This is a genomic window from Chryseobacterium sp. CCNWLW53, from assembly GCF_037083525.1.
In the GTDB taxonomy this organism is placed as follows: Bacteria; Bacteroidota; Bacteroidia; order Flavobacteriales; family Weeksellaceae; genus Chryseobacterium; species Chryseobacterium lathyri.
In genome coordinates, this window is record NZ_JBAOJR010000005.1 from 1 (window position 1) to 57,671 (window position 57,671).

Below are 57,671 nucleotides of genomic sequence, written 5' to 3' on the forward strand. Positions count from 1 at the left end.
AATTTAATGTCTAATCAATCTAAAAAGGCAGCATAAAGAAGTATATAAATTTTGTCTCAAAAATAGTTGCAAGTTCAATTCTAACTTCAAAAAAACTTCAATATTTATTCCTTAAAATACAAAAGAAGTTATTATATTTGATTTGCAAAACGAATCAAAAACCTACATTTTCAAAGTGAGTAATTCGGTGAGTAGCCTGAACTTCAACTTTAAAAAATGTTGATAAATAAAGAGATTTAAAGAGACGGTTCGAATCCCTCCTACTTACCACTTTACTTGCAACGGCATTGGTTACTTGTAATATGGTAAAAGCAGAAATTTCAAATCATACATCTCAGGGATTTATTCCTCAATGCCTAATACGCTCATTCCTTTAGCAAAGAATGAGATGATGGTGTTTTCCAAACCATCGATAAAGTCTTTTGGGAACCAATAAGGGTATTTTATTCTTTGTTTTCTTAGTATGAATAGGCAGAGGCAGAGCCTCAAATATTATCCTAATCTATCCATCCAGACATTAATATCCTCGTTAGACGGAATGTTTAACTTTTTTCTCAATCTGTTTTTTCGTATCTGAACAGCACGAGGAGTCACTGCTGTATAAGCAGCAATTTCTTTTGTAGAGAAATTTAGTTTAAGTAAGGTACAAAATTTTATGGTATCGTTATTAATATCGGGATATGTTTCCAACAAATTTTTGTAGAAAAGAGGATATAGTTCTCTAAAACGATTAACAAATTCAGGGCTATTATCTTTAGCTAATAGCAAAATCTCATCATTAACCTTATTTTTAATTTTCTTTAATTCTTCTTCTTTTTCATAAATTCTTTCATCCGTCAATATTCTTTCATCTCTTTCTTTACGATAGTTTTTAGAATACCTGAAGAGAAAATAAGCTATAATACATAATATTAGAAAAATGACAGCTATAATTAAATATAATTTTCTTTTGGTTTCATTTGCTTTTTCTGAGATATCTTTCTTTATTACTTCAGAAGCCTTATTTAAGCTCTTTTTTTCAGCCAATGAAATACTGTCTATTAATTTAGAATATTTTTTACTATAAAGTAATGAATTTTCTTTGTCTCCCATTTTTTCATAAAATTCAGAAAGTACCTGATAGGATTCTTTCATGGAGAAAGGGTCTTGTATTTTTTTCGCTTCGGCCGCTGCTCTCTTATAATAAAAAAGAGCACTGTCAGGCTGTGCCTTTTGATCATAAGCTCTTCCTATCATTTGAAAAAATTGTACTGTTTCTAGGTCATTTAAACTTTGAAATTTCATTATTTTATATAGATAGGATAATGCTGAATCAGTCTTTTTAGCTTCCAAAAAACTTTCACTTATATTTTGATATTCGAGCTTTAAAAGTGCTTCTCTAACCTTTTCCTTCTGTATCTTTTTATATTGAGAGATTGCATATTTTTGATATTTTAAAACTGAATCAATTGGCTTATCCATTTCTTTTCGCAACTGCCCCTTGAAACTGAAAAATTCTCCTCTTGCCTGGAGCCGTATATCTCCTTTTAATTTTGAACTCAATTGGTAAGATTGATTTAATGAATTTTCAGCATCCTTATAAAAACCTAACATGGAATAAGAATAAGCTTTATCTTCTAATGCCCCTATTTTATAGTAATAATTATTAGCAACCTTGATTGGCATATTTTCTATTTGCTCCGTATACTCTAATGCTTTATCATATTGTCCCTTTTGAAGATATATTTCACAGGTGAGTAATAAGGAAATGATCTTTCCTTTTTCATAATTAATATTCTCCGAAGCTTTATAAATGGTATTGAAAAAAGTTACATTTTTATTCAGGTCCCAGTCTCTGTTGATTAGGCTTATATTATTTAATAAGCTATCTATTTGTTTTTGAGAGTATTGCTGACTTTTAAACAAAGAAACCGAAATTATAAATAAAAAATTGATGACATGAAATTTTTTCATTTCTTTTTTTGATTATGGTTTAAACAATAATAGGTAATGTATTTTGTACATTATTTTATAAGATTGATTGATACTTCTTACCTATTTGTTTATAGCTGAAATTCTGATATTGTAATAGGATTTATTGGAAAATGGTTTGGCAATGTGGCAAAATTTTAGTGTAAAATTCAATTGAATTTCTACAATTGCACCTTACACAAATACTTTATAGAAACATTTTATCTGCCATATTGCTAAACCGATAATATAGGTAGCTTTTTCTACGGTTTTGGTTGTACATCGAAATTGACCATCCAATTAACGCCAAACTTGTCAGTAAACATCCCAAAATATGCTCCCCAAAATGTCTGATTCATTGGCATAGTAACCTGCCCACCAAAAGAAAGTGCATTGAATAATTTATCGGCCTCATCTCTACTTTCAGCATTGATAGAAATAGAGAAGTTATTACCTGCTTGATAATTTGAAGCCCATTCCCCACCTGTGTCACTTCCCATTATGCAGGTTTCTTTACTGATAGGTAATGCCACGTGCATAATTTTGTCAGCGTCTTGTGGCGGAATGGGTTTGCCGCTGCTAGCAGGCATATCTTTAAATCGTCCAATGTATGGAAAATCTCCACCAAATACTGATTTATAGAAATTAAATGCCTCTTCGCAATTGCCATCAAAGGTTAGATATATATTTACTGTTGCCATAATTTTATCTAGTATTATTAATTTACTATCCTTGCATTTGTTGGGACTCTTCATAATTAGGGCCATATAATGAAGGGACCTTATTTCCTGTAGCTCTCAAATGCGAAACTAATTCTCCTCTATGATGGTATAAATGATTGTACAAAAAACCTCTTATTACCTGAACTTTTGGCATTGCAGGAAAGCTGCTCTCACCATTCATTGTCATAGACCAGGTGTTCATATACTGAGATTCATCAGATTTTTCAATTGCTTCCTGTGCAGCTTTTACGTTGGTTTCAAATTTTTCTAAGATATTGGTTACTTTGCTGATGTTGCCTTTGTCATAATTGTAAGTACTCATTTCAAAAGCATCCTGATTGAAGGTAACATCGTACCAATTATACACTTCAGCAATGTGTGAGGCCAGTTCTCCTACCGACCAAAGATGGGGTTGCGGGCGATATTCCAAAGCACTGTCCGGAATCATTGATAAAAGTTTTCTGGTGTTTTCAGCCTCATGTTGAAATTCACCGAGTAATGCTTGTTTGATCATTTTATTGAATTTTAAAGTTAGAAATTATTTATTTTTGTATTTAGGTTAAAGTTATAAATTTAGTTTTTTGCAAAAATAATTTGTTGCTTGGTTTTTAAAGTTACACATAAGCTATATTATTTATACCAAAAACTTTTTTTTCCACTTCGCCACAGTATTTCTACTAAGGCGAAAATGATTGGCAAGCTGAGTATTGCTGAGATCATTTTTTTTCTGATATTCTAAAATTTCAAGAATGGTGAACCTATCATACATGCGGTGCATTTGATCAAAAGCTGTACTCTCTCTATCCTTTGTGCCAAATAATGATGAGTTAATTCTTATAATGTCTAAAGTAGTAAGCTCATCCTTCAAAAGAAGAGGAAGAAAATCATCTTTTCTTTCTGGAAATTTATTTTCTATTAAATCAGAATAAATTTTAGTATAATTTGGCTTGGTCATTATTTGGTATATTTAAGAGTTTCTTTTATATTTCGCTAGCCATTTATAAAGGGTAGTTTTGGGAATTCTATATTCTTTTATAATCTCATTTTTTGTTTTTTTATTTTTTTCTATTAATTCTAATATGAAATCTATAATTTCCCGGTTGTATATATTTTTCCTAAATTGTGGGAGAGAGGATTTATTATTATTTTTCAATATCCTATTATACTGAATATTTCCTTGAGGGGCATACAAAATGAGATGCTGAGAATACAATCTAAAAAAATCATATTCCAGTAATTTGCTCCATTTCAAAATAAGGTCTGAATCCAATGAATTTTGGTTATACACCTTTTCAATTTCTTCCTCCGTGCAATTAAAAAAATTGCAGATTCGTGAATATTCTATATCACATTCTTTAACTCTGGAATGAATTAAAGAGCCTATATGAATATTTTTAAATGATTGTGGCATTTGATGAACTATTTGAAACTATGGTAATCTCTCAACTTCTAATAACATATTACTAAAGGTTCCTGTTCTTGTAGCTCCTGACCCATCGAAAAATGCTTCTTTCTGAATTTGAAAAGTGATTTGGTCACCAACTGTTAAATTTTCCAGTACTGTACTGGATTTCGAAGCGCTAAAAGTACCTGCCCCATTAACCGGAAGATGAAAGTAGGTTAATGAAACCTGTGTACTTCCATTTTTGATAATATTAATTTTAGCCTTGATATGTGGATCGTTTGGAGCTCCTGAATTCTTTTTGAAAACACCACTTGGTGTAATTAAGTATGTTCCGGATTGATTAATCGTTATGCTATTTAGATTAGTTGAAACAATCCCGTTCCCAGAATCTTTAATAATGCCGGACGGATTAATGGTAATCGCCTGAAATGTTGTTCCGCTAGTAGGAGTAACTGTATCCGCATAGCCGATAATACTATAAGTACGGGGAGCAACAGTAGTGATTAAGCTAGGTTCAACCCATTGTACCCCATCAAAATGAGTATATAATTTGAGATCTTTATCATATACTACCAATCCTGTTGCAGGATTTGGTATTGCATTTTTCTCGGCTGTTGTAAGACGAGGCGCTAAAAGACCTTTATTATCTGAAGTAATATCCAGCACTGATGAATTATCGGGAGTTGTTGTATTGATGCCGACCTGAGCCTTTATCATGAGGATGAAAAGGGTCAATAGTATACTAAATTTATTTTTCATGTTAATTTTTATTAGTTTTTATTCCAATACTTTAATAACTATATAAGGCTGCTGAATATCATGAGGATCATTAGCCTCAATAGCAGCTTCTTTTTTGTATATAAGTTCAAACTCTTCCGAAGAAGTTGTATCAATAACATTTTTTATGGTGATACTGTTGACAGCATCTGATAAGCCTGGTAAATCTATATATCCAACCATAGATTTTGATGATGAAGCTGATTGCAATGTTAATGATACTTCTGAATTATCTCCTGAGGAAGATCCCGCATTTTGTCTTCTGGCGTATGCATAGATATTAATCTGATATTTCCCCGGTCTTATAAACTGCACACGATTTCCATTTAATATGATCCAATTTTGAGGATTATACAAAATAGCAGAAGGAGCCAAAACTCTGGAGGTTCCTATATGTCCGGTAAATCCTGCAAACTGGATAACAGAAACAATACTGGTATTCAGTGTTTCCGTTCTTGGAAAGCAAGCCCATTGAGAATTTGCAAAAAGCATCATGCATTTAAAATCAGTATCAAAAACCTGTAATCCTTCAGCGGGGTTTGGAATGGCTAGTCGTTTGATGGTTGTCATTCTTGGATATAAAAGCCCTTTGTTAGTAGATGACATCTCTAAAACAGCAGAGACATTTGGCATTGTAGTTCCAATACCCACCTGAGATTTAACAGCATATATACCCAATAAAAAGAATAGTACAGAATATATTTTTATTGATTTCATTGTTATTTCCTTATAATTAATATATTTTCATAGAAGCCTAATGCATTTGAATCATTAGATGCAGTATCAGTTTTCCAATAGTTTAAAGTAATCTTATCTCCCACAACTAAATCTTCTACTAAAGTATAGGTCATGCTATTGGCATTAGCGACTGGGGTTGCCGGAAAGGCGCCAATAGCAGAATAAGATTCTCCAATGGGAGCTCCGTTCTTAAGTATCTGGACAATTCCGGAAATTTGCGCACCCATATTTGCCCCAGTGCGCTTCATATATCCTACAATTTCAATGAAATATCTTCCTGATTGAGTAATTTCAACGGTATTTGTATCAAATACATTAGCAAAGTTTGCATCGTATGAATTATAGGTACGTTGAAGACCAGTAAAGAAATTACTGACCAAATCAGAGCCGGCCCCGGAAGGGGTTACGGCATCTGAGAATGTATAAATCTGTGTGGAAGTAGTAAATACTGTTTTATTAGTCCTGGTCCAGCTTACTCCATCAAAATAGTATTTAGCTGCTTTGTCAATTGCATATATTTCAAGCCCTTCTGCTGGATTAAGAATTGCATTCCTTTGAGCTTCGGTCATTCTTGGTATTAGAACTCCTCCTTTATTAGAAGTTATGTCAAGAATAGCTGATGAGTTAGGGGATACTGTATTGATTCCTATTTGGGAAAAAAGAAAAATTGGTGAAAAAATACCCCCAACATTTAATAATAATTTCAGTTTTTTCATTGTTTTATAATTTCTTAAATGACTCAAAATATCCTTCCAATTTGTGTTTTATTTTAATTAGGTACTGGTACTGCTATAATGTCCAAAATATCACGTACACCTGTACCAAATGTTGCTCTAATCCCAGTGTTATCACTTGGTCCGGCATATACTACTGCTTGCAACCCTACAGAATAGGTACCTGCTGGTAAGACAATACTTCTTGTATTATTAGGATAAAACCATCCGCTAGCGTAGTTTGCAGCTGTACTAAAGCTGGCAGATTGTGTGGAAATATTGGTATTATTTGTAAAAATTCCCCCTCCGTTTATCCAATATAAGTTGGCACCATATAATTTGGAACGATTATCACTAAGAGAAGAACCATTAGCAGCTACGATATTGCTTACAGAAAGAGTATAGGTAAATGTTACCAGAGATTTCTGATTTAGGGTAAACGTTTTACTTGTCATTAATTGGGTCGTCGTATTATCATCAGTAGCACTAATCGTTACCCCCGAACCTGTATAGGCATCTATGCCATCCGCTCCTGCTAATACTCCGGAATAATTATAATACATCCTTACCCATTGTCCCCCGGTCCCTTTTGATAGATCAAAATAATAATAGCCTTTCTCCAGCACATTTACTGTTTTATTAGTAGTTTGTGATACGGTCAGAGGAATAGTAACATATACGATTGTCCCATCTTGTAAAGCTGTGTAAAGATTGTCTTTGGCTTTTAGCTGATCGCCTGTCAGTCTTGGGGCAATAACACCGTCAATTGCAGATGCATCTGCTGGCTTTCCGACAATATCAAAAGTCGCGTGAGGTGCGTTTGTATTCACTCCCACCTGGGCTGATAATAAAAACGAAATTGGAATAGCTCCAAATGCTAGAAATTTTTTCTTCATAATTAATGTATTAATGTGTTCTTTTTTAATTTTTATTTAATTAGCAATATCTATTACTGTGGTATTTTTTATAGCCTATGCTTTTTAAGGTTTCCAGAAACTCCAAACACTACCATTGAAAACAGCGAGCTGCTTTGCTGTGGTATCATAAACCATCATTCCTGCTGAAGGATTGACAATATCAGAATAAGGTACTTTAGGCAAAATCATCGCTTTGTTACTATCTTCCAGGACCAGAATTCCCGGAGTGGAAGTTGGAATTCCAATGGATACTTTTGCGGAGGAATTTTCAATCAAAGGATCCTGCAAAGAGGTATTTAAAATACCCGTTGTATCTACACTAAGGTCTTTCCAACCTGAGGCATACTTTACCTTTACTTTTTTGTCAGAAGTATCATAAATAAGGGTTCCGTTCACTGCTCCCGTAACACCTGACGCTGAAAAAACCCAAGGTAAAACCAACCCCCTTGGTTCAGTATTTGCAAACTCCAAAGAAACGGAGGGACTTGAAATAGAGGTTTTACCTATGGCTATCTGAGAGAACAATAAGCCTGAAAAAATTGCAAAGGCTGTTATAAATATTTTTTTCATCATTTTTTCTTTATTTTATTTTTAGTTTCCGCTGCCACTGTTGTTTCCTCCTGATGTCGGAGGACAGGTCGGAGTATTAAAACATTTCCAACCGGTAGAAGTTCCGTCTATATTGATTTTAAGACAATCTGCCTGGATGTCATAGACCATCATTCCCTCTATGGGATTTGGAATAGCTTCTACTTCAGCTGTTGTGGGAACCCTGTTTACCACGAGCCCTTTGGTTTTGGCCTCCAAAACAGTCCATGCTCCAGTCCTTACCATAGGCCAGTTCCCGTTGCCAGTTCCTGCTCTTCCCAATGCTGTGATGCCGTGGTTGGATGGTAATGAAGTTCCGGCTGTTGTTGCCGGTCTATAGCACACGGCCTGTACATCAGTATCTGTAGCGGTATTATTCGCCAAATCAATATCAGGAAAGGTGCTTGAAGGAACCGCAACCGATACCGTATTTACCAGATCACCCATATATAGTGAAGGTATATTAATGGTAACAGTATAGGTAACGTTCCCTCCCGGAGGAATAGAAACTACATCATTAATTGCCCCTGTTTGTGTGCCAACAACATTGGTGGAGCTTCCCGAAGAAGCTACCGCAGTATAAGAGACATTACCTGCAGGAATTCCTACAGGAACTGCATCGGTAACCGTAGCGCCAGTAGCGCCAAATTCCCCTATATTGCTTACGACAATTGTATAAATATTGGTGGTTCCCGGAGTATATTGCAATTTACCATCGGTTTTGGTTACCGATAAATCTGTAGGAAATACAGCGACAGCATTCACACAGTTTGCCCCATCATTACCAAATGCCGAAATGGAAGACGAAATCAATGTGGGAACACCTGTTGTCTTATTAAACTGATAGAAACCTAAACCGTCATCGACATTCCCAAAAATATTTCCATTTGAGTCAGAATACATTGCGCCTACAAACGTACTTGCGAACGCAGTATTTGTACTTCCTATATTGGTAACGGCACCGGTTGCAGGATTTACAGAAACCAATACATCATTCGTTACGTCAAATCCATAGAGCAGACCTGTGATTTTATCGTAGGCAAAATCATTTAATGCCAATGTTCTTGCAAGGGTAGTGGATGTTACTGTAAGAGTCGTAACATTTATCTTATATAAAACGGAAAAATTGAAACTCAATACATAGAAGTTTCCGCTATCATCAAAAGCACCGGCATTATATCCTCCGATAGGAAGCCCGGTTACTGCACCCAGATCTACTGTCGTTCCATTAGCATCCGTTATTACCAAATGATTGGTATTTCCTGCATCCGTTCTGATGCCATAGATATAATTATCTACAGTATTGTATCCCATTGCATTGACCTGATATCCTGAATCCGTGGTTCCTAACAGGCTAGTTGTAAAAGGATTTGTACTGCTGTTAAGCGTATAGAAAGAGGTGGGTCCTCCGTTTGGATATTGGGATAGATAAAAGGTTAGGGGACTGCATGTGAAAGGAGCAAGTGCTTTTATTCCAAAATTTTGATTGACAATATTATCCGATTGGGTAGCTAATTCAATAACTCCTAAAGTTGCCCCTTGAGGAGCTGTATTAGAAGGGTCTGTTATATCAGCAGTATTAATCCAGTACGTAGGGAGAGATGGACCTGCTATATAAGTACTTCCTAAGACAGGATTATTGGTGGTAAGAATAATTTTGTAGCCAGTGGTGTTCAGCGTAAGATTGCTTAAAGTATAGCTGCCCGTGGAAGCATCCACTGAAGAAACATCCAGTACCATGTTGGATGAATCTACTAATAACGCATATAACCCTCCTGCATCGGTATACTGTTCAGTCCCATCAATGATTCCATTGGCATTCATATCATTCCAGACATTACCGGAAACATTAAGCAAGTAGAACATTCCATTTAAAATCAAATCAACTCCACCATTGGTATCATTGGTTTGCAGTGGAAAATATGCTGGGTCAAGATAACTGTTCATTCCAATACTTCCTGCTGCACCCGGAAAATCAAGTCCTGCAGCGGAAAAACCGTAAAAATAATCCCCTACTTGTAACCCTAAGTCCTGGAAAGTGAAGAATAAGCCATTAATATTTTGTGAACCATTAGTATTGTCTGCAGAGGGATTACTGGCAGAAGTACTTCCGTTTAATGTCCCATCCATATCCCACTCTCTGAAAATAACAGCAGAGGGAAGAGTGTAAACATTGGTGCTTGGTGCTGACAGACTGGCAAAAGCTCCACCATTGATACTTTTTTGTGTCCAGGTATTATTAAGTTTAATAATGTTCGAATATTGGAAATTGGTTCCTGATCCTGTATTGCTTCCTCCTGAAATATTTTTTATGGCAGAAAAAACCACTCCATCGTCGTTGCTGTTCCTGTTAGCGATAACAATACCTCCACTCGATATATTACTTGTAGTGATCCTGATAGGGGAAGGATAGATAAAATCCACTCTTTCTATATTATTGGCATTTATATTTCCACCCGGATTAGTTGCCTCGACATTGACAAAAGTATTGTCTATTCCTGTATTGATATATCCGTTAAAAAGTACATTTACAGCGGGCTGATCGGTAGAGTTTACTGTTCCGGGATAAGTGGTTACAGCATTTACAATCCCATTAGTGGTATCCAAAGAACCTTCGGCATAAAAAATCTGCCTGTCATTCCATGGGAGGGGCTGGGTGCCACTTCCTGAACCTTGTAAACCACTCAATGCATTTCGCCTTAGTATCACTTGCGGCCTTATGCTAAATGGATAATACATATTTCCATTTGCCGTAACGCTGGTTACCCGCACGTTTTTAGTTCCGTAGAAGCTATGTGTGTAACTGGTTCCTGTACTAAAGGGAGCAGGTAAGAAATGAGGGTTTTGAATGGCAGTACTGTAAGATGTACTGCTGCCTGTTGTAATAACTGTAGCAGCTGTAAAGGCAGTTTGGGCATTTACATGGCTCAATTTGAAAAGAAATATAATGCTCATTAAAGCAATTATATTTTTTTTCCACCAGTTTTCATGAAGTGTACTTGAGGGATTAGGAGAATAGCATTTATGCCAACTTGAGCAAATGTACAAAGCCGAAATAGGTATTCTTGTAATCATCACTAATAAATTTTTTTTCATCACTTAGTTTGTCTGCACAAATCTAAAAGACAATTAAATTATCCCCTAAAAAACACCTATCACAAATATATCTCAATATTTTATCGTATTGAATATCAATAAGATAATTTTCCAATGATTTTTTTTCAATATTTTATAAGCTAAATCGCTAACCATATTGAACTGCTGGTTTCTATTTTTAGAAGGCTTATGTGTGATGTTGTTTTGACAAATAGGATCAGTTTAAGCCAAGGAAAACTCAAAGAAAATAAAGAAGGTTGTTCAAAATTGGATTAAATTGTAATTATTTTGATGTATTGAATTATATAATAGATATAATATATTAGGTTGTTTATATCTATACATTTCCGAAAATTGGAATTTTATTGAGAGGAAGAACTTTGAAAATCTGGTGATAAATTCTCTCTATAGTTTTTAATATCTCAAAAATATCTCATCGTCTATATTCAAAGGGCGTCAACCAACTAAACTTTTTTATGTATTTATATCTATTAAATTTCAAATCATTGTTAATCATAAAGTTGAAGTAAGTTTTCCTTGTGTTTTGGAAAATGTAAAAAGACTACAGAGAACTATAAAGGAATTTATCGGAAAAAGTTCTCTGTAAAATCTTTATTATTAATAAAATTTGTGTTTTTATATATACTATAATTTTATAAGCTTTTCAATGACCAGGCAATAATATTGGCCATCAAAATACCAACACCGGAGTCATTTCCGTTTGAAGAAACAGGATCACATTTGAGAGGTTTTCTTCCCCTTGTTCCTCCTACAGAAGAAGCTGTCATACAAGCAGGTCCGATATTATTTGTTCCACCGAAAAAAGGAGCTCCATCAGCAATGACAAATACATTTTTATTTTTTACCTTAAATACGCCAACCTTTGAAGTCGGCTGAGGAATGCCTCCAACCAAACCGTCTGCTGCAATGATCTGAACATTAGAACTTGTACTTAGCTTTGCATATGAAAATGAATTTGAACTAGAAGCATGATCTACAAACCTATGAATGCCTGCCTGCAATGCTCCAAATGGACCATTAATGAATGGACTATTAGCTGATTCTGTAGTAATATAATAGCAAGGCCCAGCAGCATTTGTATCGCCATTTGAACCTATGGTACCAATAACATCGCCTGTAGTTAATATTATGTCGCCAATAAGTTGATTAAGTAAAGACAATTTTCCGGCTTGTGAGTAACCTTCTGTAAAGAAATAAAGATGTTTTTTCGGGGTATTGGCAAAAGTTACCAATGCAGCAATTTCTGCAGGAGTTAAATCAACACCAGGACGAAATGATACCCCAATAATATCATAATCCAGAAAATTAATCGAAGCAAAATTTGTATACGAAATTTTATCAGGAACTAAAGAAGATCCATCCGTCTGAATTGTGGATGAAGGAAATGGTCCAAAATTATCAAATGAATTAAAAAAATCTGTAAATACAGGTGTCGCAAATGTAAATGTGGCATCCTGCTCATAAGATAATAGTTTCACACCTGAAAGTGGTGGTATATCAGTATTCCCTTCACACAGAGAATGCCATTTTGTAAGGTTCCAGAATTCATAGCATTTATTGTCTGTATTATAGATCCATAATCCATCAACGGAAGCATCTGTTGTTCCAGGATTGATGGCATCTCTCTGTGCCGTCGTTAATCGCGGAAACAGTACACCTGTATTGTTGTTTTTTGAAATGATATCCAAAGTAGATTTCATATTTGGAGTTTCGGTATTGATACCCACTTGGGAAAATACAGTACCAAATAAAAATAATGTGGTTGCAGATAACAATTGTTTTCTCATTTTTATGTAATTTTATATTTCTGTTTTATTTATGATTGATTTTGTAGAATTAATTTCATCTTGCGATATATTATGAAATGAAAATCAATTAATACTTCCTATTATATTCTAAATATTTGTAACTTGACATGGCAAAGATAGTCAGTAAAAGCAATCAGAATTTTCAAGTATAAGTCAATTTTCAAAAAACACTAATGTGATAGCCAGCCGAAATTTTATGGAAAAATCTGTAGATACATTAAAACGTAAACTTATAGCGGACTATGTGTATTTAAAGTCTGTTGTATTATTGGGATATGCTTTGGTATTTTACTTTATAATTAAGGACAAGTTTTTTGCAGTCTGTATATTTGCATTTGGCGCTATCATAGTTTACACTTTTATGATCATTCGTAAAAATTATAATGTAAAAACACTTGTACATCTTTATCTTACTTATGCCCCATTATTTGCAGCATTTATTATGCTAGGCTTTTGGAAATATTCTGCAGCTACGTGTATGTGGCTTTTACCTATTCCTTTTGCCGCTCATATTCTTTTAGAGAAGAAATATATTTACGTTTATTCAGCTTACATTTTATTGATAATAATTTCCGTAAGTATTTTGACAAAATTTCACGATTTTAATTATTTCAGTCTCCAAAATATAGAGTATATGGTTATTTCTGATTCTTTCGTCGGGATTGTGAATATTGTGGTTTGTTGTCTTCTGCTATATTACAGTGAAAAAATAAAAAAAATAGAGACTGAAGAAAATGTTTTAAACAAAATGAAATTTTCTGAAAATACGGAGCAGAAGCAAATAGATGTAAATTCTACATTAATTCGAGAATATTCTGAGCTTGAAAAAAATAATATGTTATCCTCTGAGAATCTTGAAAAATACGTTACTTTATTTAATCAAGTAAAAAATGTTGTAGAAGAAAAGGGACTTTTTAAGGAAGCAGATTTTTCAATCTCGCAATTATCTAATGTTTTAAAAATCAATAATTTATATATTGCAAAATCTATCAAAATAAGCGGATATTCAAATTTTAATTATTATCTAAATACTTGTAGAATTCAAAATGTAAAAAAACTGATTCAAGAGAATGATCTTAATAAAATCACATTGATGTACATTTACACAGCAGCTGGCTTTTCTAATCAAACGACTTTTAATAGGGTATTTAAACAAATTGAAGGGATGACACCGAGAGAATATATAATGAAATTAAAAGAAGAAGATAATAATGTAAATCAACCATAATTATTAAATTTTCATCTTTAAAATGCACTTTTGCAAGATTACCGTGGTCAATTTTAGTTTATTTTCATGGCATAGTTTTAATCAACGATTAATTTGAAAGTTTTTATAATTTTTCCGTTTTGTGTAAGATAGATCAAATATGAACTCTGAATTGGTAAGTGATTAACGGATTTTAATACAATGCAATTTTAGTAGGATCTATAAGGAAATCTTTTATATCAATCGAAAATTTTGAATTTAGATTGATACTTTCTTCTTCTTGATCTTTTAATGAACTTACTGCAAAAGTAAAATGGATATTGTCTGTATTATCAAAAGCACTAATAAAATCAACTTTGCTAAATATTACATAGTTTTATCTTTCAACACCCTGAATTTTTTATGATTTCCCCATCAGCTTTTTTTAGAAATATCGAATAAACAAGAAGCAAAATTCTTGGATTTATCACCTACTTTTGTATTCTTATGGTGTAATTTGTTTTAGTAATTTTGGAACCAATAAATAATCCTCATGTAGAGTCTCAAGATTTCGCTTCGAATAAAAGAAAAATAGATAGAAATCTCATTTTTTGTAATATTTAATTTTAGTTATTTTACACAATCTTATCACTGAATTTTTGCCTTAAATACTTCATGTCCTCGCTTACTTTGCTGTCCAAAATTTTAGCATAATGCTGAGTTGTCCTCATATTTTTGTGACCAAGCATTTTACTCACACTCTCAATGGAAACTCCATTGGATAAGGTAACTGTTGTCGCAAAGGTATGACGTGCTATATGATAGGTTAATTCTTTATTGATACCACACAGATCAGCAATTTCTTTCAAGTAGGCATTCATTTTTTGATTGCTGAGAATAGGAAGTAATCTTCCACTATTTATACAGGCTGGATGATTCTTATATTTTTCAATGATACATTCTGCTTGGGCAAGCAATGGAATGTTAGAGGTTGTTTTCGTTTTTTGTCGTTTAGTAAAAATCCATCGGGTTCCATCTAATCCAATATTGATGTTGTTGGTAGTTAACTTTTGAGTATCAATATATGCCAACCCTGTAAAACAACTGAATAAAAAGATATCTCTAACCAATGATAGCCTCACATTTTTGAAATCTTTGGTAGAAAGTTTTTCTAACTCCTGCTCATTAAGAAATACTCTTGTTACTTCATCAAATTTTGAATCATAATTCATAAATGGATCTTTTTCCAACCAACCATGATTCAAGCAAATTCTGATGATCTTCCCAAAGTTCATAACATACTTTACGGCTGTATTGTTACCACAAAGTTTTTCAGTTCGTAGAAAAAATTCAAAATCATTGAGAAAGGCATAATTAATTTTCCTAATATCAATATCAGCAATGTCATATTTCCACTGCAAAAATTCTTTGGTATGGCTTAAGCAGGTTTTATATCGGGTTAAGGTTCCCTTAGCATACTCCTTCCCTACTAACTTCTCCATTCTGTCGTTATGATCCTGAAATATTGGGATCAACATTCGATTTTTTTGATCTCTGCCCAATAGTCTGTTCTTAATAATTTCACAGCTTACCGGTTCACTTTCTCTTATTAGTGCATGATAGGTATCATAAACTTTCTGCTCAAATGTCTTAAGATAAAAATTTAGCGATTTGTATTCTTCCGAAGACCCTTTTACACTTTGAGCCTGGGAGTTCCATTTAGAGGGTAATACAGTCCGTTTTGTACTGATTTCAGAAATTTTTCCGTCAATAGTAATTCTCATGTAGATGGGTGCTTCTCCCTGAGTGTTGATTTTAGCTTTTTTGAGATAAAAAAGCAGGTTGAATGTCTTATTCATATGTGCCGTTTTTAAAAATTTCAAATTAAAATCATTAAAAACTTCCCACAAGATGTTCAATTTCTGAACAAGCCCATGAACAGGCTTTTTTCTTACTTTTCAGTGACCTTTTTTAACCTTTTCAACAGGTCACTGAATAGGTCACTTTCAGATTGTGGTTTTTTAGCTCCATTTGGAACAGACACAAAACAAAAAATGCTGTAAAACATCTATTTTACAGCATTTTGTACTATTTTAATTAAATAGTTGCGATCCGGACGGGACTCGAACCCGCGACCTCCGCCGTGACAGGGCGGCATTCTAACCAGCTGAACTACCGGATCTAATTTTTTTAAAGTAAATTATAAAACTTTTGCGATCCGGACGGGACTCGAACCCGCGACCTCCGCCGTGACAGGGCGGCATTCTAACCAGCTGAACTACCGGATCATTTTCTGTTGTTGTAAAGAACGTTGTTTCTTTTTTGTGATTGCAAAATTACACCTTTTTTCATTCCCTGCAAATTATTTGTTAAAAAAAAGCCTCCCGAAAACGGAAGGCATTCATTATCAAAGTTATTTTTTTACAAGTGTGCGCTTAATTTTTCAGCGATTACTTCTTTTGGAGTCACACCTACTAATTTATCAACCACTTCACCGTTCTTAAAAATCAGAACTGTAGGGATATTTCTGATGCCATACTGCATTGAAATTTCCTGGTTGTTGTCTACATCAACTTTTCCTACCACTGCTTTTCCTTCAAAATCTGATGCTACTTCTTCGATGATTGGTCCCAAAGTTCTGCATGGTCCACACCATACAGCCCAGAAGTCTACCAATACCGGCTTATCTGATTTTAAAACTGTGTCCTGAAATGAGCTGTCCGTAATTTCTAAAGCCATTTTGTTTCTTTTATTTAAATTAATATTATATTTCTATTTCTATCCTTAATTGGATATTCAAAATTACGCTTTTTAAGCAATAAGACTATCTATGCTCAACATTTGTTTTTTCTATAGCAAAGTCTTTTGAAATATCTTTCAAAGCTTCTACCAGCGCATCTATCTCTGCTTTTGTCGTCATATGGCTGAATGAAATACGTAATGGCGTACAATGATCCATCTCATCTTCAGTAAGGACCATCATCATGACCATGGAAGGCTTTGATGCTCCCGAAGAGCAGGCACTGCCCTGAGAAATAGCAATTCCTTTCATATCGAGCTGAAGTCCAATTAAAGGGTTTTTATAAGGAAGTAAAGCACTTAAAACTGTGTAAAGACTGTTTTCCTTCTCTGCGCTTCTTCCATTAAATTTAATCCCCGGAATTACAGCAGAAAGCCTTTCTATTGCATAGTCTTTAATCTCCTGCATATGATTGGTATATTCTTCCATATGCTTCAAAGAAAGCTCCAAGGCTTTGCCGAGGCCTACAATACCGCTTACATTCTCTGTTCCGGCTCTCAAACTTCTTTCCTGAGGCCCTCCTGTAATAATTCCCCGCATTCCGGTCGCTTTCCTGATAAAAGCAAAACCTACTCCTTTCGGTCCATGGAATTTGTGGGCACTGCATGAAGCAAAATCCACCATGATATCTGAAAAGTCCAGATTCATATGCGCCATTGTCTGTACCGTATCTGAGTGGAAAAGCGCATTATTGGCTTTGCAGAGCTCAGCGATCTTTTTGATATCTGCAATATTTCCTATTTCGTTGTTGGCGTGCATTAAGCTTACCAGGGTCTTTTTATTCGAAGCTTTTAACAGCTCTTCCAGTTTATTAAGGTCGATATCCCCTTTTTCGTTAGGACGGATATAGTTTACCTCTACTCCCTTTCTGCTTTTCATATCCAGAATAGTCTCAGAAACACATTTGTGTTCCAGCGGAGTACTGATGATCCTTTCCACTCCAAGGTGTTCAACACTGGATTTGATGATCATATTGTTTGATTCTGTTCCGCAAGAAGTAAAGATGATCTCTGCAGGAGTTACATGAAGATAATCCGCAACCTGCCTTCTCACATTTTCAATAAGGATCTTTGCTTCCTGGCCAAAACTATGGGTAGAAGAAGGATTTCCGAAATTCATTTTCATGGTGCTAACCATGGCATCTATGACTTCTTCTGAAAGAGGAGTTGTTGCCGCGTTATCTAAATATATTTTGTTCATTTTTATTTTGAATATTTTAATTCTACTGAGGTAAACTGGTAATCTGAAGGAACAGCAAAAATAAACCAAGGGTTTGAAAGCATCTGAATTTCCATTCCGCCTGACGGTGTTTCGGGAACCTCCACATAAAGGATATTATTTTTCACAGTGGTACTTTTAATCGTACCAATCGTATGGCTTCCCGATCTGAAGCTACCCATATTATACAGAACCACTTTTTTGTTTTTTGGAAATTTCGGATAGTTTATGGATGGTTCTTTGCCCAACTCAACAAGACCGAAACTTCCTTTGATAACATTACGGAATTCCTGTTCATCCTTAATGATCTTAAATCCGGCTTTGTCCGCGCCGCCTTGTGCCTCGGAAACAAGCAGTTCAGTACTTTTCTGCATTCCTGATGGTTTTTGAGACGGCGTAGCTGCACAGCTCATAATGATTGCAGTACATAAAATAAGCAGTCCTTTCATTTTTACATTTTTTATCATCCAAAATTAGTGAAAAAATTGGTAATGACCTTCATTTGCCCATTTCAGCATCTGCCGATCCCCGGAAGTATCTCCGAAAGCAATAATTTTATCGTATTTAGAGTCGCTTATCTCAGCTTTTATTCTTAGAAGTTTTTCCTTTCCATTGCAGTTTTTGCCAATGAAATTTCCCGTAAAAATACCATTTTTAAACTCTGCACGGGTGGATACAAGCTCCATTTTCAGTTCTTCAGCAAAAGGTTTTACCCATATATCCAGAGAAGCAGTTACCAATAAACTCTGTGTATTATCCCTATCGATATTTTTTATAAAGTCAAGAGCATTTTCTCTCACGATCTTTGGATAATGCTGTTCAAAAAACTGTTTGGACTTCATCTCAATCTTTTCCTGTGTCTGTCCTTTCAGAATAGATCCTATAAAGCTTTTCTTTACTTTTTCGGTCTCGGCAAGCTTCAGTTTCAAGAGGATGAAAAGAGGAATGTGTCTTAAAAATTGCATCCTGAATTTTGTAGAATCATAGAATTTAAGATACATGAACATGGTATCCTTATACGTCAGGGTTCCGTCAAAATCAAAACAATACAATTTTTTCATTTTTACTAAAGCTTTAATTTTTTAAATATAAATTCAGGTATATTCCTGATAATCATCATTATAATACTCCATATCGGCAAAACATATGCCACATTCTTCTGCTTTTTAAACGCATTGTAAATGCAGTCTGCAGCCTGTTTTGGTGTTGCGGTCAGTTTCGGATTCAAAGGCAGTCCTTCGGTCATTTTTGTAGCCATAAATCCGGGTTTTATGGTAAGAACATGTACTTTTTTCTCAAAAAGATAGTTACGGAGTCCACTAAGATACGCTGTAAAAGCCGCTTTTGCACTTCCATAGATGAAATTACTCTGCCTCCCGCGATCTCCTGCCACTGATGACAGCCCGATGATGGTTCCTGATCTTCTGCTTTCAAATTTCTGTGCAAAGTAGTTCATAACAGGAACCAGCTTTGAATAATTAATGTTAATGATCCTTTCCGTATTCCTGTTATCATAAAGACCTTCTTCGGTCCCATCTCCTAAATATCCTGCAGCACAAAATAATACATTTGAACTGACATGATCAAATGTATTATAATCAATCTCTTTCATCAGATCAATTTCAATTACTTCGGACTGCTGCAGAAACTTTACATCAATATGCCTCGCGAATCTTTCAGTAGTTTCTTTGTTTGAAGTGAAAAGATATATTTTTTCAAATTTTTCCCCTTCCTGCAGAGCCTTTTCAACAAAAGCCTGTGCCACCTCAGATGTACTTCCCAGAACTATCATTATGAATTGTTGTTTATGATTCGTTTGTGCTGTAATGACACAAATTTTGAACTTTGAATGTTTTTAAGATAATTCGTGAGTGAAGATCTGCTCATGCTGTCTTTTGTCAGATAGATTCTTCCTCCGAACTGCTGCACAATATTATCTAATTTCTCAACAAGTTTTTCCAGCTTTGAATTGACCTTAAAGTCCAGGGCCAGCGTATAGCCTTCAAACGGAAATGAATTATAAGCCTCCGGATTGTTTTTCCCGAAAAGTTTCAAGACAGCCAGAAACGAACCATTCCCACTTGCTGCAATAGTTTCGAGGATCTGTTTCATTCCTTCTTTACCTGTTTCTTTCGGAATCACCATCTGGTACTGGATGAAGCCGGCTTTTCCGTAGATCTTATTCCAATCGTTGATAGCATCCAGAGGATAAAAAAATGTTTCATAATCAACGAATGATTTAACTTCTTTTTTTGCCTGTTTTTTGTAATACAGGAGATTGAAGATCTTCACGGTTAATGCATTCAGCACAAAGCCCGGAAAATAAAAAGGAACTGTGGGCTGTAATTTTTTCTTAAGTCTTAGTGGCTGTTTTGCCATATTTTGTGGAAGCTCGTGCTGAAAAGCGTGTTCCCCTCTCATTAAAATGCTTCTTCCTAAATTTTTGCCTTTCTGGAGACAGTCGATCCATGCTACTGTATACGTCCAGTTTTCGCTTTCTTCAAAGAGTCTGAAGATTTCGTCCAGATTCTCTGCTTTTATGCTTTCCTGACGGATATAGGCAGATTCTATATTTTTAAGTTTGAATTTTACAGTAAGAATGATTCCGGTAAGTCCCATCCCTCCAATAGTAGCCCAAAATTTATCTGGGTTTTCCTCTCTGGAACACGTAATGATGTTTCCGTTTTCCGTCATCAGCTTAAATTCGGTGACATATTCTGAAAAACAGCCTTCCGCATGATGGTTTTTACCATGAACATCGGAGGCAATAGCTCCTCCCACTGAAATAAATTTCGTGCCAGGAGTTACATAAAGAAAATACCCCTGCGGCACCGAAATTTCAAGCACATCTGAAAGCAATACTCCGGATTCACATTCTATAATACCGTTAAGACGGTCGAAACTGATAAATTTATTTAATTTTTTGGTAGAAAATATGGTTTCTCCCAAAGATGCATCACCATAGCATCTTCCGTTTCCTCTTGCAATAATTTCGTTATGATTGAGTACAAATTCTTTTATCTTTTTGAAGCTGTCCTCAGATCTCATTTCTTTTTCTACTACCGGGAAGTTGCCCCAGTTTGTAACTTTCTGTATGAAATTCGGCTTCATTTTTTAAAATAAATCTGGATTAAGAATGCTGCTACCCAAAGTATTAAAGTGATCTGGATATATCGGTCTCTGTACACAATTTTTGTAGGAGATTCTGTTCTGTTATATACTAATGTCTGCTGAAGATATCTTAAAAAAGCAAAGACTACAAATATGACGGTATAAAAAACTCTCTCATGAAACCGTGCCTGAACTTCAGGCGAAAGGGTAAACATAAGATAGCAGACAATGGCTAATGTAACTGAAATGGATAGGGCAATATCTGCAAACTGTACATTATACCCGTCCAGTGCTTTCCTTGTTTTTCCGGAAACCTGAGCATTAATAAGTTCTCCTCTTCTTTTTCCAATCGCTAAAACCAATGCCAAGACAAAAGTTAGTAAGATCGCCCACTGGGAAATACCTATTTCTGTAATATAACCGCCAGCTAAAACCCTCAGCACAAAGCCTAAAGCGATAATAAAAATATCAATGATCGGAACATGCTTAAGTTTAAAGGTATAGGCAAGATTGACTGCAATATAAAGTCCAATGATTATAGCGAATTTCCATAGGGGTTCGTGGAAATAAAACCTTGCAAGAAACACAAGAGCAATATCAACGATCATAAGGGCTGCAAGGATTCCCAAAGCTTTGGCTTTAGAAACAGCTCCGCTTGCCAGAGGCCGCCTTCTTTTCTCAGGATGCTTTCTGTCTGCCTCAATATCATTATAGTCATTCAGAATATAGACAACACTTGCTGCAAGGGAAAAAATAATAAATGCAAAAATACTTTTATTAAGTAGGTCTAGATTGGTAATATTTCCGGAAAAAAACAGAGGGACGAAAACAAACAGGTTTTTCACCCATTGTTCTACACGGAGAAGTTTAAAGTATTTCTTCATTTATGCTATTTCGGTTACAAAAATAGTGATTTCAAAATTTACACCATAAAAATACAAAAAAAACCGCCGAGGCGGTCTTTTACGAAAATATTTATATAATTAAATTAATTACTGCCCTTGCTTGGCATCATTAATCATTTTCTCGTTAGCTGTAATGGCAAACTCCACTCTTCTGTTTTTAGCTCTTCCTTCGTCTGTATCGTTGGTAGCCACCGGCATAGACTCTCCTTCACCTTTTGTAAACATTCTGCTGGAAGCAATTCCTTTTCCTGACAAATAAGCTTTTACAGCGTCTGCTCTTCTTTGAGAAAGAGAAAGGTTGTAAGCATCTGCACCTTTGCTGTCTGTGTGACCGTAGATATTGATATTAGTATCTGGATTATCTACAAGAACTGTAGCTAGCTTATCAAGGTTGGCCTGAGCAATAGAAGTTAAATTTGAAGAGTCAAAAGCAAAGTTAACAATGCTTTCGTTCATGGTAATTTTAATACCGTCACCTACTCTTTCTACTTCAGCTCCAGGTAAAGTTTCCTTAATCTGCTTAGCCTGCTTATCCATTTTATTACCGATTACGTTACCAGCAACACCACCGATAATACCTCCTAATACTGCTCCTAATGCCGAGTTTTTACCACTTCCCACATTATTTCCCAGAATACCTCCGATCACAGCTCCTGAAGCAGCACCTACTGCTGTACCTCTCTGCTGATGATTAGAATTCTGAACAGCTTCACAGCTTGTTAGCAATAATGCTGATGATAAGAAAAGAGCTCCTATATATGTTTTATTAAATTTCATTTTTTTAATCTTTTATATTGATAATTATTTCATTCCTGTTCTCTGGAAGTTGTAAACAACCTGTACTGTGCTTCCATCAAACGGAACGCTTTGTACAAGTGAAAACTGATCTGTAGACTGGTTAGTAATCGTTAAAGAGTATCCTACAGTATTTTCTTTAGCTTTAGTTCCCTCAGCGATTTTTTTAAACAAGAAAGTATTGCCGTCTTTTACTTCAAATTTAATTGGACGTGTAAGGCTTGGACAAGCTCCACCTCCGTTTAAAGTATAGGCACCGGTGTAGTTATTGGGAATTAATCTCCAATGACTTCCTACAAAACACTGGGCATCTGCACCTTCGTCAAAAGGTTTGATTTTAAACCCTTTTTCATAGTCCACGCTAACAATCTGCCAGTCGCCTTTTAATTTTAAGTATTCGACTCTCTGGTTTTGTGATGTTTCTGCTTTTTTCACTGAGGAACAAGACACTGCAAAAAGTGATGTTCCAATCATCCCTGCAAGTAGTAACTTTTTCATTTTGTTGTTTATTATTTTGTTATTTATAAAGTTACAAAAAACCGTGCCAAATTGAAAGATAAAAATAAAAAAAGTCCGAAATTTTCGAACTTTAAATGTTTTCTCCTTATATACAGGAAGATATACTATTTTTTAACAGCCTTTTTTACGGATTTCGTAGGCTTATTGCTGTTTGAAGATTTTCCGTTGTAGAAATTGGTATAGGCATATTCTGCGGCCTTTTGAAGATCTATAACACCTCCGGCCTGAGAATATTCAGGAAATTTGTTATCTGCATTAGGATTACTGCTTTTTACCAATGCTTCAATTATCTGGTATGGCTTCAGATTAGGCATATAGGCAAGTAATACTGCTGCAGCTCCGGCTACTACCGGGGATGCCATAGAGGTTCCCTGTAGATATTTGTATTCGTTTTTAGGAACTGTAGAATAAATTTCTTCCCCCGGTGCGAAAACATTTACCATTTTCTTATTGTAGTTAGAGAAATCTGCTCTAAGTTCGTTATTTCTGTTGGTACTTGCTCCCACAACCAGCACGTTGTTCACAAACGGTTTTTCATCTGCAACATTTTTAAAATTGGTAGGGAAAGCAAGGTGTTCGGCTACATCTTCGTTTTCATTACCCGCTGCTTTTACTAAAAGAACACCCTTGTCTTCAGCATATTTGAAGGCATCCCACACTACATTTTTACCTGGAGACACCGGTTTTCCGAAACTCATGTTTAACACTTTTGCTCCGTTATCTACTGCATATCTGATAGCGTTTGCAACGTCTTTATCTCTTTCGTCTCCGTTTGGAACGGTTCTTACAGACATGATCTTAGCTACTTTGGAGGCTACACCATACTGTATTTCTTTTCCTTGAGGAAGGCCGGCAATAATTCCCGCCACGTGTGTTCCGTGTTCCGCATCTGGTCCCTCATAGTCATTATTCCCATAGTTTTTCTCAGAATAATCGTCGTAATTATCTCCAACGATTTCTTTTCTTGGGTCATAGCTCAGATCATATTGTTTCGATTGTGGAGTAAAATGATCGATAGCTTCCTTCATCTGCTCTTTCATCAGTTTTTCGAACTCTGCAGAAGATTTTCCTTTGAATTCAGGGCTTTGAGAAACCTGACCTAAAACATTAAGAGCAATAGCATCTTTCTGATCGGTAGGAGGTTTAATTCCCTGTAAAGTTTCTGCAGTAACAGGCTTACCTCCCAACAATTTTACCATGTTTGGAATAATACTGTTGATCATAGTGTAGGTCTGCAGGTTTTGTTTTGCTTCTATGCTTTTTTTGCTGAACAGCTCTTTAGACTTCATATACATAGCAAACTCTTCGGGCATTTTTGCCTGGTTCGCTTTGTTTTTTGCAGAATCATCACTTTCGAAAACAGGTTTATATTTAGCAACAACTCTTGTTACTTCCATATTGTCTATATCGATGTCACCATTTTTACCGCCGATAAAATTCCAGCCGTGTATGTCATCAATATATCCGTTTCCGTCATCATCTTTTCCGTTTCCGGGAACTTCATTAGGATTAGACCATACATTTTTTACAAGGCCCGGATGGTCAACCTGAACACCACTGTCTAAAACTCCTACAACAACAGTTTTAGGCTTAAGACCTTTGGATTCTAAATATTTATATGCGTTTGCCGTATTTACTCCATATACTTTTGTTGCAGAAAAATCTTTATGATACCAAGTCATCAGATCTTTATCCTCTTTCGGGTCAATGCTCTTAGCCTGTGCTTCCTGAGCATATGAGAAACTAAAGCCTGCCAGAAAAACAGCAGCTAATAATACCTTTTTCATATGTTGATAATTATTTTTTCTTAAGTCATATGCAATCGCCATTTTCATTGTTTTATTTTCATAGAATTTTGTTAGCGGCGATTTCATGTTATTATAATTGTTTAATATTTTTTATATAAGTCAGAGATTCAGGGCCTTTGTTACAAATAAGATCCAGAACTGATAAATCTTCCAAAAATCCCAGCTTATCAGAGAAGGTCTGGTAATATTCGTCCATTTGAAATTCTGAAGGATGTTTAGCCGAAAATTTCTCTCTAAAATTAATGCTTTCAGGATTTTTGATATATTCTTCATTCAAAGACTGTGCCTTTTCTGTTTTAAGGATCTGCTGTATGACCTCTAATCCTTTAAGGTTGAAATCGATGAGGAATTTCTCTTTCAGTTCATATATTTTCCTGAATTTATCTTCATAATATTCAAAATAAGGAGAGCTTTGGTAGGCTGTCTTAATGGATTTCCAATGCAGATTTCTCCAGTCTTCCCTGTAAGAGATTTCAATATCTTTAAATTCTCTTTTCCCATTATGATTGATAGGAATTATTAGAGAGAGCTTTCCGTTTGCCCCATAGATATTGGTTCTGTTTCTATAGGTCTGTTTAGGGAAATTTTCAAACTGTTCAAATATAATCTTGTTCTCAGGATTTAAAAACACTGAAAACCATGAAATCGGTGGCATATAAAATACCGGCAATAATACATTCGTCATATTCATGATGCAAAAATGAAGCATTTTTTCAAATACTTCATTTTATTTTTAAGTTTTAGTTTAAATTATACTTCGTCTTCCGTTTTTTTCTTTCCGAATAGTTTCATGAAATACTCCCATCCGAAGAAAAGGATAAGAATCATTGCAGCGATCCACCAGTAAGATGTTTTGTTGGCTTCACCAGTGTTTGTTGCTTTAAACATTCTGTCCCAACGAATTTTAAATGGAGCCTGATAAGAAGAGCTGCTGTCTGAAAAAGCACCCTGAAGGCTCATCCAGGTAAACATAGGTTTTCCCACAATATTTTCTTCAGGAACAAAACCAAAGAATCTTGCATCGAGTGACGCATCTCTGTTATCTCCCACCATCATATAATAATCCTGTTTAATAGTGTATTGGGTCGCTTCTTTACCATTAATAAAAATCTTCCCATTCTTATTTTCCAGACTGTTATGTTCATATTCAGAAATAATCCATCTGTACTCAGGCAGAGTTTCCTGGTTAAGTGTCACCACATCTCCTTTTTTAGGAATTTTTAAAGGTCCGTACCAATCCTGATTCCATGGTTTGTTGATTGGGAAGATAGACTGCGTGGTATCTATTTTTGTTTTTGCTTCGTCTCTGTAGTATACTGCAGCTTCTCCTTTTGCTGTAACGTCCTCCTTCATATCAATGACCTGTGGAAGCTGTTTGATTTCCTGAGCCGTTTTATCTGTCAGTCCCTGGAAAGCGTAAATATATCCTTTTTCTCCTTGAATTTCCTGTACAGGTAAAAATCCATAGGCGTTATATAATGCAGGGATATCAAGCTGGCTTCCGGTATTTACAATATATCTGTGCTGTACTTCCTGATCTCCTAAAACCGTTTCCGGTTTTCCGTTAACGAAAAGTCTTCCGGCTCTCATTTCAAAGGTATCACCGGCAACAGCCACACATCTTTTAACATATGGATCTTTTCTGTCGATCGCTGTATGTACAGAATCACGTGGATAGTTGAAAACAACTACATCATTTTTCTGAGGCTTACTGAACTGGAAAATTCTTGTATAAGGTAACTTTATGCCATCAACATAAGATTTAGGGTCATCTTTTGGATTTCCTTTCTGTCCTGTATCCATAATGGTCCCCTGAAGGAATGGTATGGCTACAGGACGCATTGGCATTCTGTATCCATAGCTCCATTTGTTCACGAAAAGGAAATCACCTACCAGAAGTGTTCTTTCCATAGATCCTGTAGGAATTCCGAACGGCTGGGTTACAAAAACGTGAATAATGGTTGCAAAAACCACTGCAAAAGTAATAGATCCTAGGAAAGTATCTTTCTTTTTTGCATTTTTCTCTTCGTCTGTCATGAACAGATCGTTGGCATTCTCATCTTCTATTTCTATATCTTTAGAATAGTTTACCGTTGCCATATAGATAAATGGCAGGATCACTGTAAGCAATTGATGCTGAAAAAGGGTTTTCCCAAATTTTTTCATTAAATAAATATGGAAAACAGACATCATAATAGGTCCCACTATCGGAAGATAGGACAGGATAGCCCACCATTTCGGGTGTTTTGTTTCTTTTAATATAATGAAGTAATTATAGAAAGGTATAAATGCCAATAATGGGCTATACCCCATTTTTTTGAACAGTTTCCAAGTGGAAATCCCCATCAGTACAGACAAAATGAGAACGTATACTGTATAAGTTAAAAAATAATTCATAGTTTTTTTGTGCCTATTCTAAGTATATAAATGATAAATGATGAGTAATAAATGATTACAGCGTTCTGCTATTTTTAATTTACTATTCATCATTTTTTTATTGGTATGCAATTTAAAGAATTTGTTACAAATTAAAGTCCTAAAACGTCTTTCATGGTGAAGTTTCCTTTTTTGTCTTTAATCCATTCTGCAGCGACAACAGCTCCGAGTGCGAACCCGTTTCTGTTGAAGGCTGTATGTTTTATTTCAATTTCATCAACTTCACTTTTATAATAAACGCTGTGGGTACCGGGAACCTCATCTTCACGGATGGCAAAGATTCCCAGTTCTTGTCCTTGGGTTTCTTCCAATTTCCAGGCATTAAATTTAGGATTATTTTTGATAATTCCTTCAGCAATGGAAATTGCGGTTCCGCTGGGAGCATCTTTTTTGTGGACATGGTGAATTTCTTCCAGCTGGCAGGAGTATTCATCCACATTTTTCATGATATCGGCTACTTTTTCGTTGAGGGCAAAAAATAAATTCACACCCAAGCTAAAATTAGAACCGTATAAGAATGCACTATCGTTGTCTACAGCAATTTTTTCAATTTCTTCTTTTTTCTCCAGCCAGCCTGTAGTACCGCAGATCACGGGTACTTTATTTTCAAGACAGGCTTTGATGTTCTCATAAGCTGCTTCCGGCAATGAAAATTCGATGGCAACGTCAGGATTATTAAGATTTTCAGCTGTTGGAGTTTCTTTAAGGCGGGCCACTATTTCATGACCTCTCTTCTGTGCAATCTCATCAATGATCTTCCCCATTTTACCGTATCCAACTAATGCTATTCTCATGTGATATCTTATTTTATTATGGTCTCAAGGAACTTTATACAGTCCTGATGAGCTTTATTTAAAATTTAAATTTAAAATCTATAGCTTAAACTTAAGCCTGTTTTTGGGTTTGAAAATCCGTACTGATCCTGAATTACCGTAGGATTGAAGCTCAGATCCGGATCATGGCGGCTCTCGTAAAGATGCGCATCCACCACGGCATCTACAATGTTCAGGATGTAGATAAGACCTGTAATGGCTATAGCGTAATCTCTTTGTCTTTTGTATCTGTCCTGAGCGTTTCCGAAAGCTTTTTTATCCAGCCAAGGATGACTGTCTACAAATTCATTAGGTGTTCCGTTAAGTTTTGCCACATAATATTCTCTGTACTTTTTGTACTGGTTATTACTCCAGATTGTATATCCGATTCCGGCTCCTACGGCTCCCCAGACAATAGGGATTTTGATGTATTTTTTATTATAATACTGTCCTAATCCCGGAAGAACTGCAGAATACAGCCCGGCTCTTGTAGGATTCAGCTTAATGGTTTTCTTTGTAGGCCCATTTGCATTTTCAAGATCTTCAATGATCTTAGCTTCTGATTTTACTGTTTTTGCGGGTTTCACAGTTTTAGTAACAACTACACTGTCTTTCGGAAGAGGCCCTATACGGACTGTGTCGCTGGGAGCTACCTGCGAGTAAGCGAAAGCAAAAATGCCCAAAAAGAATGTGAAAAATAATTTCTTCATTTATTTAATATGGGATAAAATATATTCCAGTTCTTCTTCATTTTTGAAGTCCAGAAGAATTTTACCTTTTTTTCCGTTGCCGGAGGTTTTGATTTCTACTTTTACGTCTAAAATATCGGCGATGGTCTTCTGTGCTCTTTTATAATTGTTGGAGAGTTCAGTATTGACTTTTTTTGCTGCCGGTGATTTAGGGTTCTTCAATGCAGTAGCAGCCTGCTCGGCCTGGCGTACATTGAGTTTTTCTTTGATGATCAGGTCAAATAGAATCTGCTGATGTTCTTCACTTTCAAGACTGATGATGGCTCTTCCGTGCCCTGCAGAGATTTCTCCGCTTCTGATTGCATTCTGAATATCAGGATTCAATCTTAGAAGTCTGATGGAATTGGTAATGGTACTTCTGTCCTTCCCTACTCTCTGGCTAAGATTTTCCTGGGTAAGGCCAATCTCATCCAAAAGTCTCTGATAGGTTAAAGCAATCTCAATAGCATCAAGATCTTCTCTCTGGATATTTTCAACAAGAGCCATTTCCAAAAGCTCCTGATCGTTTACCAAACGGATATAAGCAGGAATTGTCGGAAGCCCGGCAATTTTACTGGCGCGGTAACGTCTTTCCCCTGATATGATTTCGAATTTTTCACCGTCTTTTCTTAAGGTAACCGGCTGGATTACCCCTAAGTTTTTAATCGACAGGGCAAGTTCGTTTAATGCTTTTTCGTCAAAATAAGTTCTCGGCTGGGTCGGATTCGGATAAATATCCTCAAGGGCGACCTCTACGATATTCCCTACAAACTTATCTGCTCCTTCATCGGTCGCGGAGTTGATACTTGCTTTGGATTCAGCGCTCAAAATGGCGCCCAAACCACGTCCCATAGCTCTTTTTTTGTCCTTCATATATATAATCTATAAATGATGATTGATAAGTGATGGTCCTCATTCACTTATAGGGTCCATTTATTATTAAATTAATTTTTCACTAAATTTTCATTCTTCAGCAGAACTTCTTCTGCCAGCTGAATGTATTGTATAGCCCCTTTACTTTCTGCATCGTAATTCAGAATACTTTCTCCAAAGCTCGGCGCTTCACTCAATCTTACGTTTCTGCTGATGATGGTTTCAAAAACCATGTCAGGAAAATGTGAATTCACTTCTTCAACAACTTGGTTAGATAGTCTTAATCTGCTGTCGTACATGGTGAGAAGAAGTCCTTCAATACCAAGATCTTTATTATGAATCTTCTGTACATTTTTAATGGTATTCAAAAGCTTACCCAATCCTTCCAATGCAAAATATTCGCACTGGATCGGAATGATCACAGAATCTGCCGCAGTAAGGGCATTAACTGTAATAAGCCCTAAACTCGGTGCACAGTCTATAATGATATAATCATAATCATCTCTCACTTCTGCCAATGCTTTTTTAAGCATATACTCCCGGTTTTCTTTATCCACGAGCTCAATTTCAGCTGCTACCAGGTCAATATGTGATGGGATGATATCCAGGTTGGGAGAGGCAGTTCTTTTGATACAGGTTCTTGTATCTGCACTGTGCTCCAATAGATTATATGTAGAGTACTGAACATCTTCCACACCAAGCCCAGAGGTTGCATTAGCCTGTGGATCAGCATCAATGATCAATATTCTTTTTTCCAATACCCCTAATGCTGCCGCCAGATTTACAGCTGTTGTAGTCTTTCCTACTCCTCCTTTTTGATTAGCGATACCTATGATTTTTGCCATTATTAGAACTTTAGGATTCAAAAATACACTTTTTTCTTTGCTCTGTATGAATGGAGAAATTCAAAATTGAGTTAAAGTATTGTTAATAAACGCTTTAACAATTAAAAAAATTATCCACAAAAAAAATTCTTTGTGGATAACTATTTTAAGATTTGTTTTTATGTCAATTATTCGAAGTTCATGGTGATTGGAAATTTGAAATAACTTCTTACGGCTTCACCTTGTTTGTTTTTAGCAGGCTTCCATAATCCCTTTACATTTTTAATGGTTCTGATCGCTTCATTATTAAATTCAACGTCTTTACCATTCGCCTTTAATCCGGAAATTGTTCCGTCTTTTTCTACGATAAAGGTTATCACTGTTTTCATAGTATCTCCATTGCCTTCAAAGCCTGAACTGTCAAAATTGTTAATGACCTTATTTCTGAATGCATCAATTCCTCCGGAAAATGCCGCTTCGGAAGCAAGTTCATCACCACTTGCAATATGATTGTCAGGAACTTTTGCCGGTGGTGTAGGTGGAATATAAGGTACCGCCGGGCCTGTTCCTGCCTGAGGTGGTACAGGATGATAGTTTGTTGTTGCAATAGTTCCTTCCGGATTACTTTTCGGTCCGGCAACTGCTCCTTCAATTTTCTCTACCACTTTTTCAGTCTTTACATTCGCCGTAGGCTCAGGAATGGTTGCATCGTATGTTTTAACCTTTTCAGGTTGAGCCGCAGGTATATTGATTTCCACTGGTGGCACAAAGTCGGGCTGATCAACATCCTTAACATCAAATGGTCCAAAATCACAAGCTATGATTTGCTCCGTAATTTTTGGTCCCTGTAAAGCCGAAATCACAAACGGCGTTATGGAAATAGCAGCCAATAAACTCACGCCCACAAAAAGCGCTTTGGTTAATAATCTATCTGATTCATTTCTTAATGCATAGGCACCATATTCTTTGTTTCGGTGCTCAAAAAGAACCTCGTTAAAACGAAATTCCTGGTTTTGGTTTTGGTGTTTCATCACTATTAAATATTTAAACTGTTAAAAAATCAGTGATTATTAGTTTTAGTGTTCTTATCGATAAGTATTGTTTCGATATCAAAACATTTGCCAATTTTTTATCAAAACATCAATATTTTAAAAAACATTATAACAATATGCAAAATTTAACATTCTAATCAATCAAAAATACTCAAAATTCAACCTCAATTCATTTTATTATTCGTAAAAAACCAGTCATTATTTACAAAATACATATCATAAAATTAAAAACAGTAAAAACCACATTAAAAAACAGGAAAAACACTGATGAATCAATTGAAATACTGAAATACATTTGTACCATAGAAAATCGGGGAAGCTGAAAACCAAAAAGAGTAAGCAATTTTTAAAAAAACTTATAATTATGCCAACTTTAACTCAAGACGCAAAAACAAATTCATTAATGAGCATGCTTTTAAAGCAGGTCTACGACACAGTAACCAACGGAGGAAATCCGGAACATTTGGGAACAGATGATTTTATTGCCTTTGATCCGGTAGGGATTACACTTTCGGAAGATACTTTTGATTATGCACTAAACGGTCTTTTCGGAGATGCTCCCTCACCCAAACCAATGCTGGACGGAACAGGAAAACCTATCCTGGATGCCAACGGGAATCCAAAAATAGATATGGAAGCTTACCAGACTGCCTTATCTAACAGCAAATTCAAAAAGTATCTGCAGATGGAACAATTTGCCGCAATGGTAGATTCAGTACCTTCTCATTTACCACCACTTACTGAAGATGGAAAAGGAAGAGCCATTACCATTATGACTGATTCTGAAAAAAGAGTTTCCAAAGTATATGAGGATCTTTTGCAGTGGTCTGTAGTAGTGGACACAGATTTTGATCAGAAAGTAGAGAAAAAACTGGGTTCTCTGAGAGACAAATTATTCAAAATAAAAAAGGTGAAGAATCCTGATTTTGATGAGAACGCACCGATAGATGACCTGAACAAGCCTGAACTGATCCATACGTTTGTAGCGCCTACTTATGCAAAATATGTAGAGTATCAGATGAAATATTATGATATCGTGGATGCCAATAACGAAATCAGAATTGCTGCTGACAATGGGGATACCGACGCAATGGCCAAAATATCCATTGACGGAAAAAACATGAAAAAGCGTGAAGATGCTGCCTTGAAGGCCTGGCAATCTTTAGGCTACAAAGAGGCTGTAGAAAGAATTCAAAATTACCTGAGTGAGATTGAGGAAAAGCATATGCTTGTGATCAAGAAGAGAATACAGGCAGAATTCAGGAACAGCCAGAGAACAAGAATTTTAGATTATACAAATTACTCTCCATGCATTCCGGTAGCAGCCAATGCCTTGAGAGAATCAAAAGGATGGCCTGAAATCTCTATTTCACAAGGGAAAAGCAATTACGATTATTCTAAATCGATTCATAACTGGGGAGCTGCAGGAGGTTTCAGCATGGGATTATTTTCCATTGGAGCAAAAGGAGGAGGAAAAAATGAAAAAACGCAGATCAATTCTGATTATTCCAGTATGAATATCTCTTTTAAAATCGGAAAGGTAAAAGTAGAAAGAGGCTGGTTCAATCAGCAGTTCATAGAATCCAAATACTGGAAACTTCACGAGCAGTCTCCACAGACATTAAATGGGGATATGATCAGCGATGGAAATGGAAAAGGGCTAATGCCATCCATCATCACGGAATTGATTATCGCCAAAGATGTTTCCCTGGATTTCAAAGACAGCAGCTCTGCTTATACTGATGCTAAAAATTCTATATCTGCAGGAGGTGCTGTAGGAATAGGACCTTTCGTAATTGGCGGAAACTATAGCTACGACAATCAGAATGTAAAATCCAGCTATGACTGGGATGGTAAAAAACTGACCTCAAAAGGAATTTACATTATCGGTTACAAATGCCACATCGTACCGAAGTCTCCAAATCCGAATCCTGAGATCAAAAAATGGGCGGACGGAAAATCATAAGCAGAAAGGAAGTCTGAAGCCGGAAGAAGGAAGTTATTGAGTACCAAGATGCAGTCAGAGTGTAGTTTTAATTAATTTTTTGAGAATTATTAAAGATGCATGTACCCTACTAACTTCCAACCTCCCTTCTTCTCTCTTCCCATCTTACACCATAATATATCCTTCTCAATAGAATGGCCGGCAGAAATTTTTCTGCCGGTTATTCACCTAAACTAAAAACGATAACCATGAAATATTTTGTAGCTGTTTACCAGAAACTTAAGAACATTTATATGTCACAAAGCTCGATGGAAAATGATCTGCCTATGATCTGCCCTTCTCTGCGCATTTATGACAATGAGGAACTGGAACTTCTGAAACCACAAAGCCTGCTGAATGATGAACAGAAAAAAGCGCTTTCGATCATTAAAAAACAAAATGTAGCGTATGAACTGAACTCCGTGCCTATTTCACCCAATTTTTGGGATCTTAACCCCAATAATTCTTTATTTGATATTTACAGGGACATCCTGGATAAAAATAACCTGAAAAACCTGGAAGAAAATCTCGATAAGGTCCTTGAAAACAAAAGCACCTTTCTTTTTGATGCAAAAAACAGTGACACCAAAGAGTTTAAAGCTTATAAAAAATACAGAATACTGTATGAAGACACCATCAATAAAGTAACTGATCACCTGTTGCTGTTTGACGGGCTGGAAACTGATGAGGAAAAAAGAAACTGGAATGACCGGCTTGTCAACTTAAACAACCTGAAAGAACTGGCTTTTTCTGAATGGAAAGTAAAAGGCAACAAAGATCACATTGAAAAGGAACTGGCAAGGATCAACAGATCTTCTGATGCTGATCTTTATCTTGCTATGGCGCAAAACGCAAAACATACTTTTGAGGCCGCAGAAAAAACTGATGTGATCAGCAATTCCTCAATTCACGACATTAATTTTATCCCGTATGATTTTATGGAAAATGAATCGGGCTGGAACAGCATGCGTATTGAAAAATCCGAACTTGAAGGACTTCACTCCGAGGCAAAAAACAGCAATGAAAACATTCCTTCTGAGATTTTATCTATAGATTATGACGAAAGCATGATCCAGGCCGTGGAAATGGATTATTCTTTTGTGCATTTAAAAAGAAACTGGTTCAATAAAAATTTTATGCTTTCCAATTATTTTGAATGGAAGGAGCCTAAAAAAATATCAGACGGGCAGACGATATCCAATGATTTCAAGCTTCCGGCCTTTCCAAAAACCATGATCCTGATTAAAAACCTGAAAGTGATCCTTGATCCGTCTATTATCAGCACCAGTGTAAGCAATGCGGAACAGCTGGTTTATTTCGGGCCTATGGTAATGAAACAGCAGGTTTTCATCAATAAAACCAATAACCAGAAGTTCCTGAAAGCGATCACCAACGTGAAAACCATCAAATCTGACCAGCTTAATTATCTGGCTAAGAAAACAGCTATTGTCGAAGCGCAAAAAGTAAACGTCATTAATAATTTTTCTGCCAGAACAGCCTTAGATCCGGAACCGGTAGAAAATATGAAAGCCGCAGTCAACGCCTCATTTGCAGGAAAAACTAATATGGGAAATATCCTGAATAACATTAAGAATTTAAGCCCTCTCAACCCGGCTCCACACGGAGCCAGCCCGGTACAGCCCACACCTCAGCCTACCAACCCAATTAAAACTCCATGGGGATCATGGGGTCCGAAGTTCCCGACTATTCCTACTCCAACCCCGGTACCTACCCCGGCCCCAACACCAATTCCTATTCCTGTTCCGCCACCGCCTACAGATGCTCTTGTACAGTTCCGGATCTCTGACAAAGTCAATAATGAACCTATCTATAAATGTGCTATTTCTATTAAAGGCACCAATAACAACAGGATTTTTGAGATCGAAAGCAATGAAGCAGGCATGATCAATCAACTGATTCCTCTTGGGGAATACAGCATTGAGCTAAGAATTGATGATTATGCAGTTTTGAATCAGAATTTCAGTGTTACCAGCTCGATGCCTCTTAACCTTGAATATAAGCTTCAACGGGAGGAAGTAAAATTTAAATCCTTTTTCCTGATTGGAATGATCTGTGAGAGGATGCCGCAGATACCGGTTAATCAGTAATTGAGAAAAGAGGAAAGAGGAAAGATCCAAGAATCAAGAATCAAGATATCAGACTTGAGATTTTGAGACTTTATACTTTATACATGAGATGCCGGATTGAATACTTGGCCATCGTACTTTATCTAAAAATATTCATCATTAAAAAACTATCATGAAACTTTTAAAATATTATACAAAAGCACCGGAAGTGCTTACATTATGCGAGATCCTTTATCAACTTGGATACAGCATTAAGATCTCAGATTCATTTACTCTGGAAGTGGATGCAGCCGTGAAAGATTTCCAAAGTAAAAATTCTTTGGTTGTAGACGGAATCGTAGGCGTAAAAACCTGGGCCGTTCTTCTTGAAAAAGACGAAAAACCCCTGAGCCAGACCGATAAATTTTTGAAAGAAGAAGATCTTATCCATTTTGCAAATGAATACAATCTGGAGCTAGCTGCCGTAAAGGCCGTGAACGAAATTGAAAGCAGCGGAAAAGGATTTTTGATCAACAATAAGCCAAAAATTCTGTTTGAAGGTCATGTTTTCTGGAGTGAGCTTAAGAAAAGAGGCATTGATCCTACTTCTTACTACAATCCAGACAGCCAGAATGTTCTTTACCCAAAATGGACAAGAGCCTATTACCAGGGCGGTGTGAAAGAGTATGACAGATTAAATGAGGCCATCAGCCTGGGTGGCAACCCTAACTTTAAAGAGGCTGCACTGTCTTCTGCTTCGTGGGGAAGTTTTCAGATCATGGGTTATCATGCCAAAAACCTGGGTTACAGCAATGTAGATAATTTTGTTTCGAAAATGGAACTCAATGAAGGTGAACATTTGAGAGCATTCGGAAAATTTTTGGAGAAGAATAACTGCCTTGTTCATCTCAGAAATAAAAACTGGGCGGGTTTTGCGAAGCTTTACAACGGAGCAGGCTACAGGGAAAACAAGTACGATGAGAAGCTTGCGAAAGCTTATGCAAAATATGCACAAAATTAAATAAGCAGTTTTTTTAAGTTCCTGCAGAGATATATAGATTCAAAGTTGCTTATAGCTTTTTTGAACTTCTATGATCTGTGGGAATTTTGTTTTTAATAGAAACACTGCTGAATGGTTTTACAGAAACGTTTTTAGAACAATGCCAACCTGTTTAAATTCAATTTTTTACAAGCCATATTCAAAAGCTACAATTTGATAATCAAGAGGTTATATTTGTTATTTTTTAACATTAGTTTAACATTTTTGTTTATCTTTGCTTTTCGTCAAATAACTAAGAATGTCTTTATACCAAAAAATTGCAGAAAAACTACAATATATAAGTCCGAGTTTTTATAAAAAAAGATATTTTAAGAATTTAAACAATCTTACTAAGAATAATTTTTCGGCACGCAACGTAGAACCGGAACTGGTATGGATTAAGGAATACCTTCCCAAAAATGCTGTAATACTGGACATCGGGGCTAATGTCGGAACTTTTCTTTATCAGTTGGAACATAAGCTGAACCATGAACATATTTATGGTTTTGAACCCAACAAGAAGCTTTACCGCCGCCTGAAAAGACTTTTCCCAAGAATGAGAATATTCCCTTTAGCTCTTTCTGACGAAAATACAATTGCCGAATTTAAGGTTCCTATTATTAATGGCAAGCTGATTGCTTCCCGGGGAACTTTAAACACCTCTTACAAAGAGAAAGGTGAGGAAAAAAGCTATACGGAAAAAGTAAAAGTGATCAAGCTGGACGAATGGGCTGCAATAGAACATTTTGACAGACTGGATTTCATTAAGATAGATGTGGAAGGAAATGAAATGAAAACCCTGTCCGGTGCTAAAAAAACCATCATGCGGTTCCTTCCGACACTGATGGTCGAAATGGAGCAGAGACATCACAAAAACCCGATCTGGAATGATATTTCCGAAGTAAAAAGCTGGGGATACGAAGCACAATATCTTAACCGTGAAAGTTTTAAGCTGGAACTCCTGACGGAAGAGATTTTAATACACAACACCAACGATGAAAAAAACAAGACCAGCTATATAAACAACATTATTTTTACGCCAAAAAACCATTAAAAAAACATTATGAGTGTAGTAGCGAGACAGGGCTTCAAATATTCCATCATAGGTTATATTGGTTTTCTGCTGGGTACCATATCCGCCATTTTTATCTTTCCGTACAATTTTGAATTTTATGGAAAGCTCCGTTATATCCTGCCTACTGCCGAGATGCTGGTTCCTGCTGTAGTATTGGGAATCTCTTATTCCAACGTGAAATTTTTCCACAGGGTAGAAAAAGACGGCAAGAAACAGAATATGCTGTCACTGTCGCTGCTTACCGTGTTTGTTAATTTTATCATTTTTACGGGTGTATTTTTTGTACTGCCCTATCTTTTCCCAAAATTCAGACATTCGGAAGCATGGAAATTAAAGGAAATGATTCTTCCCCTGATTCTCATCCTTTCTTTCTGTGCAATTTTTAATAAATATACCTCCAATTATAAGAGAATTGTAGTATCCAATATTTTTGATAATCTTTTCCCCAAGATTGCCAACCTGGGAGCTTTCTGCCTGTTCGCTTATTTTTTACTCTCGCAGAAAGTAGCGTTTGCTTTCTTTTTCGGAATGTTTGCCCTGATGCTTTTCGGATACGTTTATTATACGAACAAGCTTGAAAAGATAAAGCTGGACTTTAATACGGATTATTTTAAGAAGGATAATTTCTGGAAAGAATTTTTCAATTACAGTTTTTTTGGATTTCTGGGAACTTTCGGAAATTATCTGGCGATCAACAGTTTCATGATCGGCGAGTTTCTGGGAATGGAGGAAGTGGGAATCTATTCTGTTCTTTATGCTCTGATTTCTCTGATTTCAATTCCACAGCTGGGATTGTTCAACATCTCTGCCCCAATCATCAATAAAACACTGGTTGAGGGTGACATGGAGGAACTGGACAGGTTTCACAAAAAGACATCATTATCCTTATATTTTTTAGGCGCGGTTTTATTTTCATGCATCATGGTTGGTTTTCCTTATCTGACGGAATTTATGCCTAAAAATGGAACGATGCTTAGAGAATATGAGCCCGTAGTATGGATCTGGGGTTCTGCAGTTTTAATTGATCTGGCGACAGGCTTTAATGGGAATATCATCTCGCTTTCCAAGTATTACAGATTCAATATCCTGATTATGCTTCTTCTGGCTGGACTCACGGTTGGACTGAATTATTATTTCATTAAAAATACAGATCTGAAGCTGATCGGGATTGCTTTATCTACCGCTATTTCACTCACAACTTACAATGTCATCAAGATCGCTTTCAACTATTTTGTTTTTAAAGTGTCTCCGTTGACGATTGAAATGATATTTGTCTCTATCATATGTACTTTAGCGATCACTGTGGCGATTGTTTTACCAACTTTCCATAATAATTTCATCAACCTGATGTACAAACCAGCTGTTGTTCTGGTATTGATCTACATCGGAAATTATTTCACCAAAGTATTCCCACTCGAGGATTATCTGAATGCAAATTTTATCAAAAGTATTTTTAAATTTAAATAGAAATTAAATCAGAGAGAACATCTTCCAATTTTTTTAAAACTAACTTTTTGCTGTAGTTTTTCTGGAAATCAAAGCGCGTATTTTTAAGCATTTTAAACTGCTCCAGAATATTATCCGACTCAGGAACAATAAATTCTAATTTCGAAGGATAATCTTTAGGAAAAACAGCCGTTTTGCCATATTTGATAGCATCACCCAAGTTCCCGGTCATTTTGGTCAGCCCATAAATTTCTTCCCTGCTGAAAAATTCTGTTTTCTGCTGAATCGGACACCACAAAACATCTGCATTCTGCATCCATTTTTCAAAATCATCATGGGAAACCCGGTCTGAAAAATACTGTATAGAAATATTTTCCGGAAGCTTTTGGGACAGTTTTTCCAACTGGCTCAGCTCACTGTCTTTGGCTTTTCCAAGAAATATGAATTCATATTTCTCTTCAGCTTTTAAATTTTGAATGGTTTTAAAAACATGATGGTAATCTCTTCTTTTTTGTGAAACACCCCCCGGAATCACAACTTTAAGATCATTGTTTCCCTGTTTTTCGAAATTCTTGCTATAAAAAAGAGGCAGAAATTTATAAATATCAGATGCAAGCTCTTCATCCAGTACCAATAAATTCTTAGCATTCCTGTACGCTTTTGAGGTATAAAAAAGACCTTCTTTCCACCAAAGCTTCAGCCGGTAAATAATATCCCCCTTAAAAATACTTTTCATCAAAGCACCTTTTGAAGCTACAGAAAAATTCATATTATGAACAATAACCGATACATTATATTTCTGAGCCAATGCATGAAAGGTGTTGAAATATCGATGAACCGTTCCAATGATGACCAGATCATATTTCTTTAATTTCAACTGCTCCATGATCATGGAACTGTCAGATAAAAATATTGTTTCGCCGTCCTCCACAATCAAATCTTTAATCTTTTTCGAAAAATAGTAATCTACACTGAAATCCGAAGAATCCTTCATGATATCCATGAAAGCCTGCGCAATTTCTGCGTGGGTATCTATTTCTATGTAAGCGATTTTTTTCAATTGGAATTAGAGGTTAGAGGTTAGAGGTTAGCAGAGGTAAAATGTTTGACTTAATGTCAATTTATCTTTTGCAGTTTTATAATTGTGATTATATTTTCAGCCATTTTTTCTTCAGCATTGCCCACCGTTTATCGTTGATAGCTTTTTGCTCTTCTTTGGAGATCTTCAGTTCCAGTTTCGCTGTTTTGCAGGCTTCATAAGCTTTAATGATCTTAAAGAAAAAGGAAACAGATCTGCTCTTCACAGCTTCCTTTGAAGAAGCGATGTAGGCAAGAAACCTGTTCAGACCTAAAAAGTAAAAATATCTGCCGTAATAGTCTGCCGGTCTGATTGTATAATCCGCACCTTTTACCTTGATCAGTTTTACCTGCAGCTCAGGAATAACAACTTCTTTCCAACCCAGGTTTTCCAAAAGAATAGAATCAATATTGTCCCAGCCCAGCGTTTCTCTCAATCCTCCGATTTGAACGAAAGATTCTTTGCGATACGCTTTCATAGGGCCTCTTACATGATGCTTATTCGAATTCCCTTCGTATACCCAGCCTCCATCTTTTTCCACATATAACAAACCACCAACAAGTCCATATTCAGGATTGTTTTTGAATGCATCCTCTACTGTTTCCAGATAATTTCCGGGAAGGATAATATCGGCATCAAATTTACAGATGATATCAAATTCGTCCGTATTTTGGGTTTTCAGTCCGTTTTTGAATGCACTCACCACTTTAGAACCTGGCTGATGGGCAGATTTCTGAAGATTCACCGTTTCAAAACGGGAATCATTTTCTGTATATTTTCTGATTATTTCGGCCGTTCCGTCTGTAGAACCGTCATTAACCACCACAGTTTGGAAATCCTTAAAGCTCTGCTGCTGTAAAGAATCCAGTGTGAATGAAAGATTTCCTTCTTCGTTATGTGCAGGAATTATGATTAAAAACCTCAAGCTTTTGAATTTACAAATGATAAGCGATAAATGATCCTAATGAATTATCATTTATCGCTTAAATTATTTTATTTGTTGTGCGGTTTCAGCATGTTTTTAGGATCAAGGATCTCATCGAGCTTCTCCTGGGAAAGAATTCCTTTCTCTAAAACCAGATTGTAAACACTATTCCCTGTTTCAAGAGCTTCTTTAGCAATCTCCGTAGATTTCTTGTATCCAATATATGGGTTAAGTGCTGTTACAATACCAATGCTGTGCTTTACCATATTCAGGCAAATTTCCTTGTTAGCAGTAATTCCTACAACACATTTTTCACGAAGCGTATCTAAAGCATTGCAAAGGAAATTAATGTTTTCCATGATCGCATGGGAAAGCACAGGCTCCATTACGTTAAGCTGCAACTGCCCTGCTTCTGCAGCAAAAGTTACGGTAAGATCATTCCCAAATACCTTAAAGCAAACCTGGTTTACCACTTCCGGGATAACAGGATTCACTTTTCCAGGCATAATGGATGATCCAGGCTGCATCGGAGGAAGATTGATCTCAAATAATCCGGCTCTTGGGCCTGAAGAAAGCAGTCTCAGATCATTACAGATCTTTGAAAGCTTCACGGCAAGACGTTTTGTAGCAGAAGAATAAATTACATAAGAACCTGTATCCGGTGTTGCCTCAACCAGATCCGGTGCGGAAATAACCGGAAAACCAGTAATCTGAGCGAGGTTTTTCGCACAAAGTGTTGCATAGCCTACCGGAGCATTCAGCCCTGTACCAATGGCGGTCGCTCCCATATTCACTTCTACAAAAAGGCTGGCATTGTTGTTTAATTTAGAAATATCTTCTTCCAGAGTAGCTGCATATGCTTCAAACTCCTGTCCTAAAGTCATTGGAACAGCATCCTGAAGCTGGGTACGGCCCATTTTGATTACGTCATGAAACTCTTTTCCTTTGGCCCGAAAAGCTTCGACGATTTTTTCAAGTCTTTCAACAAGTCCGATATTCATATGCAGCAGTCCCATCTTGATAGCTGTAGGATAGGCATCATTGGTGGACTGAGAAAGATTGATATGGTCATTTGGTGAACAGAATTCATATTCACCTTTATTTTTTCCTAATTTTTCTAAAACAATGTTGGCGATCACTTCATTCGCGTTCATGTTGATTGAAGTCCCGGCCCCTCCCTGGATCATATCCACAGGGAACTGCTCATGGTATTTTCCGGCTATAATTTCATCACATGCTTCCGCTATTTTGAAATACAGACTTTCATCAAGCAGACCCAATTCATAATTGGTTTTTGCCGCTGCTTTTTTCACAAAAGCCAGACCTTTGATAAAATCCGGATATGAAGACAGAAGCTGTCCCGAGATTTTGAAGTTATCGATCGCTCTCTGCGTCTGCACCCCGTAATACGCATCTGCAGGCACATTGAGTTCGCCCAACAGATCGCTTTCTTTTCTGAAATTTTCCATTACAGATATTTTAGCTGTTTTTTATTTTTAAATATAGCAAAAACGCATCTTAACCGATGCGTTTTAATTGTTATTTCGCTGGATATTTTTGATTTAAAGCCTGAAGGATTGCCCATGTTTCAGCATCCATAATTCCGTCATAATTCTGCGGACGGAAATGGTACTGTAAAGCTTCGATGGTTCTTTTTGTTGCATCATCCCACTTTCCGCTCAGATCCACATAATATCCGAATTTCTGCAATGCCGTCTGGATAGCAAAGATAAAGGAAGGATCATTATACTTTAGGGGTACTTCTTCCTGTGCCAGAGCTAAGAAATTCTGTTTTACGGCTTCATCGTACCACATTCCAAGCTGGTATTCATCATACAGCTTTTTCCACGGGAACATAGGTCCGGGATCCTGCTTTCTTGTTGGGGCAATATCTGAATGAGCTAGGACATTGGTTGCCGGGATTTGGTATCTGTTGACAATATCTTTAGCCAAAGCAGCCACTTTTTTCACCTGCTCATCACTGAATGGAGCAAATACTTTTTTTCCTTCGGCATCTGATGTATATCCGGTATTGACAATCTCAATTCCTATAGAAGTATCATTAAGGTTTTTATCATTTCTCCAGTTACTTACTCCGGCATGATAAGAACGTTTGTTCTCGTCCACCAGCTGATAGATCTCATTGTCTCCGGTATTATTAACCAGGTAATGAGCGCTTACACCCTGTTGGGTAAGAACCGTAATGGACTTATCATCAGGAAGCGCTGTATAATGTAATATAAGGTAACGCTGTCTAAAGTTCTGTCCTATGGCAGGGAAATAAGTCTTTACAACTTTATATCCTGCCGGCTTTGCTGAAACGATAGAACCGTAACTTGCCGTATTGTCATTTTTTGTAGGATCAGCAAGATTGGTTGTAAAAAATTCTACTCCGCGGTCATTGGTAATTTTAGGTTTTGCGGTCTCGGCTACCGGAGTCTTAACAGCAGGTTTCGCCTGTGATACCGGGGCTTTTGGCTTGTAGGTATTTTTTTTAACATTTTGCTGGGAAGTACATGAAAAAACAAAAGTACTTAATCCGATGATATATAATGTCTTACGCATCAGTTTAATTTTTTAATCATTTATCTCCTCAAAAATACACAAATTTTTCTTGAATTTTATTTGGTAAATAAAGAAATCTATTCTATATTTGCACTCGCAATAACGGAACAACGATCATTAAAAAATAAGAAAAAAGGAGGGTTGCCAGAGTGGTTAATGGAGCAGTTTGCTAAACTGTCGACGTGCAAGCGTCGCAAGGGTTCGAATCCCTTACCCTCCGCATTTTTTTCTTACTAACTATATTTTTCGGGGCGTAGCGTAGTCCGGTCATCGCGCCTGGTTTGGGACCAGGAGGTCGCAGGTTCGAATCCTGCCGCCCCGACTGTTTTAGTAATTTTCTCAAAATTATTTAATGGGTGCGTAGCTCAGCTGGATAGAGCATCTGCCTTCTAAGCAGACGGTCTCAGGTTCGAATCCTGACGCGCTCACTTTATGACACCATTAGGCAAATTTAGGCAAAATGGTGTCATTTTATTTATAAACACCTTTCAATCAGTCCATTTAAAGTATTTTACAGCCTTTTTCTTTGTTTTACAAGCATAATTTCTTTCTTAAAAAAACAAATATTTTATCTTTTTTAGACAATTCTTACCCTAAAACTCTTTATTATTGATACGAACCTGACAGGATTCGAACCTTTTTAAAAATATTAAATAACTGAAAATCAACAACATACCAAAATTAGCTTGTTTCTATGGAACAGAAGGTTCGAAAAGACATGCCCATCAAGTTATCTATACAGGATTCTGAACACTTTAAACACAACATAACACACTGGTAATCAATACATAACATCAAGAAAACTTAATCAATTTTAAAACAATTTAACCTTACTCTGGAGTAATTCAAGTGAGAATCAATACAAATTTTTAATAGTCTTAGCCCCTCAAAATTCAATTTGCCTTTTAGACTGATTAAGATAAATAGCCATGAATACCTATAAAAAATCTTATATGGCACTGTATTTTTGTTGTTTTATTCAATTTTTGAACATCTAAAGTGGTAAATTTGAACAACCAACAGTTTTAAACCCACATCTTAAGAGTGTGTTTTTAGTTTCCAGAATTTCTATAAAGCTTGGATAAACTTTATTGCTGGTTATGTTTCCCCTTTTCATCAACAGTATCAACTGAGATAATTTAATACTACTTTTTGAAATGATGGAAAGTATCCTAATTAGTTAACTCATTTGCATAATGTAATAAAAGAAGATGTCTAAAGTGCTTCTTCTTTTAAACCGTAATTATAGCACGGTCTATCTTTAAATAGCCGCACTGCATTTAGCCACAAATTGCTCAAACTTCCGATCTGTATTTCGCATGACCGGTCCGTGACCGAAGCAGATAATGGCAGGGTTCAGTTTTGCTAACTTCTGGAGCGATTTGATGTTGAGCTGCTGATCGGACGTGAATATGTTCGGCGGAAGCCGCAGACCGGTCGCTGTCGTGAGCAGGTTCATATTTGTCGCTACATCTCCGATTATCAGTATACCATCCCGCTCACGGAATAAAGAAATATGTCCTGCCGAATGTCCGGGTGTCTCTATTACCCGAAAATTCCCAATCATGTCGTTTTCAACGATTGTCCGTTCGACTTTATGCCCCTGACCTGCCCAGTACTTTTGTTGAAGCTTTGCTACCCAATGTTGCGGAGTTGGATAGTCGCTGGTTACCATACCTGTTTCGGTCCTAAAAACTTCGTTAGGATGACAGAGTAAGGGTATTGCGAACTCAGCGCATATCTGATCGCTACAGCCCTGGTGGTCTGCATGCGCGTGCGTCAATATATGTTGATCAACGGGAATTTTCTGGAGAGCCTTCTTTACAGTGGTATACGAACTCCGTATTCCGGAATCTACCAATACACCTTCAATAATATAGCAGTTGATACTGTTTCGCGGCATCAGTGAAATCTGGAACACTTCGGGAGCAATTTGACGTAGCATAGGTTTTTTGTGCAAACCTACATCTCTGATCAGGCCTAAATAAGGACATTTGTCCTATAATACATTGGGTCTATGTATTTGGCCTTTCGCGCGTGTAAGCGATCGCTGCGTGATGCCCAGGTACGATGCCAGATCCTGCGTCGCTATGCGCTGAACGAGTATCGGTTCGCTAGACAGGACATGACGGTATTTATCCACAGCCGACTTATTATTGTAATTCAGCAGATAACGTTCCTTTTGGTTATACTCCTTCTCCATCACCGATTTTATAACCTCGTTCCAAGCGGTTACCTGGTCAAGCAGATGCCGATAATCGGGGTAGGTTATCCGATAGATCACGCTATCTTCTATAGTCCTGATGCTTCTTCTGGATTTTTCCTGCCTCACAAACTCTGAAAACGAGGTGACGAATTCATTTTCAAACTTGAAGCAGGTTATATTTTCATTTCCCTCTTTGTCAATAGCGTATGCTTTTACAGCACCACTAGCAATAAACCCAATATGACGGCAGGACTCATCCTCACGAATAAAAAAATCACCTTTTTTTAAGCGGACCGGTTTGAAAAACTGCGCAGAAAAGTTGATTTCCTCAGCCGATAGTCCTCCTGTTGAGGATAGATAATTTTCAAATACGTCAGTCATTTCGCAGTCTTTTCGTCCTTTTTATTTTTTTTAACTGTGTATGGATACATACCAAATCCAACATCCAAATCTAACAATTATTATATATTCAAAACTAACAATTATTTCTCTGTTAGGCCCTTTTTTGTATCAGATAAATGATGACATGCTCCTTAATTGATGGGACATTTTTCCCTTAATTCTTCTTTATCTTTTCGCAAATAACACCTCTGTTAAAACAACCTGATGACAATTCGTTATTCCCTTTTCCACGGCATCATTTTTATCATTTATCCAAATAATTCACCCTGAAGAGTAACATTATTTACTAAATCAACACCTATTAAGGGAAACTGACAGTAATCTATAATTATGTAAAGTCAATTTATGAAGAAAATACTATATGCTTTCATACTTTCTGTTATTGCAATTTTTGTTCTGAATAAGTTGGTTTATCAGGAAGTTCCCCAAAAACAACAACAGAAGCTTCTTTCTGAAGTTCAGCATTATCAGCACCCCATTAAGAGTATTTCTATGGAATACCGTGACAACAGCGATCTGAAAGTACTTGATTCTGTACTAAAGGACAATAAAATTTTGATGTTGGGAGAAAATACGCATTTTGACGGTGCCACTTCGGAGGCAAAAAGCAGGCTGATCAAATATCTTCATGAAAACCTGGACTATGATGTAGTTTTGTATGAAGCAGGACAATATGATACCTGGATGATGAACAGGGAAATGAACAGCCACAGCATGAAGATTCCTGCAGATTCCATAGCTGGTCTCGGCCTTTTCTGGTTCTGGTGGGCAAGCACAGAAACAAGACCGCTTATCCAATATTACCAGAAGACTAAAGCCTCAGCTACTCCTATTGAGCTTGGTGGTTTTGATATTCAGTTTTCAGGAAACGTGCTTTCCGGCAGACGAGGTAAGTTCCTAGAAGAATTTCTAAGCAAAAACAAGATCAATATTAACAGGTTTCCTGTTTTTAATAAGAATATCAATAATTTTGATAACCTTACCTTCGATCACTATGCCAATAAGATCTTTAAAGGAAATGAAAAAAATGAATTCCTCCGTGAAATCAATAAACTCGAACAGACAGTTTTAAAGCTGGAGAAAACACCGGAAAATATAATGTATGCTCAATATCTGCATGATATGAAAAATAATTTTCATAAGTCATGGAAATACAAACCAGGATCAATGCCGAGCATGCAGTTCAGAGATTCTCTTATGGCCAGAAATCTTATCCATCAGATTGATTCTGTGTACAAAGACAAAAAGGTCATCGTATGGTGTGCCAATATCCATACTTTCGCGGAAAGGTATGATAAGGATTATCTTCCATTGGGAGCCTATATCAAGAATAAATACGGCAAAGCTTCTTATATGATAGATTTTTCCTCATACGCCAAAAAGAGCGATAAGGGTATTCTTATTAATAAACCGGGGAAGTTTGCTATTGAAAATGCATTTCATGAGACAAAAACTCTCTACTTTTTTATGAACCTGAGGGATATTCCGGAAAATTCACTTTTGAGAAAGGAATTCGTATCAACTGTCAATCAGGGAATTGACCAAAAGAGGATCTGGAGCCGCTCTTTTGACGGAATATTTTATATAGACACCAATACTTTATTAACACCAATCAATAAATAATGGAAAACATAAGAACGCAGGACCTGAGTTATGTCATAGGCTCCAAAACTATTTTAAACAATATCAGCCTGAATGTTCCGGAAGGCAGCATTTATGGTTATCTGGGAAGGAACGGAGCCGGAAAATCGACCACAATAAAACTTCTTTTAGGACTTCTGGAGGAATCCAATGATAAAATATTTATTCAGAATAAAAGTTTAAAGCAAAACCGTACAGAGATCCTTGCCTCAACCGGAAACCTTATAGAAGCGCCCTGTTTTTATACAAAGCTGACTGTTTTTGAAAATTTAAAATACCTGGATATTATTTACGGAAAAGGAACTAAAAGAATTGATGAAGTCCTGGAGCTGGTAGATCTGCATAAAGAGAAAAAAAAGAAAGCCAGCGCCTTATCAATGGGAATGAAACAGCGTCTTGGAATTGCCATGGCTATTTTTCATGATCCGAAGTTGCTGATTCTGGATGAACCTCTGAACGGGCTTGACCCACAGGGTATTTTTGAAATGCGAAAACTTTTTCAGAATCTGAATGACCAAGGTAAAACGATCTTCCTTTCGAGTCACATTCTGAGTGAACTGGAAAAAACCGCCACCCACATCGGGATCATTGAGGGCGGAAAAATGATTTTTCAGGGTACAAAAAATGAACTCCTGAGCCAAGTTGAAAGGGAGATCATTTTAAAAGTTAACAATGGAGAAAAAGCGATATCTGTGCTGAAGGGAACTTTTTCTGCATCTCAAAATGAACCGGATAAAATTTCAGTAAAAATTAATGACGACCTGGAATTCAATCTTCTTCTGAAAACTATGATCGGGAACGGTATTGAAATTTATGATATAGAATCTCAAAGCGCCAATCTTGAACAGATTTTTATTAACCTAATTTCTAAAAAACCATGACCAATACTTTCTATAAAGCTTTTTCGTCTGAACAGTATAAACTCTCTAAAAATAAAGAAATCTTTGGGGTATTCCTGATTCCTGCTTTTGTCATTTTAGCTATTACTTTTTATATTGCCTATGATGTTATCAGCTCAGGAGTAGCAGAAAGCAATGCCAATCCGTGGAAATATGCACTGGGAAGGTATGTATTTATGTTTTTCTATTTGCTGTATCCTGTTCTGGTCTGTCTTTTTGTTCATGCATGCTGTGACGTGGAATACCGGAATAACAATTATAAAATTCTGTTTACCATTCCCGTTTCGAAGTCGAAAATCTTTTTTTCTAAGGCTTTGTTTATTCTGGTCACGGTTCTGTTATCCATATTGCTGTCGTACATTGTATTTTTAGGAAGCGGTTATCTCCTTTCAGTCATTTTTCCTGCCCTGGGTTATCAGAATTATGATTACAGGGAAGTTATATTTTATGTTTTCTTAAAGTTCTATATCACACTTTCTGCTATTGCGATGGTACAGCTGGCATTAAGTCTGGTATTCAGAAACTTTATTTATCCCATTGGGTTTGGCATGTTCATGCTTCTGTTCACAGCAATGGTCAAAGACAAGGAATTTTCAGATTTTTTGGTTTATACCGGAGGTTATAAATCCTTAGAAAATTTTCTGAATGAAAATATTCTTTTTGAAAGACTCGATTACTGCAATATAGCTGCGGTGTTTATTTTTATTGTGGTAAGCTTTTATCTGTTTGTGAGAAGGAAAAGAAGTTAAGATACGTTTATAAAACTTGAATCTTAAAAATTTTAGAAATCTTGCTAATGCAAATTTCTTGTAGAAGGCTTTTGCTTGGTTTTTATATCCTTGAAAAGTTCTTTATAAAGATTTTCTAATTCTTTCGGGGGTATTCCTGCATCAAAGCTTGACGATTCGTATGTTTTGCCATCAACTGTAATTAATACACTGGAAATTAAGGCCCTATCTGTAAACCTCCCTTCAGAAGGAGATTTTAGTGATGCAATTTTATCAAGATCTATTACTTCAATCTGTTTTACAATGTTTGCCCAATCCAGAGGTGATAATGCAGACACTGAAACACTTCCGTTCAGAGATATCGTTTTAGAATTTGGGATAAATGTTATCAGTCTGTCTGTACCTCTTGTCTGTTCTTTGATCTCTATTTTTTCAATCTTGGATTTTTGTACAGCATTTGATGTAAATGCATCCGGATTTCCTTTTTGTTGGGAAGTACAGTTCACATTACATAACATAAGGGAAATTAACACAATTGTCAGTCTAGGATTCATTTTATGTATTTTAAAGTTTCAAACCAGTTTATTAATAAAAATAAATACATTTGTAAAATTAATTAAATTATATACACATGAAAGGTAAAACTACTTTTAAATTACCATTTTTACTTTTTTTAACACTCTTTTGTTTAGTTTTCGGACAGAAAAATGATCCTACAGATAAGATTGTTTTTGGGAAAACTTATACACTTGAAGAGCTCAGAAAAACAAATGGGTTTGTGAGATGCGCTTCTACGGAATATGAAGCTATGCTGCAGCAAAAGAACCCTAAAAGGATGACCGAACAACAGTTTGAAGACTGGATTGGGCCATTGATTGCCAATGCACAAAATAACAAATCTCAAAACGGAGGAATCATTACAATTCCTGTTGTAGTACACGTTATTCACAGCGGGCAGGCTTTAGGTACCGCACCTAATATTACCGACACACAGGTTCAGTCTCAGATTACTGTAATGAATAATGACTACAGAAAAATGGCTGGAACCCCAGGAGCAAACACCAACCCCGTAGGAGCAGACACGATGATACAATTTGCACTGGCAAAAGTAGATCCTAAAGGAAACCCTACAAATGGTATAGACCGTGTAAACCTATGTCAACCTTCATGGTCTACTTCTGTTATTGACAGCTATGTAAAACCTGTCACCATCTGGGACCCTACAAAATACATGAATATGTGGAGTGTAAACTTCTCTGATCCAGATCTACTTGGTTACGCACAATTCCCTTCCAATTCTTCTTTACAAGGACTGGCCGTGAATGGCGGTTATGCAGATACTGACGGAGTGGTAGCTAATTATGCAACTTTTGGAAGCAGTACTTATAACGATGGAACATTTTTATTAAGCGCTCCGTATGACCGTGGAAGAACAATGACTCATGAAGTAGGGCATTTCTTAGGATTGAGACATATTTGGGGAGACTCAAACTGTGGAACCGATTATGTTGCAGACACTCCAGTACACAGAACATCTAATGGAGGATGCCCCGTACATCCAAAATCAAACAGCTGTGGTACTACTGATGAAATGTTCGAAAACTACATGGATTACACCTTTGATACATGTATGAATATTTTTACAATCAATCAAAAGGACAGAATGTTTGCAGTAATGAACAATTCTCCAAGAAGAATGGAATTAAAAGCTTCAACTGCAGACATTGCTATCCCTTTATTTGCCAATGATGGTGAACTAAAAGGAGAAAGAAACTGTAATGAAACATCATGCGCTGATGCTCCGACTGCTGTCACTGCTCAATTCTCACTATACAATAGAGGAACAAGCCCGCTTACGGCTGCTGTTATCACTTACTCTGTGAATGGTGGACCTCAGCAGACAATAAACTGGAACGGAAACTTAGCTCAAGACAAGTATGCCATAATCAGCATTCCTTCAGGTTCAGGAGCTGGCAGTATTTCAGCAAATATTACATCAGTAAACGGAACTACTGACCAAAGAGCCACTAATAATTCTGCTTCTGTAGTTCTTGGAAATACAGTACCGGTATCAAGTACAAATTTTACATTCGAATTACAGCTTGATTATTATGGCTCAGAAACAACATGGGATCTAAAAAACAGTGCAGGGACTATATTATATAGTGGAGGAAATTATCCTGATACTGATCCTAACTTCCCTGCCCTTCTTACTGAAAACTGGACCTTGCCTCTTAATGATTGTTATACTTTCACCATCAATGATAGCTATGGTGACGGTATCTATATAGATGAAGGCTTCTATAGAATTAAAAACTCAGCCGGAGCTATCATAGTTGCCGGACAAGAGTTTACAGACATACAACAAAAACAATTCAAAGTAGTAGGAGCATTAGCTACAAGCGAAGTGACAAAAGACAAAAATACAGCCGGAATTTACCCGAATCCTGTAAATGATGTTCTTAACGTTACAAACATAGCTAACAATACTAAATATGAAATTTACAATGCTGTTGGGCAGATTGTAAAAAGCGGTGCCATTGAAGATCAGAAAATACGAGTAGTAGAATTGACAAAAGGAACCTATTTCATTACATTCAAAAATGACAAGAAAACAGAAAGTGTAAAATTTATAAAAAAATAAATTAAATCTAAAACTGCAGTTTTCTTAATTGTAATAAACCTTCGGACTTTTTTCCGGAGGTTTTTTTCATTTCAAAAATTTATAAAAATTCACTGTAAAATTTAAAACTCAAAAAAGAATCTGCATCTAAAGCATTGATATATAAATCCTAAATATTTTATTACATAAGAATATTGCTTTTTTTGACTTGTATAGATTTTAATGTTGTTAATTACTATTCAATATTTTTTTCACATTTCTCTTTTTTATTTGAAAAAAGTTACTATCTTTGCACTCGCTAAAACGAAGTAATATTCGCTTAGATGACCATCAATCGGGGCGTAGCGTAGTCCGGTCATCGCGCCTGGTTTGGGACCAGGAGGTCGCAGGTTCGAATCCTGCCGCCCCGACTGTTTTTAGTAATTTTCTCAAAATTATTTAATGGGTGCGTAGCTCAGCTGGATAGAGCATCTGCCTTCTAAGCAGACGGTCAAAGGTTCGAATCCTTTCGCGCTCACTTTATGACACCATTAGGCAAATTTAGGCAAAATGGTGTCATTTTATTTATAAACACCTATCAATCAGTCCATTTAAAGTATTTTACACCCTTTTTCTTTGTTTTAAAAGCATAATTTCTTTCTTAAAAAAACAAATATTTTATCTTTTTTAGACGATTTTTACCCTAAAGCTCTTTATTATTGATACGAACCTGACAGGATTCGAACCTTTTCAAAAATATTAAACATATGTAAATCAATGACATAATGAAAACAACTTATCCCTCTGGAACAGAAGGTTTGAAAAGCTTAAGTTTAGTGAACAATTTATTCCATTCTGGTCGGTTAAAAGTTTTTGCAGAATAATCCTCGAAAATAGTTTCTGTAATAATCAGATTGTTATATTTACAATAATGAACAAGTCGTTGCAACTGGCTGCGTTGGGGATATCCTTTTACAGCCTGTTCATCAGTACTGACTCGTATGTACAGATAAACGGCTTGCATAGCATGGTTGTATTATAAAATTCCTTACTGTATTTAAAAACTCCTATATATTTAAACGAAAAACATAACAGTTTATTTGACGAGTTTATATACATGTTTTAACAAAATAGCTTTTGCACTTAGCTTTAATTTTGTTTTACTGGATGATAATAGCAGAATTTATATTTATTGCAGAATCATGGCAGTATTTGAAAAGGATGGCTCTGATATTCGTAGATACATCCACCCCACCTTCAGAAACAGAAGAAGCGCCAAACAATCTTTATAAAATTCAAGAATGCTAATTAAAGAGAAATAACGATTTTACCTACCATATCTCCTTTTTCTATCCTTTTATAGGCTTCTTTGATCTTTTCAATTTTATAAACCTTATCAATAATGGGATGAATGTCATTTATCTCAATGGCACGGTTCATTTTTGAAAAACTTTCCGCGCTTCCTGTCGCCAAACCCTGAATGCGTATAAAGGACATATTGATGGAATGTTTATGGATATCAATGGGTAATGTCGACCCTGATATAAATCCCGCAGTTGCCAAAAAGCCGTTTTCTTTGAGCGAAAGCAAAGACTGTTCTATGGTTTTCGTACCTGCAATATCTAATGTAATATCTACCCCCACTCCGTCATTGAGCCGTAGAACTTCCTTGTGCCATTCAGGATATTCCGTATAGTTGATGACGGCATCTGCTCCCAGCTCCAACAACTTTTGCTTCTTTACTTCTGTACTCGTGGTGGCAATGACCTTTGCTCCTGCGGCTTTTGCCAATTGCAATGCGAAAATGGAAACCCCACCAGTACCTTGTGTCAGAACGGTTTGACCGACTTGTAGATTAGCCTGATTGACTAATGCGTGCCACGCAGTCAGGGCAGCAATCGGCAATGTAGAAACTTCCTCAAAATTTAAATTGTCCGGGGCTTTTACAATCCCATATTCAGGAAGGCAAACGTATTCCGCCAAAATGCCTTGCGTTTGCCAGGCAACCCTTGTATTGTTTTCTTTTTGAAAATCACCTTTTGTCCAGTTCTGTATGTACTGGATTGCTATACGGTCTCCGATTTTCCATCCGTTAACGTCTTCTCCCAATGCCTCTATAATCCCGGCTCCGTCAGATAGAGGCGTGTAGGGAAGATGAGGCAGGTCTTTATAAAAATTGCCACTTGCCAGCAGGACATCCAGGTGATTAAGGGATACCGCTTTTATCCTTACCAGCACCTCCCCCCGTTTAGGGCTTGGTTTCTCTATTTGCTTTAATTGTAAATTTTCAATACCAAATTGTTCCAATTGTACTGCTTTCATATCCGATTTCTTTTCCAACAAAGTTGGCTAAATACAATCTAAAAACTTGGTATCCTAAAGTGATAAAACAGTATTATTCTTGGATATCGACGCGGGTGACCAAAAAAAATGATAATTTTACGTTATGGATGTAATAACTGATACTTTCACAATTGAAATTGCTGAATATGATGAATGGCAAGACAGAAGCTGTAAAAACAACTTCTTTGAACTCGTTTACATTTTAGATGGCGAGGGTTTTCATAGTGTCAATTATGTAGACTATCCATACCAGGCAAACGGTATTTTTCTTTTACCTACGGCAAAATGCCATAAATATGTGATTGAACGGACAACCCGTTTTTTGTTTGTCAGATTTGTCGGAACTTATTTTTTGTCCAACCTGAATGCTGCTATTGATTACAGCAACTGGTTCAGCCGCTTGAATTTTATAATGGGAAACCATAACCATCTTGCAGGTGAGCTGATTGACGACCCTGATGACAAAAAACAACTTAAAAGGCTTTTGGATGTGATACTCTATGAATACAATAAGAAAGATATCTGTTCTGCATTTGTCATTCAGAATACGTTAGTTTCTGTATTGGCTGTTATTTGCAGGAATATTCAGCGAAGGGCTTGGGATGGAAGGACTTTCAATGATCAAAAATTTATAGATTTACTTAATTTCATCAGCTTTAACATTCTTGATCCTGAAAAACTATCTATCAAGTATCTATCCCATAAATTTCATATCTCGGAGACCTACTTTAGCGAATATTTCAGGCGCAATGCTTCGGAGCGGTTTCAGGATTATATAATAATATCCAAATTACGGATTGCCCAATCAAGAGCAAAATATACAAATAGCCCTATACAGGAAATTGCGCTCGACTTAGGATTTACCGACAGTAGTCACCTTAACAGAACGATTAAAAATCATTTTGGAAAAGGGATGCGTGAAATAAGAAAAGAAATGCAACGATAATAAATGTATAACTTCTAGTATCGTTGTTCTATATTTTAATTTAAAAGGGGTAAATAATCTGGATTGGATATTATCTGTCATCTTTTCTTCGTTTAAATAACACACATCTATTAATGGGTTAAATATCCTGATGTCATCGGGTTGGTATATGGATCTTCGTACATTAACGGATCATGGCATACTGTAGTAACTACTGAATCATGAAATCTCTGTCGGTCTGGTTTGCGACAAGAAGTTCAATATTTTCTACATATTTCTTGTGACATCATTTCCAGTGAACCAAATCGTAAGGATAGTATTGATGTTGTTTTAGAACCGTATCATCTAAACATAAGATTTTAACGAGAGCTCCGCTTTCAAAACTCCAATATCCAAGAATACTTCATTTTTGTTTTTATCATTATCAAACCAATAAGTTGATTTCATTTTTTTATACCAATTGGTGTTCAGGTAATTCTTCAATTCATTAACATCTCTAGTGTAATGGCATATTAGATCTTGAATTGATTGAGATTAACTTTGAAGATGACATCAGGTTTATAGCGAGCAAACTAAATTATGAAGGTAAGATTGAAATAGATGGTATGCCGTTCCAAGAGGCACGTGCATACTGTGCTGAACTCTAACTCAGCTTTACTATGGACGCATGGTGTAACACAGGCCGTACAAGGTGCATACAGTAAGTACTATCTTGGCGGACGTTATATCCCCGGACCAATAAAAATTATTAAACACCTTGGCTCTAGCAATATTAATACTATTGCAAACGAAATACTTGGACTAACTAAAATGAATTGGAACTCTTTTGATTTATACAGTCAGCAGGTGTTTCAATAATGGCTGCAATAAAAAGGTGCTTACTTCTTATTAGGTGTGGGATTCAGAGACATCGTTTCACTTTATTTTACTGTAATTGAAGTCTTTACTTTTAAACTTCCGTTCAATCTTTCAAGTTCTCAAATAAAAATGTCGGAAGAACAAATCTTCCGACAAGTTTTAATCCGATGCCATTGATTAAGAAAGTTTTTCAATATTTTTTTCTTTAACTTGGTTCAGAAAGTTATTTGGTCAAGATGTTTTTAAAGAAGGGAATTATTTCAGCCAATGCTTGAACTGTGTATTCGGGAACATCATATAGATCATAATGACTTGCTCCCTTAACAACCTGTATGCTTTTTTGTTTCGATGCTGCTTTACCAAACAGTTCAAGTCCGTCCCTATACGAACCAAACGAACCTACCTTATCGCCGACTACCACATGAAGCGGTTGGGTAAGTAATAGCTCAGCTAGGTGGAATGCATCAAAAGCCATTGCTTTGTCCAGACTGTCCACACGTAGGTGGTTCGGAGAATTCGGATGCTGCCCTCTTGGTGTTTGATAGTAATCCACAGCTTCTATAAGGTCAATATCGTTTAAGCCGGCCGCCTTTCTGTCTTCCTGTGAGTTCGGTCTATAAACTGTAATAGCAGGTTCTACTCCTCTTGCTTGTGCTGTTCGCTGCTTGGCAATTCCCTCCAAAGTTTTTATTGCAGCATCTGCTGAAAAGTCTCCCTCGCGAAGCAGCCGTCCATAGTTGGCTCCTACGACAGTTACAACTGCTTTAAAACGTCTTTCGGTCATTGCTGCATTGGCCGCGTAGCCGCCACCACCACAAACGCCTAAAACGCCTATTTTTTCCTCGTCGATGTAGCTTAATGTTGTTAAAAAGTCTGCTGCGCAACGAAAATCCTCAACACGGGTTGCCGGGTCTTCTAAAAATCTTACTTCGCCACCACTTTCTCCCTGATTGGAAGCGTCAAAAGCTAGCGTAATAAATCCGGCTTCTACCAATGCCTTCCCATAAACATTTCCTGCTGTCTGCTCTTTACAGCTGCTGATCGGATGCGCACAAACAATCGCTGGATATTTTTTAGTTTCATCAAA

General features: G+C 36.4%; 51 protein-coding genes, 7 tRNA genes and 1 pseudogene (1 of these 59 running past the window's edge). 16 read left to right on the forward strand and 43 right to left on the reverse strand.

The window, feature by feature from the left end; translation table 11 throughout:
* Positions 1 to 492: 492 nt before the first annotated feature.
* The 12 genes from V6R96_RS16070 to V6R96_RS16125 form a co-directional block, all read right to left on the reverse strand.
* Positions 493 to 1,953, reverse strand: a complete 1,461-nt coding sequence (locus tag V6R96_RS16070) for a hypothetical protein (protein WP_336379541.1) — start codon at positions 1,951 to 1,953, stop codon at positions 493 to 495.
* Between the two features lie 260 nt (positions 1,954 to 2,213).
* Entirely contained in the window at positions 2,214 to 2,651 is a 438-nt protein-coding gene (locus V6R96_RS16075; protein WP_336379542.1) for a VOC family protein, read from the reverse strand.
* 25 nt (positions 2,652 to 2,676) lie between these two features.
* Positions 2,677 to 3,186 (reverse strand): DinB family protein, encoded by a 510-nt coding sequence (locus tag V6R96_RS16080; protein ID WP_336379543.1) that lies wholly within the window; start codon positions 3,184 to 3,186, stop codon positions 2,677 to 2,679.
* A 120-nt stretch (positions 3,187 to 3,306) separates the two neighbouring features.
* Positions 3,307 to 3,627 (reverse strand): helix-turn-helix domain-containing protein, encoded by a 321-nt coding sequence (locus V6R96_RS16085; protein WP_336379544.1) that lies wholly within the window; start codon positions 3,625 to 3,627, stop codon positions 3,307 to 3,309.
* Between the two features lie 12 nt (positions 3,628 to 3,639).
* Positions 3,640 to 4,083, reverse strand: coding sequence for a transposase (locus V6R96_RS16090; RefSeq protein ID WP_336379545.1), 444 nt, complete (start codon positions 4,081 to 4,083; stop codon positions 3,640 to 3,642).
* A gap of 18 nt (positions 4,084 to 4,101) precedes the next feature.
* Positions 4,102 to 4,836, reverse strand: a complete 735-nt coding sequence (locus V6R96_RS16095) for a hypothetical protein (RefSeq protein ID WP_336379546.1) — start codon at positions 4,834 to 4,836, stop codon at positions 4,102 to 4,104.
* A gap of 18 nt (positions 4,837 to 4,854) precedes the next feature.
* Positions 4,855 to 5,571, reverse strand: coding sequence for a hypothetical protein (locus V6R96_RS16100; RefSeq protein ID WP_336379547.1), 717 nt, complete (start codon positions 5,569 to 5,571; stop codon positions 4,855 to 4,857).
* Between the two features lie 2 nt (positions 5,572 to 5,573).
* Positions 5,574 to 6,308, reverse strand: a complete 735-nt coding sequence (locus V6R96_RS16105) for a hypothetical protein (RefSeq protein WP_336379548.1) — start codon at positions 6,306 to 6,308, stop codon at positions 5,574 to 5,576.
* Between the two features lie 53 nt (positions 6,309 to 6,361).
* On the reverse strand, positions 6,362 to 7,135 hold the full coding sequence (locus V6R96_RS16110) for a hypothetical protein (protein ID WP_336379549.1): 774 nt from the start codon (positions 7,133 to 7,135) through the stop codon (positions 6,362 to 6,364).
* Positions 7,136 to 7,285: 150 nt separating this feature from the next.
* The gene (locus tag V6R96_RS16115) at positions 7,286 to 7,795 is read right to left on the reverse strand and encodes a hypothetical protein (protein ID WP_336379550.1); all 510 of its coding nucleotides are present in this window, start codon (positions 7,793 to 7,795) and stop codon (positions 7,286 to 7,288) included.
* Positions 7,796 to 7,813: 18 nt separating this feature from the next.
* Positions 7,814 to 10,765 carry a DUF11 domain-containing protein gene (locus tag V6R96_RS16120; RefSeq protein WP_336379551.1) on the reverse strand — a complete coding sequence of 984 codons (2,952 nt, stop codon included), beginning with the start codon at positions 10,763 to 10,765 and terminating at the stop codon, positions 7,814 to 7,816.
* A gap of 794 nt (positions 10,766 to 11,559) precedes the next feature.
* Positions 11,560 to 12,714 (reverse strand): hypothetical protein, encoded by a 1,155-nt coding sequence (locus V6R96_RS16125; RefSeq protein WP_336379552.1) that lies wholly within the window; start codon positions 12,712 to 12,714, stop codon positions 11,560 to 11,562.
* Between the two features lie 217 nt (positions 12,715 to 12,931).
* Here V6R96_RS16125 and V6R96_RS16130 point away from each other — a divergent pair, with 217 nt between their 5' ends.
* Positions 12,932 to 13,963, forward strand: coding sequence for a helix-turn-helix domain-containing protein (locus V6R96_RS16130; protein ID WP_336379553.1), 1,032 nt, complete (start codon positions 12,932 to 12,934; stop codon positions 13,961 to 13,963).
* A 593-nt stretch (positions 13,964 to 14,556) separates the two neighbouring features.
* On the opposite strand, the gene V6R96_RS16135 is transcribed toward V6R96_RS16130, so the two are convergent.
* The 20 genes from V6R96_RS16135 to V6R96_RS16230 form a co-directional block, all read right to left on the reverse strand.
* Positions 14,557 to 15,780 carry a site-specific integrase gene (locus V6R96_RS16135; RefSeq protein WP_336379554.1) on the reverse strand — a complete coding sequence of 408 codons (1,224 nt, stop codon included), beginning with the start codon at positions 15,778 to 15,780 and terminating at the stop codon, positions 14,557 to 14,559.
* A gap of 249 nt (positions 15,781 to 16,029) precedes the next feature.
* Positions 16,030 to 16,103 (reverse strand) — tRNA-Asp (locus tag V6R96_RS16140).
* A gap of 32 nt (positions 16,104 to 16,135) precedes the next feature.
* A tRNA-Asp gene (locus tag V6R96_RS16145) sits at positions 16,136 to 16,209 on the reverse strand.
* A 133-nt stretch (positions 16,210 to 16,342) separates the two neighbouring features.
* A complete protein-coding gene (trxA, locus tag V6R96_RS16150) occupies positions 16,343 to 16,660 on the reverse strand; it encodes a thioredoxin (protein WP_047099031.1) in 318 nt (105 codons plus the stop codon).
* A gap of 85 nt (positions 16,661 to 16,745) precedes the next feature.
* Complete coding sequence (locus V6R96_RS16155) at positions 16,746 to 17,921, reverse strand: cysteine desulfurase family protein (RefSeq protein ID WP_336379555.1); 1,176 nt, start codon at positions 17,919 to 17,921, stop codon at positions 16,746 to 16,748.
* 2 nt (positions 17,922 to 17,923) lie between these two features.
* Positions 17,924 to 18,388 carry a hypothetical protein gene (locus V6R96_RS16160; RefSeq protein ID WP_111956233.1) on the reverse strand — a complete coding sequence of 155 codons (465 nt, stop codon included), beginning with the start codon at positions 18,386 to 18,388 and terminating at the stop codon, positions 17,924 to 17,926.
* A 24-nt stretch (positions 18,389 to 18,412) separates the two neighbouring features.
* Positions 18,413 to 19,000, reverse strand: coding sequence for an HAD family hydrolase (locus tag V6R96_RS16165; protein ID WP_111955984.1), 588 nt, complete (start codon positions 18,998 to 19,000; stop codon positions 18,413 to 18,415).
* A 5-nt stretch (positions 19,001 to 19,005) separates the two neighbouring features.
* Positions 19,006 to 19,731 carry an SDR family NAD(P)-dependent oxidoreductase gene (locus V6R96_RS16170; protein ID WP_111955982.1) on the reverse strand — a complete coding sequence of 242 codons (726 nt, stop codon included), beginning with the start codon at positions 19,729 to 19,731 and terminating at the stop codon, positions 19,006 to 19,008.
* Positions 19,731 to 21,050 (reverse strand): FAD-binding oxidoreductase, encoded by a 1,320-nt coding sequence (locus V6R96_RS16175; protein WP_336379556.1) that lies wholly within the window; start codon positions 21,048 to 21,050, stop codon positions 19,731 to 19,733. Before V6R96_RS16175 ends, V6R96_RS16170 begins: the two co-directional genes overlap by 1 nt.
* Complete coding sequence (locus V6R96_RS16180; RefSeq protein ID WP_336379557.1) at positions 21,047 to 21,934, reverse strand: decaprenyl-phosphate phosphoribosyltransferase; 888 nt, start codon at positions 21,932 to 21,934, stop codon at positions 21,047 to 21,049. The genes V6R96_RS16175 and V6R96_RS16180 overlap by 4 nt, the downstream gene beginning before the upstream one ends.
* A 108-nt stretch (positions 21,935 to 22,042) precedes the next feature.
* Positions 22,043 to 22,732: an OmpA family protein gene (locus V6R96_RS16185; RefSeq protein WP_111955976.1), complete on the reverse strand. Its 690-nt coding sequence runs from the start codon at positions 22,730 to 22,732 to the stop codon at positions 22,043 to 22,045.
* 24 nt (positions 22,733 to 22,756) lie between these two features.
* Entirely contained in the window at positions 22,757 to 23,248 is a 492-nt protein-coding gene (locus V6R96_RS16190) for a lipocalin family protein (protein ID WP_111955974.1), read from the reverse strand.
* A 125-nt stretch (positions 23,249 to 23,373) separates the two neighbouring features.
* Positions 23,374 to 25,056, reverse strand: coding sequence for a S8 family serine peptidase (locus V6R96_RS16195; protein ID WP_336379558.1), 1,683 nt, complete (start codon positions 25,054 to 25,056; stop codon positions 23,374 to 23,376).
* 91 nt (positions 25,057 to 25,147) lie between these two features.
* Positions 25,148 to 25,768 (reverse strand): WbqC family protein, encoded by a 621-nt coding sequence (locus V6R96_RS16200; protein ID WP_336379846.1) that lies wholly within the window; start codon positions 25,766 to 25,768, stop codon positions 25,148 to 25,150.
* 59 nt (positions 25,769 to 25,827) lie between these two features.
* Positions 25,828 to 27,474 (reverse strand): signal peptidase I, encoded by a 1,647-nt coding sequence (gene lepB, locus V6R96_RS16205; protein ID WP_336379559.1) that lies wholly within the window; start codon positions 27,472 to 27,474, stop codon positions 25,828 to 25,830.
* 131 nt (positions 27,475 to 27,605) lie between these two features.
* The gene (dapB, locus tag V6R96_RS16210) at positions 27,606 to 28,307 is read right to left on the reverse strand and encodes a 4-hydroxy-tetrahydrodipicolinate reductase (protein ID WP_223558582.1); all 702 of its coding nucleotides are present in this window, start codon (positions 28,305 to 28,307) and stop codon (positions 27,606 to 27,608) included.
* Between the two features lie 71 nt (positions 28,308 to 28,378).
* A complete protein-coding gene (locus V6R96_RS16215) occupies positions 28,379 to 29,035 on the reverse strand; it encodes a DUF5683 domain-containing protein (protein ID WP_223558581.1) in 657 nt (218 codons plus the stop codon).
* Positions 29,036 to 29,926, reverse strand: coding sequence for a ParB/RepB/Spo0J family partition protein (locus V6R96_RS16220; RefSeq protein WP_111955962.1), 891 nt, complete (start codon positions 29,924 to 29,926; stop codon positions 29,036 to 29,038). It abuts the gene before it with no gap.
* 71 nt (positions 29,927 to 29,997) lie between these two features.
* Positions 29,998 to 30,771, reverse strand: coding sequence for a ParA family protein (locus V6R96_RS16225; RefSeq protein WP_111955960.1), 774 nt, complete (start codon positions 30,769 to 30,771; stop codon positions 29,998 to 30,000).
* A 167-nt stretch (positions 30,772 to 30,938) separates the two neighbouring features.
* Positions 30,939 to 31,781 carry an energy transducer TonB gene (locus V6R96_RS16230; protein ID WP_336379560.1) on the reverse strand — a complete coding sequence of 281 codons (843 nt, stop codon included), beginning with the start codon at positions 31,779 to 31,781 and terminating at the stop codon, positions 30,939 to 30,941.
* Positions 31,782 to 32,166: 385 nt separating this feature from the next.
* Between V6R96_RS16230 and V6R96_RS16235 the strand changes: the two genes are divergently transcribed.
* The 5 genes from V6R96_RS16235 to V6R96_RS16255 all read left to right on the forward strand — a co-directional run bounded on the left by V6R96_RS16235 (position 32,167) and on the right by V6R96_RS16255 (position 39,433).
* Entirely contained in the window at positions 32,167 to 33,768 is a 1,602-nt protein-coding gene (locus V6R96_RS16235) for a hypothetical protein (RefSeq protein WP_336379561.1), read from the forward strand.
* A 227-nt stretch (positions 33,769 to 33,995) separates the two neighbouring features.
* On the forward strand, positions 33,996 to 35,894 hold the full coding sequence (locus V6R96_RS16240) for a hypothetical protein (protein WP_336379562.1): 1,899 nt from the start codon (positions 33,996 to 33,998) through the stop codon (positions 35,892 to 35,894).
* 151 nt (positions 35,895 to 36,045) lie between these two features.
* On the forward strand, positions 36,046 to 36,873 hold the full coding sequence (locus V6R96_RS16245; RefSeq protein WP_336379563.1) for an N-acetylmuramidase family protein: 828 nt from the start codon (positions 36,046 to 36,048) through the stop codon (positions 36,871 to 36,873).
* A gap of 277 nt (positions 36,874 to 37,150) precedes the next feature.
* Positions 37,151 to 37,945, forward strand: a complete 795-nt coding sequence (locus tag V6R96_RS16250) for an FkbM family methyltransferase (protein ID WP_111955950.1) — start codon at positions 37,151 to 37,153, stop codon at positions 37,943 to 37,945.
* A gap of 9 nt (positions 37,946 to 37,954) precedes the next feature.
* Complete coding sequence (locus V6R96_RS16255) at positions 37,955 to 39,433, forward strand: lipopolysaccharide biosynthesis protein (protein ID WP_336379564.1); 1,479 nt, start codon at positions 37,955 to 37,957, stop codon at positions 39,431 to 39,433.
* On the opposite strand, the gene V6R96_RS16260 is transcribed toward V6R96_RS16255, so the two are convergent.
* The 4 genes from V6R96_RS16260 to V6R96_RS16275 form a co-directional block, all read right to left on the reverse strand.
* On the reverse strand, positions 39,426 to 40,472 hold the full coding sequence (locus V6R96_RS16260) for a hypothetical protein (RefSeq protein ID WP_336379565.1): 1,047 nt from the start codon (positions 40,470 to 40,472) through the stop codon (positions 39,426 to 39,428). The genes V6R96_RS16255 and V6R96_RS16260 overlap by 8 nt on opposite strands.
* Before the next feature lie 88 nt (positions 40,473 to 40,560).
* On the reverse strand, positions 40,561 to 41,415 hold the full coding sequence (locus V6R96_RS16265) for a glycosyltransferase family A protein (protein ID WP_336379566.1): 855 nt from the start codon (positions 41,413 to 41,415) through the stop codon (positions 40,561 to 40,563).
* 68 nt (positions 41,416 to 41,483) lie between these two features.
* On the reverse strand, positions 41,484 to 42,884 hold the full coding sequence (gene aspA / locus V6R96_RS16270) for an aspartate ammonia-lyase (protein WP_111955942.1): 1,401 nt from the start codon (positions 42,882 to 42,884) through the stop codon (positions 41,484 to 41,486).
* Between the two features lie 70 nt (positions 42,885 to 42,954).
* On the reverse strand, positions 42,955 to 43,980 hold the full coding sequence (locus V6R96_RS16275) for an N-acetylmuramoyl-L-alanine amidase (RefSeq protein WP_223558570.1): 1,026 nt from the start codon (positions 43,978 to 43,980) through the stop codon (positions 42,955 to 42,957).
* Between the two features lie 135 nt (positions 43,981 to 44,115).
* Here V6R96_RS16275 and V6R96_RS16280 point away from each other — a divergent pair.
* The 3 genes from V6R96_RS16280 to V6R96_RS16290 all read left to right on the forward strand — a co-directional run bounded on the left by V6R96_RS16280 (position 44,116) and on the right by V6R96_RS16290 (position 44,408).
* Positions 44,116 to 44,200 (forward strand) — tRNA-Ser (locus V6R96_RS16280).
* A 27-nt stretch (positions 44,201 to 44,227) separates the two neighbouring features.
* A tRNA-Pro gene (locus V6R96_RS16285) sits at positions 44,228 to 44,302 on the forward strand.
* 32 nt (positions 44,303 to 44,334) lie between these two features.
* Positions 44,335 to 44,408 (forward strand) — tRNA-Arg (locus V6R96_RS16290).
* 833 nt (positions 44,409 to 45,241) lie between these two features.
* Here the strand turns inward: V6R96_RS16290 and V6R96_RS16295 are convergent.
* Positions 45,242 to 45,925 (reverse strand): MBL fold metallo-hydrolase, encoded by a 684-nt coding sequence (locus V6R96_RS16295; protein WP_336379567.1) that lies wholly within the window; start codon positions 45,923 to 45,925, stop codon positions 45,242 to 45,244.
* A gap of 54 nt (positions 45,926 to 45,979) precedes the next feature.
* Complete coding sequence (locus V6R96_RS16300) at positions 45,980 to 46,567, reverse strand: Crp/Fnr family transcriptional regulator (protein ID WP_336379568.1); 588 nt, start codon at positions 46,565 to 46,567, stop codon at positions 45,980 to 45,982.
* A gap of 366 nt (positions 46,568 to 46,933) precedes the next feature.
* Between V6R96_RS16300 and V6R96_RS16305 the strand changes: the two genes are divergently transcribed.
* Genes V6R96_RS16305 through V6R96_RS16315 form a run of 3 tightly spaced genes read left to right on the forward strand, consistent with a single transcriptional unit; the run spans position 46,934 to position 49,877 of the window.
* Positions 46,934 to 48,211: an erythromycin esterase family protein gene (locus V6R96_RS16305; protein ID WP_336379569.1), complete on the forward strand. Its 1,278-nt coding sequence runs from the start codon at positions 46,934 to 46,936 to the stop codon at positions 48,209 to 48,211.
* Positions 48,211 to 49,110 carry an ATP-binding cassette domain-containing protein gene (locus V6R96_RS16310; RefSeq protein ID WP_336379570.1) on the forward strand — a complete coding sequence of 300 codons (900 nt, stop codon included), beginning with the start codon at positions 48,211 to 48,213 and terminating at the stop codon, positions 49,108 to 49,110. Before V6R96_RS16305 ends, V6R96_RS16310 begins: the two co-directional genes overlap by 1 nt.
* Complete coding sequence (locus tag V6R96_RS16315) at positions 49,107 to 49,877, forward strand: ABC transporter permease (RefSeq protein ID WP_336379571.1); 771 nt, start codon at positions 49,107 to 49,109, stop codon at positions 49,875 to 49,877. The genes V6R96_RS16310 and V6R96_RS16315 overlap by 4 nt, the downstream gene beginning before the upstream one ends.
* 44 nt (positions 49,878 to 49,921) lie before the next feature.
* Here the strand turns inward: V6R96_RS16315 and V6R96_RS16320 are convergent, their stop codons facing one another.
* Positions 49,922 to 50,410: a hypothetical protein gene (locus tag V6R96_RS16320; RefSeq protein WP_336379572.1), complete on the reverse strand. Its 489-nt coding sequence runs from the start codon at positions 50,408 to 50,410 to the stop codon at positions 49,922 to 49,924.
* A 77-nt stretch (positions 50,411 to 50,487) separates the two neighbouring features.
* Here V6R96_RS16320 and V6R96_RS16325 point away from each other — a divergent pair, with 77 nt between their 5' ends.
* From V6R96_RS16325 to V6R96_RS16335, 3 genes are all read left to right on the forward strand, one after another.
* A complete protein-coding gene (locus V6R96_RS16325; protein WP_336379573.1) occupies positions 50,488 to 52,500 on the forward strand; it encodes a M43 family zinc metalloprotease in 2,013 nt (670 codons plus the stop codon).
* 314 nt (positions 52,501 to 52,814) lie between these two features.
* Positions 52,815 to 52,889, forward strand: a tRNA-Pro gene (locus tag V6R96_RS16330).
* A gap of 33 nt (positions 52,890 to 52,922) precedes the next feature.
* Positions 52,923 to 52,996, forward strand: a tRNA-Arg gene (locus V6R96_RS16335).
* A gap of 258 nt (positions 52,997 to 53,254) precedes the next feature.
* Here V6R96_RS16335 and V6R96_RS16340 read toward each other — a convergent pair.
* Positions 53,255 to 53,482, reverse strand: coding sequence for a recombinase family protein (locus tag V6R96_RS16340; RefSeq protein WP_336379574.1), 228 nt, complete (start codon positions 53,480 to 53,482; stop codon positions 53,255 to 53,257).
* 284 nt (positions 53,483 to 53,766) lie between these two features.
* The gene (locus tag V6R96_RS16345) at positions 53,767 to 54,780 is read right to left on the reverse strand and encodes an NAD(P)-dependent alcohol dehydrogenase (RefSeq protein ID WP_336379575.1); all 1,014 of its coding nucleotides are present in this window, start codon (positions 54,778 to 54,780) and stop codon (positions 53,767 to 53,769) included.
* A gap of 124 nt (positions 54,781 to 54,904) precedes the next feature.
* On the opposite strand from V6R96_RS16345, the gene V6R96_RS16350 reads away from it, so the two are divergent.
* On the forward strand, positions 54,905 to 55,747 hold the full coding sequence (locus tag V6R96_RS16350) for an AraC family transcriptional regulator (RefSeq protein WP_336379576.1): 843 nt from the start codon (positions 54,905 to 54,907) through the stop codon (positions 55,745 to 55,747).
* A 265-nt stretch (positions 55,748 to 56,012) separates the two neighbouring features.
* Here V6R96_RS16350 and V6R96_RS20805 read toward each other — a convergent pair.
* A pseudogene (locus tag V6R96_RS20805) lies at positions 56,013 to 56,251 on the reverse strand (PoNe immunity protein domain-containing protein).
* Between the two features lie 556 nt (positions 56,252 to 56,807).
* Positions 56,808 to 57,671 carry the 3' portion of an alpha/beta hydrolase gene (locus V6R96_RS16355; protein WP_336379577.1) on the reverse strand. The gene runs 66 nt beyond the window's last position, so the window shows 864 of its 930 coding nt (coding positions 67-930); its start codon lies beyond the right edge, outside the window — the gene reads right to left on this strand; it ends in the stop codon at positions 56,808 to 56,810.

What these genes read in the sequence shown, in the direction of transcription:
- V6R96_RS16070 (WP_336379541.1), bottom strand. Translation starts at nt 1,953, where the DNA reads ATGAAAAAATTTCATGTCATCAATTTTTTATTTATAATTTCGGTTTCT.
- V6R96_RS16075 (WP_336379542.1), bottom strand. Translation starts at nt 2,651, where the DNA reads ATGGCAACAGTAAATATATATCTAACCTTTGATGGCAATTGCGAAGAG.
- V6R96_RS16080 (WP_336379543.1), bottom strand. Translation starts at nt 3,186, where the DNA reads ATGATCAAACAAGCATTACTCGGTGAATTTCAACATGAGGCTGAAAAC.
- V6R96_RS16085 (WP_336379544.1), bottom strand. Translation starts at nt 3,627, where the DNA reads ATGACCAAGCCAAATTATACTAAAATTTATTCTGATTTAATAGAAAAT.
- V6R96_RS16090 (WP_336379545.1), bottom strand. Translation starts at nt 4,083, where the DNA reads ATGCCACAATCATTTAAAAATATTCATATAGGCTCTTTAATTCATTCC.
- V6R96_RS16095 (WP_336379546.1), bottom strand. Translation starts at nt 4,836, where the DNA reads ATGAAAAATAAATTTAGTATACTATTGACCCTTTTCATCCTCATGATA.
- V6R96_RS16100 (WP_336379547.1), bottom strand. Translation starts at nt 5,571, where the DNA reads ATGAAATCAATAAAAATATATTCTGTACTATTCTTTTTATTGGGTATA.
- V6R96_RS16105 (WP_336379548.1), bottom strand. Translation starts at nt 6,308, where the DNA reads ATGAAAAAACTGAAATTATTATTAAATGTTGGGGGTATTTTTTCACCA.
- V6R96_RS16115 (WP_336379550.1), bottom strand. Translation starts at nt 7,795, where the DNA reads ATGATGAAAAAAATATTTATAACAGCCTTTGCAATTTTTTCAGGCTTA.
- V6R96_RS16120 (WP_336379551.1), bottom strand. Translation starts at nt 10,765, where the DNA reads ATGAGCATTATATTTCTTTTCAAATTGAGCCATGTAAATGCCCAAACT.
- V6R96_RS16125 (WP_336379552.1), bottom strand. Translation starts at nt 12,714, where the DNA reads ATGAGAAAACAATTGTTATCTGCAACCACATTATTTTTATTTGGTACT.
- V6R96_RS16130 (WP_336379553.1), top strand. Translation starts at nt 12,932, where the DNA reads ATGGAAAAATCTGTAGATACATTAAAACGTAAACTTATAGCGGACTAT.
- V6R96_RS16135 (WP_336379554.1), bottom strand. Translation starts at nt 15,780, where the DNA reads ATGAATAAGACATTCAACCTGCTTTTTTATCTCAAAAAAGCTAAAATC.
- trxA (WP_047099031.1), bottom strand. Translation starts at nt 16,660, where the DNA reads ATGGCTTTAGAAATTACGGACAGCTCATTTCAGGACACAGTTTTAAAA.
- V6R96_RS16155 (WP_336379555.1), bottom strand. Translation starts at nt 17,921, where the DNA reads ATGAACAAAATATATTTAGATAACGCGGCAACAACTCCTCTTTCAGAA.
- V6R96_RS16160 (WP_111956233.1), bottom strand. Translation starts at nt 18,388, where the DNA reads ATGAAAGGACTGCTTATTTTATGTACTGCAATCATTATGAGCTGTGCA.
- V6R96_RS16165 (WP_111955984.1), bottom strand. Translation starts at nt 19,000, where the DNA reads ATGAAAAAATTGTATTGTTTTGATTTTGACGGAACCCTGACGTATAAG.
- V6R96_RS16170 (WP_111955982.1), bottom strand. Translation starts at nt 19,731, where the DNA reads ATGATAGTTCTGGGAAGTACATCTGAGGTGGCACAGGCTTTTGTTGAA.
- V6R96_RS16175 (WP_336379556.1), bottom strand. Translation starts at nt 21,050, where the DNA reads ATGAAGCCGAATTTCATACAGAAAGTTACAAACTGGGGCAACTTCCCG.
- V6R96_RS16180 (WP_336379557.1), bottom strand. Translation starts at nt 21,934, where the DNA reads ATGAAGAAATACTTTAAACTTCTCCGTGTAGAACAATGGGTGAAAAAC.
- V6R96_RS16185 (WP_111955976.1), bottom strand. Translation starts at nt 22,732, where the DNA reads ATGAAATTTAATAAAACATATATAGGAGCTCTTTTCTTATCATCAGCA.
- V6R96_RS16190 (WP_111955974.1), bottom strand. Translation starts at nt 23,248, where the DNA reads ATGAAAAAGTTACTACTTGCAGGGATGATTGGAACATCACTTTTTGCA.
- V6R96_RS16195 (WP_336379558.1), bottom strand. Translation starts at nt 25,056, where the DNA reads ATGAAAAAGGTATTATTAGCTGCTGTTTTTCTGGCAGGCTTTAGTTTC.
- V6R96_RS16200 (WP_336379846.1), bottom strand. Translation starts at nt 25,768, where the DNA reads ATGAATATGACGAATGTATTATTGCCGGTATTTTATATGCCACCGATT.
- lepB (WP_336379559.1), bottom strand. Translation starts at nt 27,474, where the DNA reads ATGAATTATTTTTTAACTTATACAGTATACGTTCTCATTTTGTCTGTA.
- dapB (WP_223558582.1), bottom strand. Translation starts at nt 28,307, where the DNA reads ATGAGAATAGCATTAGTTGGATACGGTAAAATGGGGAAGATCATTGAT.
- V6R96_RS16215 (WP_223558581.1), bottom strand. Translation starts at nt 29,035, where the DNA reads ATGAAGAAATTATTTTTCACATTCTTTTTGGGCATTTTTGCTTTCGCT.
- V6R96_RS16220 (WP_111955962.1), bottom strand. Translation starts at nt 29,926, where the DNA reads ATGAAGGACAAAAAAAGAGCTATGGGACGTGGTTTGGGCGCCATTTTG.
- V6R96_RS16225 (WP_111955960.1), bottom strand. Translation starts at nt 30,771, where the DNA reads ATGGCAAAAATCATAGGTATCGCTAATCAAAAAGGAGGAGTAGGAAAG.
- V6R96_RS16230 (WP_336379560.1), bottom strand. Translation starts at nt 31,781, where the DNA reads ATGAAACACCAAAACCAAAACCAGGAATTTCGTTTTAACGAGGTTCTT.
- V6R96_RS16235 (WP_336379561.1), top strand. Translation starts at nt 32,167, where the DNA reads ATGCCAACTTTAACTCAAGACGCAAAAACAAATTCATTAATGAGCATG.
- V6R96_RS16240 (WP_336379562.1), top strand. Translation starts at nt 33,996, where the DNA reads ATGAAATATTTTGTAGCTGTTTACCAGAAACTTAAGAACATTTATATG.
- V6R96_RS16245 (WP_336379563.1), top strand. Translation starts at nt 36,046, where the DNA reads ATGAAACTTTTAAAATATTATACAAAAGCACCGGAAGTGCTTACATTA.
- V6R96_RS16250 (WP_111955950.1), top strand. Translation starts at nt 37,151, where the DNA reads ATGTCTTTATACCAAAAAATTGCAGAAAAACTACAATATATAAGTCCG.
- V6R96_RS16255 (WP_336379564.1), top strand. Translation starts at nt 37,955, where the DNA reads ATGAGTGTAGTAGCGAGACAGGGCTTCAAATATTCCATCATAGGTTAT.
- aspA (WP_111955942.1), bottom strand. Translation starts at nt 42,884, where the DNA reads ATGGAAAATTTCAGAAAAGAAAGCGATCTGTTGGGCGAACTCAATGTG.
- V6R96_RS16275 (WP_223558570.1), bottom strand. Translation starts at nt 43,980, where the DNA reads ATGCGTAAGACATTATATATCATCGGATTAAGTACTTTTGTTTTTTCA.
- V6R96_RS16295 (WP_336379567.1), bottom strand. Translation starts at nt 45,925, where the DNA reads ATGCTACGTCAAATTGCTCCCGAAGTGTTCCAGATTTCACTGATGCCG.
- V6R96_RS16300 (WP_336379568.1), bottom strand. Translation starts at nt 46,567, where the DNA reads ATGACTGACGTATTTGAAAATTATCTATCCTCAACAGGAGGACTATCG.
- V6R96_RS16305 (WP_336379569.1), top strand. Translation starts at nt 46,934, where the DNA reads ATGAAGAAAATACTATATGCTTTCATACTTTCTGTTATTGCAATTTTT.
- V6R96_RS16310 (WP_336379570.1), top strand. Translation starts at nt 48,211, where the DNA reads ATGGAAAACATAAGAACGCAGGACCTGAGTTATGTCATAGGCTCCAAA.
- V6R96_RS16315 (WP_336379571.1), top strand. Translation starts at nt 49,107, where the DNA reads ATGACCAATACTTTCTATAAAGCTTTTTCGTCTGAACAGTATAAACTC.
- V6R96_RS16320 (WP_336379572.1), bottom strand. Translation starts at nt 50,410, where the DNA reads ATGAATCCTAGACTGACAATTGTGTTAATTTCCCTTATGTTATGTAAT.
- V6R96_RS16325 (WP_336379573.1), top strand. Translation starts at nt 50,488, where the DNA reads ATGAAAGGTAAAACTACTTTTAAATTACCATTTTTACTTTTTTTAACA.
- V6R96_RS16340 (WP_336379574.1), bottom strand. Translation starts at nt 53,482, where the DNA reads ATGCAAGCCGTTTATCTGTACATACGAGTCAGTACTGATGAACAGGCT.
- V6R96_RS16345 (WP_336379575.1), bottom strand. Translation starts at nt 54,780, where the DNA reads ATGAAAGCAGTACAATTGGAACAATTTGGTATTGAAAATTTACAATTA.
- V6R96_RS16350 (WP_336379576.1), top strand. Translation starts at nt 54,905, where the DNA reads ATGGATGTAATAACTGATACTTTCACAATTGAAATTGCTGAATATGAT.